The 57,671-nt window shown below is 48.4% G+C and carries 48 protein-coding genes (1 of these 48 running past the window's edge); 32 read left to right on the forward strand and 16 right to left on the reverse strand.

Annotated elements, in window-relative coordinates:
• Positions 1 to 128: 128 nt before the first annotated feature.
• The 3 genes from D515_RS17775 (at position 129) to D515_RS25030 (ending at position 1,798) form a co-directional block, all read left to right on the forward strand.
• Positions 129 to 710 (forward strand): NAD(P)H-dependent oxidoreductase, encoded by a 582-nt coding sequence (locus tag D515_RS17775; RefSeq protein ID WP_002540478.1) that lies wholly within the window; start codon positions 129 to 131, stop codon positions 708 to 710.
• A gap of 21 nt (positions 711 to 731) precedes the next feature.
• Positions 732 to 1,175, forward strand: a complete 444-nt coding sequence (locus D515_RS17780) for a GNAT family N-acetyltransferase (protein ID WP_002540479.1) — start codon at positions 732 to 734, stop codon at positions 1,173 to 1,175.
• A gap of 143 nt (positions 1,176 to 1,318) precedes the next feature.
• A complete protein-coding gene (locus tag D515_RS25030) occupies positions 1,319 to 1,798 on the forward strand; it encodes a prepilin-type N-terminal cleavage/methylation domain-containing protein (RefSeq protein WP_002540480.1) in 480 nt (159 codons plus the stop codon).
• A gap of 56 nt (positions 1,799 to 1,854) precedes the next feature.
• Here D515_RS25030 and D515_RS17790 read toward each other — a convergent pair whose 3' ends face one another.
• Together D515_RS17790 and D515_RS17795 are read right to left on the reverse strand one after the other, a co-directional pair.
• On the reverse strand, positions 1,855 to 2,760 hold the full coding sequence (locus D515_RS17790; RefSeq protein WP_002540481.1) for a glycoside hydrolase family 17 protein: 906 nt from the start codon (positions 2,758 to 2,760) through the stop codon (positions 1,855 to 1,857).
• Positions 2,761 to 2,825: 65 nt separating this feature from the next.
• Positions 2,826 to 3,701 carry a glycoside hydrolase family 17 protein gene (locus D515_RS17795; RefSeq protein WP_002540482.1) on the reverse strand — a complete coding sequence of 292 codons (876 nt, stop codon included), beginning with the start codon at positions 3,699 to 3,701 and terminating at the stop codon, positions 2,826 to 2,828.
• A 367-nt stretch (positions 3,702 to 4,068) separates the two neighbouring features.
• On the opposite strand from D515_RS17795, the gene D515_RS17800 reads away from it, so the two are divergent.
• A complete protein-coding gene (locus tag D515_RS17800) occupies positions 4,069 to 5,112 on the forward strand; it encodes an NAD(P)H-dependent flavin oxidoreductase (protein WP_002540483.1) in 1,044 nt (347 codons plus the stop codon).
• A 63-nt stretch (positions 5,113 to 5,175) separates the two neighbouring features.
• On the opposite strand, the gene D515_RS17805 is transcribed toward D515_RS17800, so the two are convergent.
• Complete coding sequence (locus D515_RS17805; protein WP_002540484.1) at positions 5,176 to 7,179, reverse strand: methyl-accepting chemotaxis protein; 2,004 nt, start codon at positions 7,177 to 7,179, stop codon at positions 5,176 to 5,178.
• A gap of 434 nt (positions 7,180 to 7,613) precedes the next feature.
• On the opposite strand from D515_RS17805, the gene hinT reads away from it, so the two are divergent.
• The 8 genes from hinT (at position 7,614) to D515_RS17845 (ending at position 14,595) form a co-directional block, all read left to right on the forward strand.
• A complete protein-coding gene (gene hinT, locus D515_RS17810) occupies positions 7,614 to 7,964 on the forward strand; it encodes a purine nucleoside phosphoramidase (protein WP_002540486.1) in 351 nt (116 codons plus the stop codon).
• Positions 7,964 to 9,406, forward strand: a complete 1,443-nt coding sequence (locus D515_RS17815; protein WP_002540487.1) for a COG3014 family protein — start codon at positions 7,964 to 7,966, stop codon at positions 9,404 to 9,406. The genes hinT and D515_RS17815 overlap by 1 nt, the downstream gene beginning before the upstream one ends.
• Positions 9,406 to 9,792, forward strand: a complete 387-nt coding sequence (locus D515_RS17820; protein WP_039850279.1) for a YcfL family putative periplasmic lipoprotein — start codon at positions 9,406 to 9,408, stop codon at positions 9,790 to 9,792. Before D515_RS17815 ends, D515_RS17820 begins: the two co-directional genes overlap by 1 nt.
• A gap of 22 nt (positions 9,793 to 9,814) precedes the next feature.
• Positions 9,815 to 10,408: a penicillin-binding protein activator LpoB gene (gene lpoB / locus D515_RS17825; RefSeq protein ID WP_039850289.1), complete on the forward strand. Its 594-nt coding sequence runs from the start codon at positions 9,815 to 9,817 to the stop codon at positions 10,406 to 10,408.
• A 3-nt stretch (positions 10,409 to 10,411) separates the two neighbouring features.
• Positions 10,412 to 11,254 carry a phosphotransferase gene (locus D515_RS17830; RefSeq protein ID WP_002540490.1) on the forward strand — a complete coding sequence of 281 codons (843 nt, stop codon included), beginning with the start codon at positions 10,412 to 10,414 and terminating at the stop codon, positions 11,252 to 11,254.
• A gap of 24 nt (positions 11,255 to 11,278) precedes the next feature.
• On the forward strand, positions 11,279 to 12,130 hold the full coding sequence (locus D515_RS17835; protein ID WP_002540491.1) for a DUF6279 family lipoprotein: 852 nt from the start codon (positions 11,279 to 11,281) through the stop codon (positions 12,128 to 12,130).
• A gap of 228 nt (positions 12,131 to 12,358) precedes the next feature.
• Positions 12,359 to 12,898, forward strand: coding sequence for an alpha/beta hydrolase YcfP (gene ycfP, locus D515_RS17840; protein WP_002540493.1), 540 nt, complete (start codon positions 12,359 to 12,361; stop codon positions 12,896 to 12,898).
• Between the two features lie 404 nt (positions 12,899 to 13,302).
• Positions 13,303 to 14,595 carry an NAD(P)/FAD-dependent oxidoreductase gene (locus D515_RS17845; RefSeq protein ID WP_002540495.1) on the forward strand — a complete coding sequence of 431 codons (1,293 nt, stop codon included), beginning with the start codon at positions 13,303 to 13,305 and terminating at the stop codon, positions 14,593 to 14,595.
• 44 nt (positions 14,596 to 14,639) lie between these two features.
• Here D515_RS17845 and D515_RS17850 read toward each other — a convergent pair whose 3' ends face one another.
• The 5 genes from D515_RS17850 to D515_RS17870 all read right to left on the reverse strand — a co-directional run bounded on the left by D515_RS17850 (position 14,640) and on the right by D515_RS17870 (position 22,766).
• A complete protein-coding gene (locus tag D515_RS17850; RefSeq protein WP_002540496.1) occupies positions 14,640 to 17,018 on the reverse strand; it encodes a bifunctional diguanylate cyclase/phosphodiesterase in 2,379 nt (792 codons plus the stop codon).
• 184 nt (positions 17,019 to 17,202) lie between these two features.
• Positions 17,203 to 17,757: a GNAT family N-acetyltransferase gene (locus D515_RS17855; RefSeq protein WP_002540497.1), complete on the reverse strand. Its 555-nt coding sequence runs from the start codon at positions 17,755 to 17,757 to the stop codon at positions 17,203 to 17,205.
• A 105-nt stretch (positions 17,758 to 17,862) separates the two neighbouring features.
• Entirely contained in the window at positions 17,863 to 18,687 is an 825-nt protein-coding gene (locus D515_RS17860) for a peptidoglycan binding protein CsiV (protein WP_002540499.1), read from the reverse strand.
• Positions 18,688 to 18,722: 35 nt separating this feature from the next.
• A complete protein-coding gene (gene mfd, locus D515_RS17865) occupies positions 18,723 to 22,187 on the reverse strand; it encodes a transcription-repair coupling factor (RefSeq protein WP_002540500.1) in 3,465 nt (1,154 codons plus the stop codon).
• 12 nt (positions 22,188 to 22,199) lie between these two features.
• A complete protein-coding gene (locus tag D515_RS17870) occupies positions 22,200 to 22,766 on the reverse strand; it encodes a PilZ domain-containing protein (protein WP_002540501.1) in 567 nt (188 codons plus the stop codon).
• Positions 22,767 to 23,053: 287 nt separating this feature from the next.
• On the opposite strand from D515_RS17870, the gene lolC reads away from it, so the two are divergent.
• Genes lolC through lolE form a run of 3 tightly spaced genes read left to right on the forward strand, consistent with a single transcriptional unit; the run spans position 23,054 to position 26,185 of the window.
• A complete protein-coding gene (lolC, locus tag D515_RS17875; RefSeq protein WP_039850280.1) occupies positions 23,054 to 24,250 on the forward strand; it encodes a lipoprotein-releasing ABC transporter permease subunit LolC in 1,197 nt (398 codons plus the stop codon).
• Positions 24,243 to 24,944 (forward strand): lipoprotein-releasing ABC transporter ATP-binding protein LolD, encoded by a 702-nt coding sequence (gene lolD / locus D515_RS17880; protein WP_002540503.1) that lies wholly within the window; start codon positions 24,243 to 24,245, stop codon positions 24,942 to 24,944. Before lolC ends, lolD begins: the two co-directional genes overlap by 8 nt.
• Positions 24,941 to 26,185: a lipoprotein-releasing ABC transporter permease subunit LolE gene (gene lolE / locus D515_RS17885; RefSeq protein WP_002540504.1), complete on the forward strand. Its 1,245-nt coding sequence runs from the start codon at positions 24,941 to 24,943 to the stop codon at positions 26,183 to 26,185. The genes lolD and lolE overlap by 4 nt, the downstream gene beginning before the upstream one ends.
• A gap of 122 nt (positions 26,186 to 26,307) precedes the next feature.
• On the opposite strand, the gene D515_RS17890 is transcribed toward lolE, so the two are convergent.
• On the reverse strand, positions 26,308 to 26,865 hold the full coding sequence (locus D515_RS17890) for a DUF2062 domain-containing protein (RefSeq protein ID WP_002540506.1): 558 nt from the start codon (positions 26,863 to 26,865) through the stop codon (positions 26,308 to 26,310).
• Positions 26,866 to 26,897: 32 nt separating this feature from the next.
• On the opposite strand from D515_RS17890, the gene D515_RS17895 reads away from it, so the two are divergent.
• From D515_RS17895 to kdsB, 5 genes are read left to right on the forward strand one after another with little or no spacing between them, the layout of a single operon-like run.
• Positions 26,898 to 29,147: a DNA internalization-related competence protein ComEC/Rec2 gene (locus D515_RS17895; RefSeq protein ID WP_039850281.1), complete on the forward strand. Its 2,250-nt coding sequence runs from the start codon at positions 26,898 to 26,900 to the stop codon at positions 29,145 to 29,147.
• A gap of 35 nt (positions 29,148 to 29,182) precedes the next feature.
• On the forward strand, positions 29,183 to 30,940 hold the full coding sequence (gene msbA / locus D515_RS17900; RefSeq protein ID WP_002540509.1) for a lipid A ABC transporter ATP-binding protein/permease MsbA: 1,758 nt from the start codon (positions 29,183 to 29,185) through the stop codon (positions 30,938 to 30,940).
• Positions 30,941 to 30,943: 3 nt separating this feature from the next.
• The gene (gene lpxK, locus D515_RS17905; RefSeq protein ID WP_002540510.1) at positions 30,944 to 31,975 is read left to right on the forward strand and encodes a tetraacyldisaccharide 4'-kinase; all 1,032 of its coding nucleotides are present in this window, start codon (positions 30,944 to 30,946) and stop codon (positions 31,973 to 31,975) included.
• Complete coding sequence (locus tag D515_RS17910) at positions 31,956 to 32,138, forward strand: Trm112 family protein (protein WP_002540511.1); 183 nt, start codon at positions 31,956 to 31,958, stop codon at positions 32,136 to 32,138. The genes lpxK and D515_RS17910 overlap by 20 nt, the downstream gene beginning before the upstream one ends.
• Positions 32,135 to 32,887 carry a 3-deoxy-manno-octulosonate cytidylyltransferase gene (kdsB, locus tag D515_RS17915; RefSeq protein ID WP_002540512.1) on the forward strand — a complete coding sequence of 251 codons (753 nt, stop codon included), beginning with the start codon at positions 32,135 to 32,137 and terminating at the stop codon, positions 32,885 to 32,887. Before D515_RS17910 ends, kdsB begins: the two co-directional genes overlap by 4 nt.
• Before the next feature lie 68 nt (positions 32,888 to 32,955).
• Here kdsB and elyC read toward each other — a convergent pair whose 3' ends face one another.
• Positions 32,956 to 33,846 carry an envelope biogenesis factor ElyC gene (gene elyC / locus D515_RS17920; RefSeq protein ID WP_002540515.1) on the reverse strand — a complete coding sequence of 297 codons (891 nt, stop codon included), beginning with the start codon at positions 33,844 to 33,846 and terminating at the stop codon, positions 32,956 to 32,958.
• Positions 33,847 to 33,959: 113 nt separating this feature from the next.
• On the opposite strand from elyC, the gene cmoM reads away from it, so the two are divergent.
• Genes cmoM through mukB form a run of 4 tightly spaced genes read left to right on the forward strand, consistent with a single transcriptional unit; the run spans position 33,960 to position 41,262 of the window.
• The gene (gene cmoM, locus D515_RS17925; protein ID WP_002540516.1) at positions 33,960 to 34,742 is read left to right on the forward strand and encodes a tRNA uridine 5-oxyacetic acid(34) methyltransferase CmoM; all 783 of its coding nucleotides are present in this window, start codon (positions 33,960 to 33,962) and stop codon (positions 34,740 to 34,742) included.
• A 37-nt stretch (positions 34,743 to 34,779) separates the two neighbouring features.
• Positions 34,780 to 36,102 (forward strand): chromosome partition protein MukF, encoded by a 1,323-nt coding sequence (gene mukF, locus D515_RS17930; protein WP_002540517.1) that lies wholly within the window; start codon positions 34,780 to 34,782, stop codon positions 36,100 to 36,102.
• Positions 36,083 to 36,805 carry a chromosome partition protein MukE gene (mukE, locus tag D515_RS17935; RefSeq protein WP_002540518.1) on the forward strand — a complete coding sequence of 241 codons (723 nt, stop codon included), beginning with the start codon at positions 36,083 to 36,085 and terminating at the stop codon, positions 36,803 to 36,805. The genes mukF and mukE overlap by 20 nt, the downstream gene beginning before the upstream one ends.
• Positions 36,802 to 41,262, forward strand: coding sequence for a chromosome partition protein MukB (mukB, locus tag D515_RS17940; RefSeq protein WP_002540519.1), 4,461 nt, complete (start codon positions 36,802 to 36,804; stop codon positions 41,260 to 41,262). Before mukE ends, mukB begins: the two co-directional genes overlap by 4 nt.
• Positions 41,263 to 41,326: 64 nt before the next feature.
• Here mukB and D515_RS17945 read toward each other — a convergent pair whose 3' ends face one another.
• From D515_RS17945 to D515_RS17955, 3 genes are all read right to left on the reverse strand, one after another.
• Positions 41,327 to 43,642: a methyl-accepting chemotaxis protein gene (locus D515_RS17945; RefSeq protein ID WP_039850282.1), complete on the reverse strand. Its 2,316-nt coding sequence runs from the start codon at positions 43,640 to 43,642 to the stop codon at positions 41,327 to 41,329.
• 328 nt (positions 43,643 to 43,970) lie between these two features.
• Positions 43,971 to 44,477, reverse strand: coding sequence for a GNAT family N-acetyltransferase (locus D515_RS17950; RefSeq protein WP_002540522.1), 507 nt, complete (start codon positions 44,475 to 44,477; stop codon positions 43,971 to 43,973).
• Positions 44,474 to 45,184: an aspartate/glutamate racemase family protein gene (locus tag D515_RS17955; protein WP_002540524.1), complete on the reverse strand. Its 711-nt coding sequence runs from the start codon at positions 45,182 to 45,184 to the stop codon at positions 44,474 to 44,476. The genes D515_RS17950 and D515_RS17955 overlap by 4 nt, the downstream gene beginning before the upstream one ends.
• A gap of 193 nt (positions 45,185 to 45,377) precedes the next feature.
• Here D515_RS17955 and D515_RS17960 point away from each other — a divergent pair, with 193 nt between their 5' ends.
• Complete coding sequence (locus D515_RS17960; RefSeq protein WP_002540525.1) at positions 45,378 to 46,289, forward strand: aldo/keto reductase; 912 nt, start codon at positions 45,378 to 45,380, stop codon at positions 46,287 to 46,289.
• 25 nt (positions 46,290 to 46,314) lie between these two features.
• On the opposite strand, the gene D515_RS17965 is transcribed toward D515_RS17960, so the two are convergent.
• Complete coding sequence (locus tag D515_RS17965) at positions 46,315 to 47,541, reverse strand: EAL domain-containing response regulator (RefSeq protein WP_152442393.1); 1,227 nt, start codon at positions 47,539 to 47,541, stop codon at positions 46,315 to 46,317.
• 270 nt (positions 47,542 to 47,811) lie between these two features.
• On the opposite strand from D515_RS17965, the gene D515_RS17970 reads away from it, so the two are divergent.
• A complete protein-coding gene (locus D515_RS17970) occupies positions 47,812 to 48,696 on the forward strand; it encodes a DMT family transporter (protein WP_239643992.1) in 885 nt (294 codons plus the stop codon).
• A 41-nt stretch (positions 48,697 to 48,737) separates the two neighbouring features.
• Here D515_RS17970 and D515_RS17975 read toward each other — a convergent pair whose 3' ends face one another.
• The gene (locus D515_RS17975) at positions 48,738 to 49,229 is read right to left on the reverse strand and encodes a MarR family winged helix-turn-helix transcriptional regulator (RefSeq protein ID WP_002540528.1); all 492 of its coding nucleotides are present in this window, start codon (positions 49,227 to 49,229) and stop codon (positions 48,738 to 48,740) included.
• Positions 49,230 to 49,687: 458 nt separating this feature from the next.
• On the opposite strand from D515_RS17975, the gene D515_RS17980 reads away from it, so the two are divergent.
• From D515_RS17980 to mepK, 6 genes are all read left to right on the forward strand, one after another.
• A complete protein-coding gene (locus D515_RS17980; RefSeq protein WP_002540529.1) occupies positions 49,688 to 50,944 on the forward strand; it encodes an imelysin family protein in 1,257 nt (418 codons plus the stop codon).
• An 83-nt stretch (positions 50,945 to 51,027) separates the two neighbouring features.
• On the forward strand, positions 51,028 to 52,404 hold the full coding sequence (locus D515_RS17985; RefSeq protein ID WP_002540530.1) for a di-heme oxidoreductase family protein: 1,377 nt from the start codon (positions 51,028 to 51,030) through the stop codon (positions 52,402 to 52,404).
• 11 nt (positions 52,405 to 52,415) lie between these two features.
• Entirely contained in the window at positions 52,416 to 53,429 is a 1,014-nt protein-coding gene (locus D515_RS17990) for an imelysin family protein (RefSeq protein ID WP_002540531.1), read from the forward strand.
• Positions 53,430 to 53,438: 9 nt separating this feature from the next.
• Positions 53,439 to 54,521 (forward strand): DUF1513 domain-containing protein, encoded by a 1,083-nt coding sequence (locus D515_RS17995; RefSeq protein ID WP_039850283.1) that lies wholly within the window; start codon positions 53,439 to 53,441, stop codon positions 54,519 to 54,521.
• A gap of 101 nt (positions 54,522 to 54,622) precedes the next feature.
• On the forward strand, positions 54,623 to 56,263 hold the full coding sequence (locus D515_RS18000; protein WP_002540533.1) for a L,D-transpeptidase family protein: 1,641 nt from the start codon (positions 54,623 to 54,625) through the stop codon (positions 56,261 to 56,263).
• 280 nt (positions 56,264 to 56,543) lie between these two features.
• The gene (mepK, locus tag D515_RS18005; protein WP_002540535.1) at positions 56,544 to 57,098 is read left to right on the forward strand and encodes a peptidoglycan L,D-endopeptidase MepK; all 555 of its coding nucleotides are present in this window, start codon (positions 56,544 to 56,546) and stop codon (positions 57,096 to 57,098) included.
• Positions 57,099 to 57,141: 43 nt separating this feature from the next.
• Here the strand turns inward: mepK and olsF are convergent, their stop codons facing one another.
• On the reverse strand, positions 57,142 to 57,671 hold the final stretch of the coding sequence (gene olsF / locus D515_RS18010; RefSeq protein ID WP_002540536.1) for a bifunctional ornithine lipid synthase OlsF. Its footprint extends 1,207 nt past the window's final position; the window shows 530 of its 1,737 coding nt (coding positions 1,208-1,737); the start codon falls outside the window, past its right edge; it ends in the stop codon at positions 57,142 to 57,144.

Consider the following 57,671-nt stretch of genomic DNA (forward strand, 5'->3'; position numbering starts at 1 on the left):
GAATTTCTGCTGCGTTATCGGCTTCTCATGTAGGCTAGCTACACGTCGAAGCCTCTGCCTTGCATAAAATCTCCACAAACTGCTGCAAAAATCATCACCAAAGGTCAGCAGCCCCTAGGGAGAACGTCATGAAGTGTTTGGTGGTGCTTTCGCACCCTCTTAAGGAAAGTCTGTGCAGTTACCTCTGTCAGGAAACGATTAAACACCTTGAGTCGAAAGGCTATGACATCACCTTGCTGGATCTCTATGGCGAGGGTTTTGATCCAGTGTTAAGTGCAGAAGAAAGGCAAAGTTACTACGCCGAAGACTTTGACCGAAGTCAGCTTAACAAAGAGCTTGAACAGCTGGTGGAGGCGGAATCCTTAGTGCTTGTCTTTCCTACCTGGTGGTTCAGCTTTCCCGCCATGCTGAAAGGCTGGATTGACCGTGTATGGGCGCCTGGCTATGCCTATGATCATGACGCGGAACTAGGGGCAATTAAGCCGAAATTGGGCAACCTCAAAGAAGTGAAAGTGGTGACGACACTTGGTTCACCTTGGTGGGTGGATAATCTAGTGATGCACAAGCCGGTGAAGCGCGTATTGAAAACAGCGATTTTAGGTGCGTGCGCGAAAGAGTGTAAGGTGACTTTCCTTTCTCTTTATAACGCCGAAAAGGCGGGTAGGGAGCAGGTCGATAAATTTGTCCTGAAGATCAAAGCGAAGTTTTAAGGTCAACAGTAGGGAGAGAAGATGGAAATCCGCAAAGTGGTGTTAAGGGACTTGGAGGCGGCTCAGGAATTAGTGAGATCGGTATCAGAGGCAGACGTTATGCCTTTGTTTGATGAACAAGGACAGGCTGAGTTTAAATCCCGGATCCTGCCAGATCTTGCAACCACTTTTGATGATTCTCGTTTCTACACAGTCATCGCGTTGAGCAAGGATGAGGCAGTCGGGTTTGCAGCGCTGCGTGAAGGGAATTATCTGACCCATCTTTTTGTAGCTAAATCTGCACAAGGCACAGGATTGGGCAAAAGGTTGTTGGAGCATGTTTTGACTACATCGAGTGCTAATGAAATTTCACTACGCTCGTCTGTGAATGCTTCTGCATTTTATGCATCGCAAGGTTTTGAAGCGACAGGGAGAGAGTCAGATTTCAATGGCATTCGCTTTGTGCCAATGAGGCTCGTTCGATAGGGATGATACCGATTGTTCTAAATGTGAACGCCCTTAGTTCGAAAAATGGTCAACCAGTCATTCGTTCCATAAATTTCGTGTTCTAAGTAAAGACATTCTGATTCTGCTTTGTAGAATGGCGTTTTTTGCCAAAAACGATCATTATGAAAGGCTTTACACTCATCGAATTGCTTGTTGTTGTCATCATTATGGCGGTGTTGGCCGTCACCGCGGCACCGAAATTTGTTAGCTTTGAATCTCAGGCTAAAAACGGCGTGTTGAATGAGGTGAAAGCCGCGATTCAAAGTGCTGCTTCCATGGTGAATGCCAAAGCCATTTTGGAAGAGAAACTGGAAAAGTGCCGTGGTGATGATTCGTTTTTGTCTAACGGTATCTATACCTGCTTTGGCTATCCATCAGCTCATATCGACAATTTTCAGAAAATCCTCAATTTAGGCCGCGGCTTAATCGTCAATACCAGTGAAAGTAACGGACGCCGGATAGCGATCGTGACCTTCCCTGAGTACAAAGAGGCGATTCCTTGGGGAGCAAATGCGAATGACGATATCTATTGCGCGGTTCGTTATCACGAAGCTACAGCTGAGCATCTTTACGAAATTGAAATGCTGACGGCGGGTTGTTAGCGGGAAGAAAAAGCGGCAGGAAAAAAGAAGGGCGGTTAATCCGCCCTTCGTTGTAGTCAACCGTACAGAGACTGCATGACTAGTTTCGGTGTACGGTCCACCTTGAACAGACCCCAGTGTTTCTCTGGCTCTTCAGGGTGGTTATCACCTTTCCATGGCTCGTCAAACGCTTCGAAGACGAAGGTCAGGATCTTCTCATCGCGCGTCCATTGCAGCAGTTGGTCATAGTAAGCTGCCTGAAGTTCTTCAGACGCGTTCCATGCTTCAATACCGCGGCCATTAGAGGCTGTTGCCCAGCCAGCTTCGGTGATAACGACAGGCTTACCTGGGTGACGATCGGCGACATCGCGGTAGTTTTGCTTGGTGTATTCCAGCGCGTCGTCGATAGTTTTGTATTCCCAAACTGGGTAAGTGTGCAGGGAAATAAAGTCAATCACTTCAACCAGTGCGTCCAGTTTGTATGTCCAAGGCACGTAGTTTTCACAGAAAGTGACAGGTTGGCTGATGCTGTCTTTTACTTTCTGAACGTGCTCAACCAGTTTCTCTACAGAGATCAGGTGATCGGTCCATTCAACACTTGCTTCATTGCCGACTGATACATAACCCACGATATCTGGGTATGCGTTTGCTAGTTCAATGAGACGATCAATTTCTTGTTGGTTGTGCTGACGGTTTTTCTCTAGCGTTTCTTCGCTGAACTGCGCACCCCAAGGACAATTTGGGTTGTTCATTTCAGCCGCAACGTCTGCGCCTAGCATTACTTTGAAATCAAGTCCTTCGTCGCGAATAACATCCAATACCAGTCTTGCATGAGTGCCGCAGTCGTATAGACGCAGTGCAGACCAGTTGTGGGATAGGATAAGAAGGTCTTCCTTGATCTCTTGGTACGTTGGGTAAATTCCCTCACGAGGGTTTTGACCTTCACGGTAGCCTGAGTAACAAATGGCGTTTCTGTATTCCATAGCGCTTTTTACCTTAGTTTTCTTATGCCCGCAGATAGTCCGCGGGCGCCTTGTAATGTGTTCTGTTAGGTTGAGTACTTGAAGTTGCCGTCTTTGTCCCAAAGACCCCAGTACGCACCTACCGCGCCTTCCTTTTCCACCTTCCAGGCTTCATCGAAAGACGAGAAATAGAACACATCAATGTTCTCTTCTTCTGCCCATGCATAAGTTTCAACAAAATACTTAAGGGCATTTTCTTCAGAAGGCACTGAGCCACGCTCAGGAACCCCTTCGTTAGGCCAGCCGGTTTCTGAAATAATCACTGGCTTGCCTTTGCCGGCATTTATGGCACGGCGATACATTTCCTTCATATAAGGCACGGCGAAGTCTATCGGACAACCTTCCCAGAACGGGTAACAGTTTGTCAGAATGACGTCACAGGCATCTGCAACGCTTGGAAAATCCTCGAACAGGTAGTAGGCATCAACATAACCGACCTGAACGTTTGGAAGTTCTGCTTTTGCACGCTCGATGTAACTGACCAGTTGATCTGCGGATAGGTCACCACGAAGCATGACTTCGTTGCCCACGCCGAGAATATCGACATGGCCTTCTCGCGCCACAGCGATGGCGTTTTGAAGCTCTTCTTCGTTTTTCTCGTGGTTACCGTCAATCCAAACGCCAACCATGGTTTTTAAACCATACTCTTTGGCGATTTTTGGAATGAGCTCGTTACCGTCAGTACAGGAGAAAGTACGAACCCAGTTAACGTGCGGGGCAATGATCTGAAGCCTTTCGTGGATTTGAGCTTCAGTGATGATGGAGCCTGGGCCCTGTCCGTCGACATAAGGACTGAATGAGATCCCATGGATCTTCGCATCCACCAAATCACGTGTTTTTTGCTTGAGGTAGCTCAGCCACTCCTCACCATGAGGCGCAGCTCGGTTGATTCTGCTTGACACTCTCCAAACTCCCTTTCGGATAGTCGCACTTTCTTTGAGTACGGTTATTCACTGTCGGTTTTTTATTTTTTAGATTGGCCTTCATATCGATCTTGTCGTGGCACCAAAAACCGAAAAGAAAGCGCTTTCTTTTTCGAATTAAGCCATAGGAAAGAAATATGACAACCCGAAATGTTACGAACATGTACTTAGATCACATTTGAATAGATGTGAGTCAAAAGTATCTATATATGCATATTGATTCATTTTAGCGAGCTTAAGATTCTGGAAAATAAGGAGTTGCTCACTGGTTAAACTGGGATTTTGGCGTAAGGTATAGCCTTGATGGTGCATAGGTTAAAATGTACAGAAAATTGGGGTGATGAATATGGAAAAGTTTGATTTTGCCAAATGGATTGGAGTGGATTTGCCCTTGATTCAGGCCCCCATGGCTGGCGTACAAAACAGCAAGTTGGCGCTTACGATTTGCAAAGCTGGCGGGCTAGGTTCAGTACCTTGTGGCATGCTGGATGCCGGCGCTGTCGTTGAAGAAATCAAGCGCATGAAAGAGGGCACCGATAAGCCTTATAACCTCAATTTTTTCTGTCATACCTCTTATCCCTTTGATGCGGAGCGCCACCAAGCCTGGCGCATTCAACTTAAACCTTTCTTTCAAAGATATGGGATTGATGAGTCTGCGCTGGGAAACAAAGCCAGTCGTCTTCCATTCAGTCACGAGATTGCTGATGCCATCGAGGACTTTGCGCCACCTATTGTCAGTTTCCATTTTGGTTTGCCAGAGCCTTCACTACTGGCGCGTGTAAAAGGGTGGGGGGCGAAAGTCCTTTCCTCTGCGACAACGTTGGAAGAAGCGCAATGGTTGGAAGATAACGGCGCGGATGCTGTTATCGTTCAGGGTATTGAGGCGGGCGGGCATCGCGGAATGTTTTTGACTGAGTCATTGGATGCTCAGCAGCCGACCATGGAGTTATTGCCCAAGGTGGCCGATGCGATCAATTTACCCGTGATAGCGGCGGGCGGTCTCGCAACTCGCGATGAGGTGGTACAGGCGCTGGCTTTCGGTGCAGATGCGGTTCAGATTGGTACGGCATACTTGCTGAGTGACGAAGCAAGCACTTCGGCGTTACACCGTCGCGCTTTGACGTCGGAAGCAGCAAAAAATACGGCACTGACCAATGTGTTTTCTGGCCGCCCGGCGCGGGGAATCATTAATGGCGCCATGGCAGCATTGGATTGTATCAGTGAAAAAGCACCGGTGTTTCCTTTTGCTTCTATTGAAATGGGACTCTTGCGCGCAGCAGCAGAAAAAGAAGGCAGGGATGATTTCACACCATTATGGTCAGGAGTGAATAACAGCCATTGTGAAGCGATCGGCGCGGCAGCGATCACTCGAAAGTTGATGGGTATCTGAACTGCAAGTAGAGACCAATAAAAAAGCGGGCAATGAGCCCGCTTTCTTGTTGGGTGATTTTGATTACACCGTGAAGCGATGAACCAGTTCGTTCTGGTTAACGGCTTGTTGGTCCAGTCGCTCACTCGCGCCAGCCACGTCCTGCATGGCGGTATAGCTGCTGTCGGCGATAAAGCTGATGTGCTCAACGTTGCGAGCGATATCCGCAGAAGTGGTACTTTGCTCGGAAGCGGCTTGCGCAATCTGGCTGCTCATGTCGCTGATCATCATGATGATGGCTTCAATTTCTTCCATCGCTGAATTGGCGTCAGACGCCTGCGCAACACTGTTACTCATTTCTTCCACGCATTCCTGCATCACTAACACTGCCTGACTTGATTGGGTCTGCAGCTTGCTAATCATCTCTTCGATTTCAGACGTTGAGTCGGATGTACGTTTCGCCAGAACGCGAACTTCATCTGCCACAACCGCAAAGCCTCGCCCTTGTTCACCGGCACGTGCTGCTTCGATAGCCGCGTTAAGTGCCAGCAGGTTGGTTTGATCGGCGATGTTGCTGATCACGTCCAGAATGGTTTCGATATTCGCAGTCATCTCTTGGAGTGAGGAAACCACGGCAACAGAATCATCCAGACGGCTTGAAAGCTGGTGGGTCGTGCTGATGTTACGGGTCATGATTTCACGGCCCTTCGTCGCAGCATCGCTCACTTCCATCACTTTATCCATGGTGTGGCGCGCGCTGTTTGCAACGTCTTGCACTGAGTGCTCCATTTGCGTCATGGCCGCAGCGACTGCGGTAGTTTGCTGACGCTGTTCATTAAGCTGAGCTTTTGCGGTTTGCGTGGTGGACTGGTTCGCAGCTGCGACTTCAGCTTGCTCTTCTGCAGCATCGCGAAGCTGTCGCAGAATGCCTTGAAGATTTGAAGCCAGGGTGTTGATGTGGTCTGCCAGCTGGCCAAATTCATTGTGTTCTTTCACTTCGATGCGTTGGGTCATGTCGCCTTCAGTGATGGCTTCCAGCACGTTTAGGGTGCTGCTCAGTGGCTTACGAACGCTTCGCGCAATATGCCAGCCAATGAAGACGGTGATTGCCAGAATCAGCGCACCAATGAAAATCGTCTGGCGAACACCATTTTTGAAGGTGTCGTTAGCTTGTGCGATAGATGCAGACATCACGCTTTCCGCTTGGCCGCGGAACTGGTCGAGAATGTCCATCGCACTGTCAACTTCTGACGCAAGATTACCGATGTTGGTGTAAAGCTCGTTAGTCGCAACCAGGTATGCATAGTGCTGATCAAGGACACCACCTTCGCGGCTCACGTCGCGGGTAAAGGCATCAATGTCTTTCTGGAATTTCTCTTTCAATTCTGGAAGCTGTGAAGTCAGTGAACGGAAAGAGTAGTTCAGTTGCTTCACGCTACGGCGGTTGCCGTTCATGGCTTTTTCTACATCAGCCAGTTTGTTGCTGGCTAATGCGTCAGAAGTGTGGGTTTCCGTTTCCTGAAGCTTTTTAAAGTAGGTTTTTGAAATGATTTTCAGCGTCGTGGAACCATTATTCGCCACGAAGTCCTGCATACCCAGAGCCAGTGACGTATTCATGCGCTGGAACTGACGAGCGGCGGTCACACCCTCTTCTTTTGCAGTTTGCTGGCGTTGGAAGTTACCAATCGCCACCGATGCTTCAGAGAAGTAACGTTTTTCGATCTCACGCAGAGATTCCAATTGCGAAGCCAATTCTGCCTGACCGGAAGAGGCTTGGTAGAGGTTGTTCAGTGCCTTATCGAACTTCTGTCTTGCTGCTTCAAAGTTTTCCAATACTTGTTCGCTTTGTGAGCCATTAGTACTGGTCAGGTAGTCTTTGAATATTTTGTCTGCGGCAAGAAGGCTAACACTGGCTTCGTTAGATAAGGAGACGAGGGGAAGTGCTTCTGAGGTGACGACTTCTAGCTGGTCGTGGATGTCTTGAGAACTTTTAAGGTTAAGGGTGTTGGTTGCCACCAGACTCACTGCGAGTACCGCAAAGCCGGCATACATCCGACGAATCACAGAGCTTTGTCGTTTTTTAGCCATTTATATTCCTCCCACCGGCGATTAACCGATGCTTCCCGAAACGCGCGTTCTAGTAAAAAGAAAAGGAACACGCTTAGTATTATTGCTTGTAGTTATATGCCGAGCTTCCTGCTTCGTAACGGGAAGGTCAGCCCTGTTCTAACACATCGCTTTTCTTGTCATCCGCCAGTATTTCAAAAACTTTAAACTTAAAAAGGTCAATACTTTCCAACCTTTGAAGTGAGACGCAAATTTGTTGAGAGAGTGGTTAATAAAAAGCTAGGGGTTGATAACTGAAGCTGAAAGCTGTTTCTCAGTTGGTATGAAATTGTTACGGAAAGTGAAGAATTGAGGTAGAGGCAACTATCTACGATAAAAAACACTGTTCATTATTGCCCAAACTCTTTGTCTCTAGCATACTTACAGCTCTGTAACCGATTCATTTGGAGTTGCCCGTGGCTGAAGAAACCATATTCAGTAAAATCATTCGTAAGGAAATCCCGGCTGACGTGGTTTACCAAGACGACCTTGTTACTGCCTTTCGAGACATCAATCCTCGTGCTCCAAGTCATATCCTGATCATTCCAAACAAGTTGATCCCAACCGTGAACGACGTTGAAACGGAAGATGAACTGGCACTTGGCCGAATGTTTACTGTGGCGCGCAAATTGGCTGCTGATGAAGGCATTGCAGAAGACGGTTACCGTCTGATCATGAACTGCAATAATCACGGTGGCCAAGAGGTTTACCACATTCACATGCACCTGGTTGGTGGCCGTCCTCTAGGACCAATGCTGATCGGTTAATGATTAAAAAGTCTTTCTTGGCTCTCGCTGGTAAGCGCAGAGCCAATTCGTCATTTTCAAAAAAATTGGTGGCATTCAGTCTGGGACTCAGTCTGGTCGGGTGCGCCAGTCTTTCAGCACAGGCGTTGTTCAGTCATTACTCCGCTGCGTTGCAACAGCCACATGCGCTGGTGGCTAGGGGTGAGTATCAGCAGGCGTTGGAGCAACTGCCCGATTCCCCCAACGGTGAGATTCTGGATGGCATGGAAAAAGGACGCTTGGCACTGCTTGCTGGCGACATTGAACAGAGTAAAACCGCACTTGAACAAGCAGATTTAGCTGCAACGGCAGAACAAGACAAAGCGATTATCCAGCTTTCTAAAGGCGTCGATCAGATAGGCGCATTGGTGACCAACGACAACATGCTCACCTATATGCCGCCGGATTATGAGCTTGGCTTCCTTCATCTCTATTTGATGCTGAACTATCTGAAAGAAAACAATCTCCAAGGTGCATTGGTTGAGGCACGTCGCGCCAATCAGGTTCAGGAGCGAGCGAAAAGACTGCGAGATAGCGAGCTTCAAAATGCATCAAACACGGCAACACAGAATGGCATCGACGACAATGTCGGCGCAGTGTTGGCGAAATATCCTCCTGCAGGCAAGCTGTTAGGTTCGGTACAGAATGGTTACCTGTTTTACCTCTCAGCGTTGCTCTATGAAGCGGAAGGAAACCTGAACGGTGCATTCATTGATTACAATCGTGCTTTAGCGGTGGAACCTGACAACGCATATATCGCGGATGCCGCGATGCGCGTCGCTTTGCGTCAGGGACGTCGCGATGAATTGAGATTGCTTGAGAAAAAATATGGCCAGTATCAACGTCCGGACAGATCGAAAGGGCAGTTGGTCGTATTAAATGAACAAGGCGTGGTGAATGCTCGGGATTTCTGGCGTTTGCCATTGTGGTTGTCTGATAGTCAGGGCTATCTTGAAGCCCATACGGTGAGTTTGCCCTATTACCGTTCCTATACTGCAGCTCCCCAAAAAGCATTCAGTGTGGATGGGCAAACAGTCAAACCAGCACAATTGGCGAATGTGAACGGCATGGCACAGAACGCGTTAAGTGAAGCCATGCCGGCGATGGCGGTGCGTCAGATTTTGCGTGTTGTGGCAAAAAACGAGATGCGCAAGTCTCTGACTGAAAAAGATGACAGTGGCATTGGCAATCTCGTCGTCAACATCTTTAATGTGTTGAGTGAGCAACCGGATACCAGAAGCTGGCAGACGCTCCCTGAAAGTGCGGGCGTTTACAGCGGGTTTTATTCTTTAGGTCAGCACACAGTGAATGCTGACGGACAATCTATTAACGTAACCATAGAATCAGGAAAAACCACGTTAGTTTGGCTATCCAGACAGGGCGGTCAAGTGGTTCATTGGCAGGGGATATTAGGAGGCATATGATGAGATATGCAGCAGTTCTGTTATCAGCAAGCATGTTGTTGGCAGGTTGTGCGAACAACACCGCTGGGATCAGCATTGATAGCAGTAACCAAAATGTGGTGTTGGGAAATTCGGTGTTGGCGAAGAACCTCGAATTTGGCAACGCGAAAACCAGTATCGTGAACGAGCGACTGCTGGCACAGGTGATGGTGACCAATAAGAGTGATGAGTCCCAGAACCTGCAGTACCGTTTTAATTGGTATGACGCACAGGGCTTGGAAGTGGATAGCGGCAAGTCGCCGTGGCGCCAGTTTATTGTTTACGGTGGCGATTCAGTGACACTTCAGGGTGTGGCGTTAAACCCGGATGCGAAGAACTTCCGAGTCTCGCTCAGAAATATTCAGTGACTATAACGAAATGGGTAAAGCAATGAAGAAAAGCCTAATTGTGCTAATGGGTGCAGCTGCACTTATCTTGGGAGGATGTGCCAAGCAGGTGAGCTATGGCGATGCTCAGGAAGTGGAAACCACAACGATTGACTTCGGCTCGACCGATCTGCAAAAGATAGCGGTTGAGATGACAGACAGCATGTTGTCCTCTGGCTCTGTATCTTTTATCACCCGCAACGAACGTCCAATCGTGTTTGTTGAGTCAATCAAAAACAAAACCGCTGAGCATATTGATACTGAATCTATCACTGACACCATCAGCACTCGTTTGATCAACTCTGGTAAATTCCGCTTTGTTGACATGACCCGCGTTGAAGCTGTGCGTGAACAGTTGGATTTCCAAAACAACGATGCACTGGTGAACCCAGGTACTGCTATCCAATTCGGTAAAATGGTTGGTGCGCAATACATGCTGTATGGCAACCTGTCGAGCATCAACAAGCAAGACGGCAGCGACAAAGACGTCTACTACAAAATGACCATGCGCCTGATGGATCTGGAAACGGGCCTTATTGAATGGGCGGACGAAACTGAAATCCGTAAGAAGCAGTCTAAGTCTCTGATTGGATGGTAATCATTGCTTTCAGCTGATGAAAAAGAGAAGGCCGCAGTCATTGCAAGACTGCGGCCTGATTTTATTATTGAGCAAGCAGAGTTTCTTGAGGGCGGATTAAGTAACCGCTGCATGAAACTCACTGCGGAAGATGGGAGCCAATATGTTTGGCGCCCTGAATCGGCATCCGCAAAGGCATTTGGCTTAAGCCGTGACATTGAATTTGAAGCCCTAACTGTAGCGTCAAAAGCGGGCTTGACTGTCCAGCCAGTAAAACGCTATCCGGAGGGGTTGCTAAATCTCTGGATTGAAGGCGAGACCATGATAGAGGCTTCGCTTGACATCGCAGCGACGCTTCAGGCCAAGGTCCATGAATTGCCACCGCTTTCGAATACGTTTGATCCTTTCGATAAAGGATTGGTGTACTACAGCAACCTTTCCACAAGCTCGTTGAATGATTCATTGAATGCAGCTCATGAGCACTTCCAGAAACATCGATTTACCTCAGGCTTGCCGCTTGCTACTTGCCACTACGACTTGGGTTACTACAACTTTATCCGCCAGAAAAATGGTGAAATCAAAGTCATAGATTGGGAGTATGCTGCATTTGGCGATCCGGCGATGGATTTAGTAATGACCTCTCTCGCAAATGGACTAGAACTTGAAACCTTGGTCAATCAATACTGTCAAATTAGACGTATAGATTCTGTTGCTGACTGGCAGTGCGCCTGCAGACAATGGCTACCTGTTGCAAATTATTTGGGTGCCCTTTGGTATGCACTCGGCTTTGAACTGTACGGTGACGAGATTTATCGCGAGAGAAGCGTCTTCTTTTTAGCAAAAGCGGAAGGGCATATGGCAGTTTAAACAAGCCACGGGGGAATCACGGAAATGACATTCAGCAAATCTTCAGTTAGGCATTTCTTTTTGTCGCTGGCCGCTGTATTTCTGCTTTCTGCCTGCACCAACCAGTTTGCCTACAACACACTGCCGTTCTGGATTGATTACTACCTCTCTGACTATGTCGATACCACATCAGCCCAGCAAAAACAGCTGGATGCCGATTTGGAAGCTTTCCACGCATGGCACCGCCAAAACGAACTGCCTAAAATTCAGGCTCTGCTAAACCAACTTGAAGCTGATATGGCGAAGCCGCTTTCTTACTCTCAGATAGGCGAGTATCACCACATTATTAATGATCGTATTCAAGCTTCTTTGGAAGGCCTCACGCCGGCGCTGGTCAATTTAATCTCCTCGTTAAGCGATGAGCAGGCGCAGGCGTGGCTCGACATTCTCAACACAAATATTGAAGAAGCCGTCGAGAAAGCGAATGAAGGTAGCCTGGATGAGCAGCACTCTCGAAGGCAGGAACGGCTTATCGAGCGTGCGGAATTCTGGGTGAAGTCTGTCAATGCCAAGCAAAAGAAGCAGTTTTTGGAGATGGCCAGTTACCAGATTGAAATGCGTCCTGTGTTTTACAGTATCCGCGATGGACTTATGGGCGAGCTCGAAGGCATTCTGACGAATCGCAAAGCCCCGAATCTTGGCGACCGTATCGATGATTACTTTGCTAACGTCATCGCGTTCCAAAGTGAGCAGCACAAGAATGACATGGCGCTGTATCTGGCTAGACGATATGAATTGCTGCAGCGCTTGGATCGCCACCTAACTGAGAGCCAGCGAAAGGCGATGCGCCGGAAATTGGCCTCTTACAGTGAAGATATCACCGCCGTTCTTAACTGATGGAATGTCAGAATCGCCAATTCGTCTCAAAACCTTGAGCCGTACCCGTCTTTCGGTCTTAACCCTTAATAATGTGCGTGATTGGGTGATAGTATTTTGGTACCCGAGTTGTTTGACCGCACAAGGTTAACAGTGCCTTGGTTTACTGCATTCCAACGCGGATAACTTGATTGGGGTATAAACAGATTAAAAGCTGGGAACACCAGCGACGAGTGAGAGGGACTTTTAGTGATTATTTATCTTCACGGCTTTGATTCAAACAGCCCCGGAAACCACGAAAAGGTCATGCAACTGCAGTTTATTGACCCAGATGTTCGCTTCATCAACTACAGCACACTTCATCCTAAACACGACATGCAGCACCTTCTTAAGGAAGTGAGCAAGCAAATGGAAATGTCTGATGACAAATCACCACTGATTTGTGGTGTGGGGCTTGGCGGCTTCTGGTCAGAGCGAATCGGCTTTCTCAGTGGCATCAAACAGGTTATCTTCAATCCGAACCTGTTCCCGGAAGAAAACATGGAAGGTCGAATCGATCGTCCTGAAGAGTATGCTGATATTGCGACCAAATGTGTTGAGAGCTTCCGAGCCAAAAACGCTGGCCGTTGTATGGTGGTATTGTCGAAAGAAGATGAAATCTTGGATAACACCCGTTCCGAAGAAGTGTTGAGCCCGTATTATGAAATCGTCTGGGACGACACACAGACGCACAAGTTTAAAAGCATCTCCCATCACCTACAGGCAATGAAAGCGTTTAAAGACGCGTAACATTTGGTTTGTAGGGATTACAGAGCATCAGCTGCTAAGGTTGGTGCTCTTTTTGTATCAGCCATGTTATCAATTGGCGCAAAACTCATCAGCCTCGCCTATTTTCGCTGCATTTAGTGCGGATTTAGGGATTTAAAAATTGATTGAGATCAAGTGACCTGTATAATGGTTTCAACAAAAAATGAGCACCATGTCGTAAAAATGCGGGTGTCGGCGTGTAACATAAAATAAACAACAATGCGCGTTTATAACGTTGAAAACAAAAGCTCTTTACCTCTCCAAGCGATATTTATAATCGACCGAATACGAAGGTTGTTTAAACACATTTTCTTTCATCGCGCGATTCTGTCATCGCGGGATGTAGCCCAATTTTTTCGTATTTAAATCATGGTGAGGAAGTAATCGTGACCAAAATTATTGTAGTCGGTGGCGGTGCTGGTGGCCTCGAATTGGCAACCAAACTAGGACGCACACTTGGACGTAAAGGACGCGCCAAGGTCACTCTTGTTGATCGTAAAGCAAGTCATCTCTGGAAGCCGCTTCTGCATGAAGTTGCGACCGGTTCCCTCGACGAAGGTGTGGATGCAATCAGCTACCGCGCCCACGCAAAAAACCACTATTTCGATTTCCAACTCGGTAGCCTGTCCGGCATCGATCGTGATAACAAAACCATCAAATTGGCGGCGTTGCACGACGAAGAAGACGGTGAGTTGCTGATGCCTGAACGCGAACTGAGCTACGACGTTCTGGTGATGGCTATCGGTTCAACGTCAAACGACTTCAACACTGCCGGTGTTCGTGACAACTGTATCTTCCTGGATAGCCCAGAACAGGCGCGCCGTTTCCGTAACGAAATGAACAATGAGTTCCTGAAACTGCATGCGAAATCCGGTAACGGTACCGTTGACATCGCGATTGTTGGTGGCGGTGCAACAGGTGTTGAGCTTTCCGCTGAGCTGCACAATGCCATCAAAGAACTGCACAACTACGGTTTCCAGGATCTGGATAGCTCTAAGCTTAACGTTACTCTGGTTGAAGCCGGTGAGCGTATTCTTCCTGCATTGCCGCCACGCATTTCTGGTGCTGCGCAGCAAGAACTGATTAAGCTGGGTGTGAATGTTCGAACGGCGACCATGGTTGTCAAAGCGGACGAAGATGGTTTGGTCACCAAAGACGGCGACAAGATCCCAGCGCAAATCATGGTGTGGGCAGCTGGTATCAAAGCGCCAGATTTCCTTAAAGACATCGCAGGTCTTGAAACTAACCGCATCAACCAATTGGTGGTGAAATCAACGCTGCAAACCACCCGTGACGAAGACATCTTTGTTATCGGTGATTGCGCAGCTTGTGAGCAACCAGACGGTACTATGGTTCCACCTCGTGCACAGTCAGCACACCAGATGGCAAGTCGTTGTTTCTCGAACATTGTGGCGAAAGTGACTGACCGTGAATTGAAGCCATACATCTACAAAGATCACGGTTCGCTGGTTTCTCTGAGCCGCTTCTCAACCGTAGGTAGCCTGATGGGTAACCTGACCCGTGGTTCGATGATGGTAGAAGGCCGACTGGCACGTGTGGTTTACATTTCTTTATACCGAATGCACCAGATCGCGCTGCACGGGGTGATTAAAACCGGTTTGATGATGGTAGTTAGCCGCATCAACCGCGTACTTCGCCCGTCGCTGAAACTGCACTAACTGCAGGCTTCGGAAAAAGAAAAGCTGCCAAATGGCAGCTTTTTTTATACCTGGCCTAAATGGGGTTTGAACAGGAGTGGCGTAAAGGTTTTTGGTTTCGTGTTAAGGGCTTCAACGCGATTTGGGACACTACAGGCTGGGTGCCAGTTAAATAATTCTTCAACGGGAAGCGGACGTGAGATGAGGTAGCCCTGAATAGAAATGTCACCTTGCTCTAATAACCAAGCCAACTGCTCTTCTGTTTCCACACCTTCTGCTACCACATCCATTTCCAGGGTTTTTGCTAATTGGATCATTGCTGCGCAAAGCTTGGTGGAGCTTTTGTCTGAGTCGATCACATTGGTGATGAAATGGCGGTCTATTTTCATGACGTCAAAAACGTATTCTCCTAATAGTGAAAGGGATGAATACCCCGTACCAAAGTCGTCCAGATAAAGTCTCACTCCCGCCTTTCTCAATGCCTGAAGTGCCTGGGCGCTGGCTTGTTCATCTTCCATCAACGTTGATTCGGTGATTTCCAGCCCCAACTTGTAGGGTGCAATATTATTTTCTTTGATTAACGATTTAACGAAGGTGATGAAGGCAGGCGAGATCAATTGTTTAGCCGAAACGTTGACAGTTACGCCTGGGTAGTCGAAGTCGCTGGCGTGGTTTTGCCAGTGTCCGAGCAATTGGCAAACGTTGGCTAATACCCAGCGGCCGATGGTATGAATGAGGTTAGTATCTTCTGCAATCGGAATGAAGTCGATGGGAGAAACTGCACCCATCTCTGGGTGATACCAGCGCAATAAAGCTTCAAAATGGTGAACCTTACCGTTCTTACAAATCGGCTGGTACGCCAACGACAATTGATTGAGTTCGAGCGCGTAAGCCAGTTCTTGTTCGATGTTGAAGCGTTGTTGAGCCTTTTCCAGCATGGTGTTGTGGAAAAAGGTGATTGAAGCGCCGCTTTCTTTGGCGTGGTACATAGCAATATCTGCTTGCTGAATGATATCCAGCAAGGTGAAACTGTGATCCCTGATAGTCGAAATACCAATACTTGCGCCAATTTGAATATCGTGACCGTCGATCAGGTAGGGCTGGTTAATCGCATCAAGATATACACTGGCGCTTCGGTATGCGCCATCCTGAGAGATCACGTCTGACAAGCATACGACGAACTCATCGCCCCCAAAACGAAACACCTTGTTGGGTGCCTGTGTCGAAATAAACAGACGATCGGCCACAGATTGTAAAAGTTTGTCTCCAATCAGATGGCCAAGGGAGTCATTCACGTTCTTGAATCGATCTAAATCGATAAAGAGAATTGAAAACCCAAAGCTTTCTACATTTTTCAGTCTCGACTGTTCTTGTTCTAATCGTTTTTCGAGTGCTAAGCGGTTGTTTAATGAAGTTAGGTTGTCGTGGTATGCCTGAAAGCGAAGTTTCGTGGTTTGTTTTGAAACAAGCTGATTAGCGAGGGCAAGCCGGCTGGAATATGACCATATACAGAAACTGGTGGCGATAGTCAGAAGAAAGCCCAATACCGTCATCCCCAGACTGAATTGATAACTTATTAGATGATTTTTCGGTGCTTCAAATGTAAACCAGATGCCTTCTTCACTCCCTGGTATTTTTACTAAATGCTCTGCACTAAATGCATTGGTTCCATAACTTTGTTGTTGTGTTTTGAATAGCAAAGCACCTTTTTCGTTTCTGGTACTGTATTGCGGCCATACGGCGATTTTCAGGTTATCCAACGCATCATAACTGGACCATATTGCAGAGAAAAAACTGTCGAAATAAATAGAAGTAACCAGATAGCCTCTGAGCTCATCATTTAGAATAACCGCTGAGAACAGTCGAATTCCGTGAATACCATTTTCCTCAAAAAAGCTTGCTTCCGGTTCGCGCTGAAAGAAAGCCCGCTCCATGGCATGTGCGAACTGACACTGTGATTCCGCCCGCCATCCAATATAGTTTTCTACTTGGTTCTCAGGCGAGACGTAAAGCACGGGAAACGCATATTCACTCAAAGCCCATGCGCATCGATAATCAAGTTGAGGGAAGGTTTGATAGTTGCTGTATGTCCCATCTTCACTGCCTATGACTCTACTTTCAAAGTCGTCAATGGAGTCCTTGGACACTTTAGGAAGCCAAAACACTGAATGTATCCCCGAGCTTTCACGAGTTCGACTGGAGAGAAATTGCTGGAATTTCTTCTTACTCAGGTTCTTGTCGGTCTGGAAGTAAAGCTGCGCGGAGAGTTGCAACTCGTGGAATGAGTAAAGGGCTTTTTCCAAGCCCTTTAAACGTTGCTCAATCAGTGTGTTGAATGAACTCTGTTGACGCTTTTCGTCAATTTGGTGGACAGCAAAACCGCTGCATAACGCCGCAGCTGTACCAACAACGAACACGATCCAGTGTAGATTTCTGGAAAACATTATTTCTAGTCAGCTAATTATTAATAAGCTTGATTATAGGGAGGGGTGTGACGGTTACCTTTAGATTTGGTTACCGTTCCATGACAAAACCTTAACTTAGAGATTGCTCAATAAATATTGTGAGGGCAGAGACTTATTTCACAGATTTCCACGAGAAGTACCAAAGGTCAACAGACCCTAGGTTTCAATGGAGGAAATCGTTGGGAATGAGGCTGTACACCAAGCCTTCACGGGCTTCACCATCATACATATAACGATTACGTGCACGGCATTCAAAGGTTGCACGGAGCTTTTCTGCAATTCGGATGCTGGCTTCGTTGGCAGGATCCATCACCAATTCCAGCCGGGTCAACAACAGGTGTCCAAAGGCGAGGGAAGCTGCCACTTCTGTGGCTTCCAAAGCGTATCCTCTGCCCTGGAATTTAGTCGCAATCCAGTATCCGAGGTTTGCCATGTTGGCGACGCTGTCGATACTGGAAACGTAGACACAACCGACGAGTTCACCGGTTTCGATTTCAAATGCAGCTAATTCATAACTTGCCCCGGTCAGCCAACCTTGGCGGCTACGATTCACCCAGGCTTCGGCGTCCATATCATCGAATCCTTCATGGCACCAATCCAGCCAAGGGCTGATGGTGTCTGCTGACTCGGAAATGGCTTTTTTGAGCGGTGCGACATCCGCTTGTTTGAGTGCGCGCAGGATGAGTCGGTCAGTTTGAAATTCAAGGTTGGCTTGCATGGTGTACTCGGCTAGTCCGTATCATTATAGTTTTGGTTAAAAGTACCGAAAAAACAACGCCCTCAAATGAGGGCGTTGTAGAAAAACTCTGTTTCACAAAAGCACTTATTCGACGCGGGTGACTTGAATAATCAGTCCCATCAGAGGGTGATCCAGATAGTGTATTTCACCGCTTCTCATGCGGCGTTTTTGCTCGAAAGCATAAGAGTTCAGGTATTTTTCCACTGAATAAGTACGCTCCAGCTTTTGAAGCCCTGTCAGTGCATTACCCTCAGTTACCGCAGCAATATCTGAGCCTTCAGCAGTGATGCCTTCCACTTCGGTTGCCACTTGGTTATCAAGAGGTACTGGCACCGCCTGAACTTCCTTCAGGACTTTACGTTCACCTGGCTCACGAAGGGCTAGGTCGGTTTCAATGAACAGGTAGTGCTGAACGTACACACGAATAAAGCCATCCAGCTCATACATTGGGCCGCTGACTTTGTCTGTTGGCTGATATCCATCAGGTGCGGACTCACTGGTCACCAGAGGCGCATCTTTTGAAGTGCCATCTGTGTAGAAACTATCACCGAAGTTACGACCTGCGGTAAAGCGCAGTTTAGGCATCGCGCCGCGGCCACCATCGTTTTGACGCCAAGCGACATGTGCTAGTGGTTTGAAGCCCGCATGGTTAGCCAGGCGATTGTATTCCGCATTCAACTGCCATTGGTTTTTAGGAAGTACTTGCAGGCCACGCGCCGCCAGTGTTTGTTTGTCGAAGACAGAAACAGCACCACTCAGGTTGATGTCCGGCTGCGCATCCGGCCAGTTTTCCTGAACAGCGTCAGGGTTCTGGTTACGCTTGAATACAATCACTTCAACGTCGAACCAACGTTCAGCGAAGGAAGGCCAGCTAATGACACACAGCAGCAGGATAATCAGCTTTTTCAAGGCATTACTCCGTTTTTAAAGCCAGTTGCCTCGTTCTAGGCAACCAATAAATTCTCGGCAAATTGGTTTAATAATGTTTCGATAAACTCAACCCGCTCACGGCGATCAGTGAGCGATTCGACGATTTTGAGTTTGGTTGGTCCTTCGAAACGATAACGGCTTGGGTGGGATTGTAACAGACCCACCAGGAAGCCGGGATCAATTTGGGCGTTTTGAGTAAACTCGATCACACCGCCTCTGTCGTGTGCGTCGATCTTACGTACACCCAGTTTCGCTGCATCCAGTTTGAGCTGCTGTACTTTGAGCAAATTATTCGCTGCATCAGGCAGTAAGCCGAAGCGATCAATCAACTCAACGCGCAACTCTTCGATATCATCGGAAGATTTGGTTCCCGCAATACGCTTGTACAGTGACAGGCGCGTATTGACATCCGGGATGTAGCTGTCGGGTAATAATGCCGGAAGTCGAAGCTCAACATCTGTCTGCTGATTAAGAAGATCGTCAAGTGATGGCTCTTTGCCTTCTTTTAACGCTTCAACGGCTTGCTCCAGCATTTCCATATACAAGGTGAAACCAATCGACTGAATCTGACCACTTTGCTCATCACCCAGCAGTTCACCTGCACCACGAATTTCCAAGTCGTGGGTCGCCAACGTAAAGCCTGCACCCAAGTCTTCGAGTGAAGCAATGGCTTCCAGGCGTTTGACTGCATCTTTGGTCATGCGTTTTGGATGAGGGGTCAACAAGTAGGCGTAGGCTTGATGATGTGAACGACCAACACGGCCACGCAACTGGTGAAGCTGCGCAAGACCAAGGTGGTCAGCGCGGTCCATGATGATGGTGTTGGCCGTTGGAACATCGATGCCGGTTTCAATGATGGTGGTACACACCAACACGTTAAAACGCTGATGATAAAAATCAGACATTATGCGTTCCAGTTCGCGCTCACGCATCTGACCGTGTGCCACAGTAATACGTGCTTCAGGCACCAGCTCTGCCAATTCATCAGCAGTCTTTTCAATCGAATCAATGTCGTTGTGCAGGAAGTAAACCTGACCACCACGCATGATCTCACGAAGCAGTGCTTCACGGATCAGTGATTTCTCGCGCTCTCGAACAAAGGTTTTTATCGCCAGTCGGCGAGAAGGCGGTGTGGCGATAATTGAAAGGTCGCGCATGCCGCTCATTGCCATATTCAGGGTTCGCGGAATTGGCGTTGCGGTGAGCGTTAGGATGTCGACATCCGCACGCATTGCTTTCACTTTCTCTTTCTGGCGCACACCGAATCGGTGTTCTTCATCGACAATCAACAAACCCAGATCGTGGAACGTCACATCGTTTTGAAGGAGCTTGTGGGTACCGATAAGAATGTCGACTTTACCTTCGGCGCTGTCTGCCAGAATTTGCTTTTGCTCTTTCGCTGACTTAAAGCGGGAAAGTACTTCAACACGCACTGGCAGGTTTGCAAAACGGTCGCGGAAGTTTTCAAAATGCTGTTGCGCGAGCAGGGTAGTCGGCACCAACACTGCCACCTGCTTGCTGTTATTTACCGCAAGGAAAGTAGCACGCATCGCCACTTCGGTTTTACCAAAGCCCACGTCACCACAAACAAGACGGTCCATTGCAATTGGCTGACACATGTCAGATAGCACCGCATTAATGGCGTTTTTCTGATCGGCGGTTTCTTCAAACGGGAAGCCTGCGCAGAAGTCGAGGTAAGCCTCTCTGTCATGTTTGAACGCAAAGCCCGGTTTGGTGGCGCGTTTGGCGTAAACATCGAGCAGTTCTGCTGCCACGTCGCGCACTTTTTCTGCTGCGCGCTTACGGGCTTTCTCCCATGCTTCACCACCAAGCTTGTGCAGCGGCGCGGTTTCTTCTGCACCACCGCTGTAGCGGCTGATCAAATGCAGAGACGCAACAGGTACATACAGTTTTGAACCTTGTTGATACTCGAGCGTGACATATTCGGTCGTGATGCCGCCCGCTTCCAAAGTTTGCAGGCCAAGGTAGCGGCCAACACCATGCTCAAGGTGAACAACTGGCTGTCCAACCTGGAGTTCTGCCAAGTTGCGGATGATGGTGTCAGAGTTAGTCGTGGCTTTTTTATTGTCACGACGACGTTGCTGAACAACGCGCTCGCCAAGCAGATTGCTTTCACAAATCAGCGCAAATGAAGGGCTTTCGCATTGGAAGCCGATTTCAGCAGGGCCGACAACCATAGCGAAATTGGTGGGCGTATCGAATGCTTCGTTGAGTGACCCGCAAACCATCGGGCGGATTTTGATGCGTGCCAGCAGGTCCAGCATGGCTTCACGGCGGCCTTCTGTCTCCACCGAGAAAATGATTTTGCCGGAAAACTCTTCGGTGAACTGTCTTAGCGCACCCAGTGGTTCTTTGAGCTGCTGATTAACGGTCAGTTCTGGAAGTGGAGTGATAGGCGCGTTGCTTCTGCCTGCTTTGTCTTCCGTCGAGTCGATTTGAACCTTGATGCGTGGGTAGTTCTTAAACGCACCAAACAGTTCATCAACGTTTTGCCAGATGTCGCTTGGTGGCAGCAACGGACGAAGAGGATCAACACGTCGCTGGTCATAGCGGTAATCCGCATCGCTCAAAAATTGTTTGGCGGCTGATTCCACATCGCCTTTTGTCAGTACCAAGGTATTCTTTGGCAGATAATCAAACAGGGTCTCTGTTTGATCAAAGAACAGCGGTTGCCAGTATTCGATACCTGCTGGCCAGGTTTTTTTACTGACTTGCTGGTAGATAGATTCTGGCTCACGGCGCGCTTCAAAACGTTCACGCCATCGCCCGCGAAATTGCTCAACTGCTTCATCATTCGTTGGGAATTCATGGGCAGGCAGAAGGTTGATGCTGTCCAACTCTTGTGTCGAACGCTGGTTCTCGGGGTCAAATTCGCGAATGGTATCCACTTCATCGTCAAAGAAGTCGATCCGGTACGGCTGGTTTGAACCCATAGGGAACAAGTCGAGAATCGAACCACGGCTTGCGTATTCACCATGCTCGATGACTTGATCAACATGACGGTAACCTGAAAGCTCTAGCTGGTAACGCAGTTTTTCCAGTGACAGTAAATCGCCTTTTTTCACCATCAACGCATGCTGAACCAAGAACGAATGCGGCATGACGCGCTGCATCAATGTGCTGACAGGGATCAGCAAGATACCATTGGTTTGTTGCGGCAATTGATACAGGCGCGCGATGCGGTCGGAGATAATGTCCTGATGCGGCGAGAAGTTGTCGTAGGGCAAGGTTTCCCAATCAGGAAAAACGTGACACTCGCGGCCGGTAAACTGTTTAATCTCAGGCTGTAGCTTGAGGGCGGTTTGGTTATCCGGCACCACCATCAAAATAAAGCGGTTCTGCTGTTCGGCAAGAGTCGCAACCGTCAGGGGAAGAGAGGCGCCTATCAGATTAGCGATGACGCGGGTGTCTCCTGCTTTTTCAGGAGCAGGTAAATCAAATAATGCGTTGTTTGTCATGAATTCTGGGGCTTAACTGTTTCTTTCCAATGCGCGTTGACGGAGCAGTTTTTGCTGTTGATGAAGCGCAGCACGGATTAACACGTCTCTGTCTTCTTCCTGAAGGCGGATGTATTTCACGCCGACAGCATACTTACCGTTCTTTTCTTTGCAGCCGTAGACGCTACCGTAGCAGTAAATAGCAGAAGGTGGGTTCTCAAGAAAGAGCTTCAATCGCACATGCTGACCTTTCTCGAAAGCTTTTCGTGCAATGAAAGTAAGGCTGCTTGCGCCGAAGGTTTCGGTTTGGTATCGGAGTTTAGGATCGTCCTGTTGCGACAGCATGAAGCCGAGCAGCAGGTTGATTTTCTGATTCTGCGCCTGCAGGAATTTAGTCAGCGCTTGGCTGTCATCGTGGTGTAGGGCCTGGATTTCTTTCTCAACGCCGCTGTCGAGGTCACCACATTCGCTCGCAATGCGAAAAGCGACAGGGATTTCTCGGCCAAACTCGGCTTCAGAAGGCACATGCTCGTCGTCTTCAAGTATCTCTACGTTAATCTTGAGGTGCGCATGTACGGAAAAGTATTCGTCCTGGCTCATCTGTAATCCTAAAACCCTGTAGTGCTATTGATTATACCCGCAGTGGCAGGATTTACCCAACCAAGCCTGTTGAAGAAATGTTTAATTTCACAGCACTTAGACAAGTCTGACACGACAGGTAGTTTAAATTACTGAACGTTTAGCTTGAAAAAGCATCTGATTACCGTGTTCCACACGTGGTTTCGTGGCAATTAGCTGACCTAAAAGGTATTCTTCTTGCCAAAGATTGTTATTTGTTTTTGTAGTTCTCTCTTGTACTGCGAAACAACGTTTTGAGATCTCATTTTATGTTTCACCCTTTACCGGTGTTTATAGGGCTGCGCTATCTGAGAGGGCGATCCGGCGATAAATTCGGCCGCTTTGTCTCTTATATGTCAACTGCGGGTATCACCATTGGTGTGATGGCGCTGGTGACCGTGCTTTCTGTGATGAACGGCTTTGAAGGCCAATTAAAGCACCGCATTCTTGGTGTGATTCCGCAAGCCATTGTGGCGGGCGATGCCCAACACGCGCCGGACGTTAACACATTGGCTAAGCTTGATGGCGTGACGGGAACAGCGCCTATCGTCAGCACTGACTCAGTTGTTCAGAGCCCTAAGTCTATTTCTGCCGGTAAATTGCTTGGTGTCGATGTCGGCGCGCGTGAGCCAATCCGTGAATTTATGGTACGCGGCGATTTCGATTCACTGACGCCAGGCAGTTACAATCTGGTTTTGGGGCGCAAAACTGCCCGCGATCTGGATGTTTCCGTGGGTGATAAAGTTCGCGTGATGATCACCAGTGCCAGCCAGTTTACCCCTGTAGGACGTATTCCTTCCCAACGTAATTTCACAGTAACAGGGATCTACGACACGGCGACCGATGTCGATAATCAACTGATGTTCGGTAATCTCAATGATGTCGCCCGTCTCATGCGTCTTCCCCGTTCGCAGCCAGCGGATCTAAGGCTTTTCGTTGAGGAGCCTTTCAACGTACCGACACTGGAAAAAGTCGCAGAGAGTATGGGCTATGAATGGTCAGATTGGCGAGCATTGCGTGGTGAACTTTTCCAAGCCGTAAAAATGGAAAAGAACATGATGGGATTGATGCTTAGCCTGATCATTCTGGTCGCTGCTTTTAACATCATTTCTGCTCTGATTATGGTGGTGATGGAGAAGCAATCTGAAGTCGCCATTCTCAAAACACAAGGTATGAATCATAACGGTATCGTCGCGTTATTCGTTGTCCAAGGTGCCAGCAGCGGTGTAATTGGTGCACTGCTGGGTGGCGTTGCGGGCTCTGTATTGGCGCTAAACATCAATGAAGTGATGGCGATATTCAACCTGAGCTTGCTGGGTGGCGGGTTGTCATTACCAGTGGTTCTGAAACCTGAGCAAGTGCTTTCTGTCGTGATTGGTGCTATTGCACTAAGTCTTATTGCAACCCTGTTCCCGTCGTTAAAGGCGGCTTCTGTTCGTCCAGCCGAGGCGCTTCGCTATGAGTAATGCATTGTTAACCTGTTCCAACGTCACCAAAACTTATCAGGAAGGGGAGTTGGAAACTCACGTATTAAAAGGCGTGTCGTTCTCGATTGAAAAAGGCGAACTGGTAGCAATTGTTGGTGCGTCGGGCTCGGGTAAAAGTACGCTGCTCCATATTCTTGGAGCGTTGGATACATTGACCGAAGGTGATGTGTTTTTTGAAGACAAAGACCTGATGAAAATGCGAGCCTCAGAGCAGGCGACACTGCGAAATCAAAGCATTGGTTTTATTTATCAGTTCCATCACCTTCTCGCGGATTTTACTGCTGTAGAAAACGTGGCCATGCCGCTGATGATTGGGGGTGAGAAGCCCGTCGAGGCGAAGCGTCGCGCCATGGAAATGCTGGAAGCGGTTGGCATGGGCCATCGCGGTGAGCACCGTCCGTCAGAGCTTTCCGGCGGTGAGCGTCAGCGTGTTGCGATTGCCCGTGCTGTCGTGAATCGCCCCGCGCTGGTGTTGGCAGATGAGCCAACCGGCAACCTCGACCACAAAACTGCGTTGGATATTTATGATCTAATGCGTGAGTTAAACAAAGAATTCAATACCGCGTTTTTGGTGGTCACACATGACCGAGAGCTTGCGCAGAAACTGGATCGTCAGCTTTCGATGCTGGATGGTCAGTTTGTGGAATCGAGCGCTGAGGCTGTAGCGTCATGATGGATTCTTTAGCGCTGTTTATCGGGCGCAGATTCAGCAAAGCCAAACGACGCAATAAGCTGGTGTCGTTTATTTCTGTTTCTTCCATGATTGGTATTTCTGTCGGTGTGATGGTGATCATTGTCGGTCTTTCGGCAATGAACGGCTTCGAACGTGAATTGAATAACCGCGTACTGGCTGTGATTCCCCATGCCCAACTTGAAGGTGTTGAAGCGCCAGTAAAAGCGTGGAAGGAAATGAAAGAAACCGCAGAGGCCAACCCTTGGGTTTCTGCAGGCGCACCTTATGTAACGTTCACGGCCTTGTTGGAAAAAGGAGCCAACTTAAAGCCAGTGCAAATCCGCGGTATCGACCCCGAACAGGAAGTGGGAGTCAGTAATATTGGTGACTACGTGCTTGATAACGCCTGGTCGACACTCACTCCTGGAAATCATGCTGTGGTGCTGGGTAAAGGCATTGCAGATGGTTTGGGTGTTGGAGTCGGAGATTGGGTGACAGCATTGGTGCCTTCGCCGGATCCCGAATTGAAACTGCGTGCGCCACAACGTATCCGCATGCAGGTGTCTGGTGTGCTGAGCTTGGGTGGTCAGGTCGATCATGGCTTGGCACTTGTGCCGATTCAAGATGCACAGCAATACCTTGATATGGGTGATGCGGTTTCCGGCGTTGCGCTGAGAGTCAAAGACCCACTCGAAGCGCGCAAGATCGTTCGTGAAGTGGGGTATACGCTCAAAGAGTATGTGTACCTCAAGAACTGGACGCAGGAATACGGTTTCCTTTATCGCGATATCCAGATGGTGCGCGCGATTATGTATCTGGTGATGGTGCTAGTCATCGGCGTGGCCTGCTTCAACATTGTGTCTACCTTGATGATGGCAGTGAAAGATCGTGCTGCAGATGTTGCTGTATTGCGTACCATGGGGGCAAAAGATGGCCTGATCCGATCCATCTTTATCTGGCACGGCTTTCTTTCCGGTTTGATTGGCAGCCTGATGGGTTCGATTGCGGGATGTTTGATTGCATTGAACCTGACAACAATTGTTGGGTGGATTGAAACCCTGACAGGGCAGGACTTCCTCTCAGGTGATATTTACTTTGTTGATTTCCTGCCAACTCAACTCCAACTGGGGGATGTCTTGCTGGTATCTGTCACAGCGATTGTGTTGAGTCTACTGGCAACATGGTATCCCGCACAGCGAGCCTGCAAGTTGCAACCCGCTGCTGTATTGAGCGCAAGGTAACGGTGATAAGTTGCGCGATTACATCTTAAGGTGAAAAGGTCGCATATCGGCTCGCAGCCTGAGTCAGAAATAAAAAATACCCCGCATTGGCGGGGTATTTTTTTAGCATCTGTTTTCGTTTTCTAGCTGTCGGCTTTGGGTTTGTTCTTTTTCAGCGCTTTGATCTTGGGGAGACGTAAGCGGCGTTGTTGCCAGCTTCTGACCACGGAATATCGCCAGATCCCTCTGACACCAAAATACCCGATAAGACCAAATACCACGCCGCAAACCAAGCAGCCCAGAAGGAAAGGAGGCCCAATCTGGCTCATTTGATTGAACAGGAAGTCCCAGGTCAACTCAAAGTGGAACTGGTAATCGGGCGTGCCCATCAACCAGGTTCCGACCTTGTAAGCTCCCCAGAAAATCAAGGGCATAGTGATGGGGTTGGTGATCCAAACCAGCGCAACAGAAAGAGGCAGATTCACGCCAAACATGATGGCAAGGCCGGCAGCCATGATCATCTGGCTCGGCAGCGGAACAAATGCCATAAACAGGCCAACGGCGAAGGCACCAGACGCAGAACGACGATTCAGGCACCAAAGGTTAGGGTCGTAAAGCAAATTGCCAAAGACCGCCAGCGCCTTTTGTTTGCGAATGACGTCGTGTCTGGGGAGAAACTTTTTAATTATTTTTCTTGGCATAGATCTTCATTTCACACGAAACGGCTACCGATATGAAAATCATGCTCGGCATCGTGGTGGCTATTGTCTCGCTTAGATGGTGGCCAGCGCTCCCGGAGCCCACGCTAATACTTGGGCTTCTCGCTGTCATCCTTGTCCAATGCAAACGCGTTCCCCTGTTTGTAATTGGTCTCACCATTGGCTGTCTGGTGGCGTCCAGCGCAGCGTCACTGCATTTGTTTAAAACCAGTACCGCTTTGACAGTGGTTCAGAATACTACCATAGCGGGCAAAGTTGGCAGCCTTTTTACAGGGGAAAATCAGCAAACAAGTGTAATCTTTGATGTCGACACGGTGAATGGACGGAAATTGAGCGCCTTTGAGAAATTCCGTGCCCGTTTTTATTGGCGCAGTGAATTTCCCGTAAAACAAGGGCAACACTGGGAGCTGAAGGTCCGAATTCGTGAACCTTATGGCAGGGTAAACGAAGCAGGCTTTGATGCAGAAACCTATTTTCTTTCAAAACATATTCATGCTAAAGGCACCGTACTTTCTGCGAATCTGATTGACGAAGAAATTTCAGCCAGGCAGTGGCTATTTGATCGGGTACTTCCCCAAATCCTACCTTTCGAAAACAGCGCATTCCTCGTCGCACTAGCGTTTGGTGAAAGGGCTTTTCTAACTAGCCAAGATTGGATGACGTTAAGGAATTCGGGGCTGGCACACCTTCTCGCGATTTCAGGGCTTCATATCGGTTTAGCATTCTTCTTCGGTTACAGGGTAACTAAGGCTTGCCTGCCGCTATTCAATCGATCAGATAGATATCTCTGGCTTTCGGTACTGGCAGGTTTGGGGTGTGCTATCACCTATGCTTGGTTGGCGGGCTTTTCTTTAACGGCTCAAAGAGCGCTCATTGCTTTGGTCGTTTTCATGGCGATTCGACAATCGGGTTTTAGCGTCAGTCCTTTCAATACCTTTTTGTTAGTCCTAGGGTTTGTATTACTTATTGATCCGCTGTCGGTGTTTTCCGTCAGTTTCTGGCTTTCTTTTGGTGCGGTAATGGTCCTTTGCGTCATGACGTTTACGACTGGAAGAGGGGAGTCAAAAGGTCCGTTGAATTACGTCATCCAGTTATTTCGCATGCAATGTTATCTCATTGTCGGCATGTTACCTCTGACTTGGGCTTGGTTCGGGGGAGTCAGTTTCCTTTCTTTACTCTGCAATTTGATTGCGGTGCCCATCGTGAGTCTGCTGACGGTACCAATCATATTGCTCTCGCTTCTTGCAAGTTCAGTGTTTAGCGTCGCGTGGTTATGGTGTCTCGCTGACTATTCACTTTGGCCGATCCGCCAGATGTTAAATCAAGCTGATATCGGATGGTTGGATATTCAAAGTACTTCCCTAGGTTTTGTCCTTACTCTTGTCCTGATGCTGTATTTGCTATCGCTGGGAACATTTCGAAAGTTCAAAATGCTTTCTATTGTGATGATCCTTAGCTTGGTGGGCTGGCGTGGTTCCGCAGAGAAATCAAACGAATGGCAGGTTGATGTTCTTGATGTCGGACATGGACTGGCAGTATTGGTCGAAAAGAATGGCGAAGCAATCCTCTATGACACAGGTGCTGCATGGTCAACAGGGAGTATTGCGCAATCTGTGGTTGAACCTATTCTTTCCTCTAGAAACAGCAAACTAACCGGGTTGATTCTCAGCCATGGAGACAATGATCACTCTGGTGGTGCGGATTGGGTCATCGAAAATCTATCGCCAGATTGGGTGAGAGCACCTGAAGTTGGTGGTGGCTATATTCCTTGTGTCCGCGGAGCAGACTGGCAATGGCAATCACTGAACTTCGAGGTGTTATATCCCAACGAAGTGACTGAAGAGGCCAAAAACGAGGACTCTTGCGTTGTACGCATCTCAGACGGAAACTATTCAGTTTTGCTTACGGGAGACTTACCCAAAGAGCAGGAGAACTGGCTGGTAGAGCGTGACGCTGATGTCAGTGCAAATGTACTGCTGGTTCCCCATCACGGTAGTAAGACATCTTCATCGTCAGGATTTATCGATGCAGTCAATCCGAATGCGGCGATCGCATCGACGGGTCGATATACTCCGTGGAACTTGCCGAACCCAGATGTTGTCGATAGATACCGCGAGCGCAACATTTCCTGGTATGAAACCGGACAACACGGCCAAGTGAGTGTACATTTCTCAGACAAGGGTTGGCGGGTTAGTAGCCAACGTCTTGATATCGAGCCTTTTTGGCACAGGAAGATGTTTGGACCACCCCCAATAAAAGAGTAGAATGCCCGCTACTTGCAAGAATATAAGCAAATAACATGTCATCAAACTACCAAGACAAAACTACCTGGGAAACCTTTAAGCAGCTGTGGCCATACATCGCTAACTACAAAGCGGGTTTGGTGGTTGCTGTTATTGCGTTGATTGTTAACGCTGCGGGTGACACCCTTATGGTTTCTATGCTTAAGCCTTTGCTTGATGAAGGCTTTACGTATGATGCAGTCGAAAGCGATTTCCTGAAATGGATGCCGCTCTATCTCGTTGGCTTAATGCTGATTCGTGGTGTGTCGAGTTTCGTTTCAGCATACTGCCTTTCTTGGGTATCCGGTAAAGTTGTGATGACCATGCGACGCCGCATGTTTAACCATTTCATGAAGATGCCGGTGAGCTTCTTTGATAAAGAATCTTCCGGTGCGCTTCTCTCCCGTATTACTTACGACTCAGAACAAGTTGCCAATGCGACCAGTGGTGCTTTGGTCAGCCTGGTTCGTGAAGGTGCTTCAATCATTGGTCTGATGATTCTGATGTTCTATAACAGCTGGCAGCTTTCGGCGATCCTTTTGGTGATCGCGCCAATCGTTGCTATTGCTATTCGTATCGTTTCCAAGCGTTTCCGTAAAATTTCTTCCAACATGCAGGAAGCAATGGGTTCGGTGACCTCATCTGCAGAGCAAATGCTGAAAGGCCACAAAGTTGTATTGAGCTTCGGTGGTCAGGAAGTCGAAAAGGCGCGTTTTGAGGATGTATCTAACCGCATGCGCCAGCAAACGATGAAGCTGGTATCTGCTCAGGCGATTGCTAACCCTGTCATTCAGTTGATTGCGTCTTTTGCTCTGGTTGCTGTGCTTGTTTTGGCAAACACAGATGCTATCCGCAGTGAGTTGAGCGCCGGTACTTTTGCTGTTGTATTTGCTGCCATGTTCGGTCTGATGCGTCCTCTGAAAGCACTGACTAACGTGACCTCACAATTCCAGCGTGGTATGGCTGCGTGTAACAGTTTGTTCGAGCTGATGGAACTGGAAACAGAGAAAGATAATGGTCAACATGTTGCTGAGCGCGTAAAAGGTGATGTTAAAGTCAACGATGTTGTCTTCACTTACCCAACCAAAGATGCGCCAGCGCTTAACCATGTTACCTTCGATTTGCCTGCAGGGCAGACGTTGGCGCTGGTGGGCCGCTCTGGTTCCGGTAAGAGTACCATTGCTAACCTGCTAACCCGTTTCTATGACATCGACAGCGGTGATATCACCATTGATGGCGTAAAAATCGAAGATTACACCCTAAGTAACCTGCGTGATCACGTTGCCATCGTTTCCCAGAATGTTCACCTGTTTAACGATACCATCGCCAACAACATTGCTTACGCGGCTGAGAACGAATACACCCGCGAAGAGATTGAGCGAGCAGCAGACTTGGCTTATGCGTCAGACTTTATCCGTAATATGGACAATGGTTTTGACACAATCATCGGTGAGAACGGTGTGAGCCTCTCTGGTGGTCAGCGTCAACGTATCGCTATTGCCCGCGCTTTGCTGCGTAATGCGCCAGTGCTGATTCTCGATGAGGCAACTTCTGCGTTGGATACCGAGTCAGAGCGTGCTATCCAGGCAGCGTTGGATGAGCTTCAAAAAGATCGAACCGTACTGGTGATTGCGCACCGACTGTCGACCATTGAAAACGCTGATCAAATTCTGGTTGTCGATGAAGGTGAGATTGTCGAGCGTGGCACTCACGCAGACTTGCTCGCCAAAGATGGTGCATACGCACAGCTTCATCGTATCCAGTTTGGAGAATAACGCTTGGCGGGTTTGGTCGAAAAAATCTGGTTTGAAAACCACCCGCTAGGTTGGATTGGCGCGCCACTTTTGTGGCCGCTGAGCAAGTTGTTTGGCGCGATTGCGAAAAGGCGTCGCGCAGCATTTTTAGCTGGCACCAGTGATGCATATCAGGCGCCAGTTCCTGTGATCGTTGTTGGTAACATCACGGTGGGCGGGAATGGCAAAACTCCCGTGGTGATTTGGCTGGTGGAGCAATTGAAAGCCAAAGGCTTTAATCCTGGTGTGGTTTCTCGAGGTTATGGCGGTAAAGCGGAAAGCTATCCGTTTGTCGTTGATGAAAACACCAACACCGACAAAGCGGGTGACGAGCCAGTTTTGATTTACCAGCGCACCAAGGTACCTGTTGCTATTTCTCCTGTTCGCAGTGATGCCGTAAAGGCCCTGTTGCCATTGGGCGTAGATATTGTCATCACTGATGATGGCCTTCAACATTACAAACTGGCGCGAGATATTGAATTCGTTATCGTTGATGGTGAACGTCGTTTCGGGAATCAACATTACATGCCGTTTGGTCCGCTGCGCGAGCAGATTGATCGCTTGGGTAATGTCGATTTCGTTGTCTGCAACGGCGGTGAAGCAGAAGCGGATGAAATCGCGATGTCGCTGAAACCGGCTGAGTTCATCAACCTGAAAACAGGCGAACGTGCTGCTGCTGATTCGCTCGACGCCTCTGTTGCCTTGGCAGGAATCGGGAACCCACAGCGCTTTTTTAACACTTTGGCGTCACTTGGTGTTAAGCCAGTGCACTGCGAGCCTTTTGCTGATCATAAAGCGTTTGAATATACCCAATTGGACGCATTGGCGAGGAAAGGCCAGAATTTGCTGATGACGGAAAAAGACGCAGTGAAATGCCGCGCCTTTATCAACCAGTACCCAGACATTGAAAATTGGTGGTATCTGCCTGTTGACGCTGCATTTAGCGACACAGATACGGCCAACATTTTGAACAAAATCATGAATGTGAAGGATGGATATGGATCACCGACTGCTTGAAATCGTTGCTTGCCCTGCTTGTAAGGGAAAGCTCAACTACAACAAAGAAAATAACGAGTTGGTATGTAAATTCGACCGCTTGGCTTATCCAATCCGCGAAGGTATTCCAGTCATGCTGACAACAGAAGCACGCGAAATGTCTTCTGACGAGGTTAAACAATGAAATTCACCGTGGTGATCCCGGCGCGTTATGCGTCGAGCCGCCTACCTGCAAAACCACTGGTTGATATCGGTGGCAAGCCGATGATCCAATGGGTTTATGAACAGGCAATGAAGTCAGGCGCAGACAAAGTCATCATTGCGACTGACGATCAACGCATTGTTGATGCAGCAAATGCCTTTGGTGGTGAAGTATGCATGACACGCGAAGATCATCAGTCAGGCACTGAGCGCTTGGCGGAAGTGGTTGAGAAATACAACTTGGCTGCTGATGAAATCATCGTGAATGTTCAAGGTGATGAACCACTGATCCCGCCTAGTGTTATTCGTCAGGTGGCAGAGAACTTAGCCCGCAGTGAAGCGCCGATGTCGACACTGGCCATCAACATTGATCATGTAGACGAAGTGTTCAACCCGAATGCCGTGAAAGTGGTGACGGACAAAGACGGTTACGCATTGTATTTCAGCCGTGCAACGATTCCTTGGGATCGTGATAATTTTGCTAAAGCGCCAGCTGAAATCCATCACAACCTGAAACGTCATATTGGCATTTATGGTTACCGTGCGGGCTTTATTAATACCTACATCAACTGGGAACCAAGCCCAATTGAGCATATCGAATGTTTGGAACAGCTTCGTGTGCTTTGGTATGGCGAGAAAATCCATGTGGATGTTGCTATTGAAGCGCCGCCAGCGGGTGTTGATACCCCGGAAGATTTGGAAGTGGTGCGTAAGCTGATTGCCGCTCAATAATCTGATTATTGATAGAAAAAACGCCCTGACTCAGTCAGGGCGTTTTCATTTCTGGTTCAAAAAGCGTGTTAATTGGCAGGCGCTAGATTATCCGCATTGGGATTGATAGCCTGATCCAGCTCTTCGATATCTTCCATCACTGCATCTTTAGTTTGCTCCGGAGAGGTAACGGGATCACCATCAAGCACCGCTTCCTGTTGGGCGACTTTGTCCCTTAGGCGTTGCCATAATTGTCCCAGGTTTTCGTGCCAGTAACGTTCAAACTGCTCAAGGTACTGCGCACGAGGGCCGTACTTGATCCACGGTTGGTGAATCTCTTTCTGCGCCATGAAGTTGGTTGGTGCTGGAATTGGGTTCAAACCTGCATTCTCGAACTCATACATTGCACGTGGCATATGGTTTGCCGACGTTACCAGAACCAGATTGCTGTCACCGACAACTGATGCAGCCTGGAAAGCCTCTTCCCAGGTGTCTTTTGCGGTTTCGAGTAACAGGATATTGTTCTTGTTGACACCTAGCGCCATTGCCACCCGCGCGAGCATGCGAGCATGGCTCACTTCATATCCACCGTCATAGCCAGACAGGATAAGCTTTGAGGTTGGGTACATAAAGTGAATGCGAACACCTTCAGCAAGGCGCATGAGCGCCACACGTGACAATTCTGAGGTTGGCGGAATCTCATCATCAACGACATGTCCGTGACCTAACACCATCACGTACTCGACGGGATCCTCCGGTGGAAGGAATGGCTCATATTGCCTTTCCAGCTTGATAAGCAGTGAAGAGGTGAAAGGCTGAAAAGATGCCAAGAAGATTAACAGCAGCGAAACAAAAACGAGGAACGAACCGAAGCCTTTGCGCTGGGTAAACCAGATCAAAAAGAGACCGAAGAATCCAAGAAGCAGTAGCGCAGGCAAGGGCATCAGTAAAGTTGATATAAGTTTTTTTAGTTCAAACATGAAATGTCGCCCGAAATATAGTCAAACAGGGGCCAGAAAGTGCATCAGACCTTTATTAACGGCAGGCTTATGCGAAAATAAACCCCTTAGCAGACAATGATAACGAAGGCACTGTGACAGAGGATAGAAATTTCGACGACATTGCCCACAAATTTGTTAAAAACATTTATGGCTCGGGCAAGGGAGAAATCCGCCAAGCCGTTGTTTGGCAAGATCTCGAATCAATACTTAGCCGCTTGGGTGAATCCAGTCCATTAGACATTTTGGACGCTGGAGGCGGTTTAGCGCAGTTATCGCAACAAATTGCACATCGTGGACACAAAGTCACCTTGTGTGATCTTTCTTCACAGATGCTCGAACTGGCGGAAAAAGATATCGGAGAAGCAGGCCTCCTGCCGCAATATCGCTTCGTCCACGCGCCTGCGCAGGAAATCGCAAAGCATGTTGATAAACCATTCGATTTGATGCTTTTTCATGCGGTGATGGAATGGTTGGCAGATCCACGTGAAGCACTGGATGTCGTACTGTCACAAGTTAAGCCGGGCGGTGTTGCTTCGGTCATGTTCTACAACCAAAATGGATTGCTGTTTAAGAATTTAATTTGCGGCAATTTGACCCATGTAGAAGAAGGCATGCCGCACAGAAAACGTTTCAAACTCCAGCCTCAAAAAGGTCTTCAACCGGAAGATGTTTACCAGTGGATTGAAGAGGCCGGTTTTACCATTTTAGGGAAAAGTGGTGTCCGCACGTTCCATGACTATATGAAAGACACGAGAACGGGCGAGTTCACCTTTGAACAGGTGGTGGCGATGGAGCAAAAGCTTTGTCGTCAGGAACCTTTTATCTCGTTAGGTCGCTACATTCACGTGTACGCGCAAAGGCCTCTCGAGCCATAACGATTACAAGATTACACGTATACAACAAGGAAAACGGATGAGCGAATTCTCTCAGACTGTTCCTGAGTTGGTTGGTTGGGTGAAAACGAATGACTTCTCCCTCAATCTGCCGCCGGAACGGCTGGCATTTCTCCTTGCCGTTGCTGTACTTAGCAACGAGCGCTATGAGGAGGAGCTAGGGGAAGGGGAGCTGATTGATGCATTCCGTATCGTCAGTGACCAATTCGATCAAGCTAGCGAAACCATTGCGTTTCGTGCGAACAATGCCATCAACGACTTGGTACGCAGCCGCCTGCTAAGCCGTTTCACCAGTGAAATGACGGACGGTGCGAGTATTTACCGACTCACACCGCTGGCACTGGGTATCAGCGATTACTATGCGCGTCACCGCGAATACAGCTCTCTCAAGCTTTCTATTCAACTGTCCATGGTGGCAGATGAGATTGAAAAAGCCCTGACGGCTGCAGAAGAAGACGGCGATGCAGATTTCTGGCGTAAGAATGTTTACGGCGTACTGAAGTATTCAGTGGCCGAAATTTTCGATCGTATCGATCTGAACCAACGCACCATGGATGAACAGCAGCAGAAAGTGAAAGAAGACATTGCTGCGCTGTTAAATCAGGACTGGCAGGCGGCGATTGCCAACTGTGAGCAACTGCTGAACGAAACGTCCAGTACCCTGCGTGAACTGCAAGACACTCTGCAATCAGCCGGTGACCAGTTGCAAACCCAGCTTTTGAATATTCAGGAACAGGTACAAGGCCGCGACGATTTAGATTTCGTTGATGCCATGATCTACAACCTGCAAATGAAGCTGGACCGCATCGTGAACTGGGGCCAGCAGGCGATTGACCTGTGGATCGGTTACGACCGCCACGTTCACAAATTTATTCGTAATGCCATCGACATGGACAAGAACCGCGCGTTTAGCCAGCGTCTTCGCCAGTCGGTGACAGAATACTTCGATAACCCATGGTTCCTGACCTTTGCCGATGCAGAGCGTCTACGCGATATGCGTGACGAAGCACTGGTACTTCGTGATGACGAAGTGACAGGCGAAATGCCGGCAGAAGTCGAGTTTGAGGAACTGACACTGGTTAACGACCAATTGAGCGACCAAATCTCTGACATGCTGTCTCGTCACCGTACGACGGGCGAGGGCATTGATTTGGGCGTGGTACTGAAAAACTATCTGGCTCAACACCCACAAGCACGCCACTTCGACTTAGCGCGGATTGTGATCAACCAAGCGGTTCGCCTTGGTTACTCGCAATCTGACTTGAGTGCGATTCAGCCGGACTGGCAGGCAATTAACGATTATGGAGCCAAGGTACAAGCGAATGTCATCGATAAATATTGAAGAATTTATGCCGGAAGAATTGGCCAAAGCGATTGCCAATCCTTTATTCCCGGCTTTGGATAGTGCGCTGCGTGCTGGCCGCCATATTGCTAGCGAAGATCTGGATAATCATGCATACCTGATTGAATTTGAAAGCCCGTTGCAGCACTTCTACCAGCGTTATAACGCTGAGTTGGTGCGTGCGCCGGAAGGCTTTTTCTATCTGCGTCCGCGTTCAACCTCACTGATCGGACGCGCAGTGTTGTCCGAACTCGACATGCTGGTGGGTAAGGTCCTTTGTTTCCTTTACCTGAGCCCAGAGCGTCTGGCGCAGGAAGGTATTTTCACCACTCAGGAACTGTTTGACGAGCTACTGACGCTGGCAGACGAGAAAAAACTGATGAAGCTGGTGACATTGCGTGCATCTGGGTCTGACTTAGACCGTGAAAAACTGTTCGACAAAGTGAAGACCTCACTGCGTCGTCTTCGCCGCTTGGGCATGATTGTGCCAATCGGTGAGAACGGGAAATTCCGCGTGAGCGAAGCGACATTCCGCTTCGGTGCCGATGTGCGCGCGGGAGACGATATCCGCGAAGCACAACTGCGTCTGATCCGTGATGGCGAAGCTGTCATCCACACCCAAGAGCACGCTCAATCAAGCCTGCTGAAAGATGAAGAACACGACGAAGAGCGTGAAGATGATGATCAGGAGGTTCAGGCATGACCCAACGCGGTAAATTCCAATCGCTGACTATGGTCAACTGGAACGGTTTCTTTGCCCGTACTTTTGACATCGACAATCTGGTCACGACGCTTTCTGGCGGTAACGGTGCGGGCAAATCCACCACTATGGCGGCGTTCATCACGGCGATGATTCCAGACCAAAGCCTGCTGCATTTCCGTAACACCACAGAAGCGGGCAGCTCTAACGCATCACGCGATAAAGGTCTGCACGGTAAGTTGAAGCCGGGTGCCTGTTATGCTGCGCTGGATGTGGTGAACTCGCGTAACCAACGCATTCTTTTCGGTGTTCGTCTGCAACAAGTAGCGGGCCGCGATAAGAAAGTTGATATCAAGCCTTTCATCGTTCAGGGTTTGCCATCTGGCGTGAAGCCAACTGACATTCTGATCGAAAATGTGTCGGCGAATCAGGTTCGCGTTCGTCAATTGAACGAAGTGAAAGACGCGCTGGCAGACTACGATACGGCGCATTACAAAGCGTTCAACTCCGTGACTGACTATCACGCGCAGATGTTCGAGTTCGGTGCTTTGCCGAAGAAGCTGCGTAATAGCAGCGATCGTTCTAAGTTCTACCGCCTGATTGAAGCGTCGCTTTACGGTGGTATTTCGAGTGCGATTACCAAATCCCTCCGTGATTACCTGTTGCCACAAAACGGCGGCGTGAAGAAAGCTTTCCAGGACATGGAAGTAGCGCTTCGCGAAAACCGTATGACGCTGGAAGCCATCAAGCTGACCCAGCGTGACCGTGACCTGTTCAAGCACCTGATCACTGAATCAACCAACTATGTGGCGTCCGATTACATGCGTCATGCCAACGAGCGTCGCAAGAAGCTTGAACTGGCACTGCAGCGCCGCGGCGAACTGTTAGGTTCTCGTCGCCAGTTGGATGATTTCCAATCCACGTTTGGCCGCATGACGGATGAATTGGATGCGCTGACTGACAGCCAGACTCACTTAGAGCAAGACTATCAAGCCGCGTCTGACCATCTGCAATTGGTTCAGACCGCTGTGCGTCAGCAAGAGAAAGTCGAACGTTACCAAGAAGATCTGGAAGAGCTGGCAATCCGCCTCGAAGAGCAGATGATGGTGGTGGAAGAAGCCACTGAACAGCTCGCGATGGCGGAAGAACAGGCGCACCTTTCTGAAGAAGAAGTGGATAGCCTGAAAACCCAGCTTGCGGATTACCAGCAAGCGCTGGATATGCAGCAAACCCGCGCGCTGCAATATCAGCAAGCGGTGAAAGCGCTGGAAAAAGCCCGTGAACTGACAGGCAATGACGAGCTTTCACAAGAAAACGCAAACGAATATTTGGGTTCACTGAAAGCGCAGGAAGAGGCACAAACCTCTGAGCTTTTAAGCCTGAAACACAAGCTGGATCTGTCTTCTGCCGCAGCTAAGCAGTTCGAGCGTGGCCTTCAATTGGTGCGTAGCATCGCTGGCGAAGTCGACCGTTCTGATGCAGGCGCGAAAGCCCGCGAAGTGATCGTAAAAGGCCGCGAATTTGCGAACCTTGCGGCAAACGCTGAACAGCTGACTTCACAGCATCGCGACCTTGAGCGTCAGATGCGCAGTTTCCAGCAGGCGAAAACCCTGTCTGAGCAGTATCAACGCCAGTTCAACGAAACAGTCGCTTCTGAAGAAGCGGTTGAGCTGGAAATGGCGCGTCAGCAAGAGCGTCTGGAAACCGCAGAAGAAGCGGTTGGCGAACAAGCGGAGAAAGTCCGCGAACTGCAACGCAGCGAAAATGAAATCAATGCCAAAGCAGTTGAGTTCGAAAAAGTCGCACCAGCCTGGATTGCCGCACAAGAAGCGCTGGAGAAATTAGCAGAGCAGACTGACGCCGAACTATATGACAATCAGGCGGTGCTGGATACCATGCAGCGCGTGATGGCGGATGAGCGTGAAACTATCTCGACCCGCGATAAGCTGCAAGCTGAGAAACAAGCGCTGGAAGCAGAAATCGAGCGTCTGGCACAGCCAGGCGGCAGCGATGATGCGCGCCTGCAATCTCTGGCTGACACACTGGGTGGCACGCTGCTTTCTGAAATCTACGATGACATCACCATTGATGATGCACCGTATTTCTCAGCACTTTATGGCCCGGCACGTCACGCGATTGTGGTGCCTGATCTGAAAGGTATCAAAGAGAAGCTGCTGGATCTGGATGATTGTCCGGAAGACCTCTACATCATCGAAGGTGATGCGGACGGTTTTGACGATAGCGTATTCGATGTTGAAGAGCTGGAAGATGCGGTTTGTGTTCACTTAAACGACCGTCAGCTTCGTTACTCTCGCTTCCCGAAAATCCCACTATTTGGCCGCGCGGCGCGTGAGCACCGTTTAGATATCTTACGTGAGAAGCGTGAAGAGTTAGTCGAAAACTACGCCAAAGCCTCGTTTGATGCGCAGAAGCTTCAACGTTTGACCCAAAGCTTCAACCAATTTGTGTCGAACCACATGAATGTGGCATTCAACGAAGATCCAGAAGCAGCCCTGAAAGATCTGCGTGAAAAACGTGGCAGCGTTCAGCGTCAATTGGCTCAGCTTCGCGAGAGCGAGCAGCAGGTTCGTAGCCAACTGACCGGTTCAAAAGAAGCGATTGCACTTTTGAACAAACTTCAGCACGTCGTTAACGCGCTTGAAGACGAAACGCTGGAAGGTCGTCTGGAAGAAGTGGAAAGCCGCCTGTCTCAGGCAGACGAAGCTCGCCACTTCACCCGTGAGCATGGCAAAGCGCTGGCTGAACTGGAGAATCTGGTTTCAACGCTGGATGCCGACCCAGAACAGTTTGATGCACTGAACGCTGCTTACCAGCAAGCGGACGAAGCGCTACAATCGCTGAAGAAAACGTTGTTTGCGTTGTCTGATCTGGTTGAGCGTCGTCACCACTTTGGTTACGCCGATGCGGTTGAGCTTCTTGATAAAAGTAGCGAACTGAATGAACAGCTGAAAGCTAAACTGATGGACGCAGAGCGAGCCCGTACCCGTTCACGTGAACACGTGAAGCAGGTTCGTGATCAGGTGAACCAATACAACCAGCTTCTAGCGTCTCTGAAGAGCTCGCACCAAGCGAAACAAGAAACGGTGGCTGAGTTCAAACGTGAGCTGGTGGAGCTTGGTGTTCGCGCCGATGTAGAAGCGGAAGAGCGAGCACGTGTTCGTCGTGACGAACTGAATGCACAGCTATCACAATCGCGCAGCCGTAAGAGCGAGCTGGAAAAAGGCCTGACGTCGATTGAGCTGGAGATGAAATCTCTGGTGAAAACGCTGAAGAAAGCCAGCAAAGAATACACCGAACTGCGCACTTTTGTCGTCAATGCAAAAGCGGGTTGGATGGATGTACTCAAGATTGCCCGCAGCAGTAATGTAGAGAAGCAGCTGAACCGCCGCGAAATGGCGTATATGTCTGCTGACGAGTTGCGTTCACTGTCGGATAAATCCTTGGGTGCGTTGCGTCTGGCAGTGGCTGACAACGAAACACTGCGCGATGCACTGCGTGCATCTGAAGACATGGCGCGTCCTGAACGTAAAGTTCTGTTCTACATAGCGGTTTACCAGCACCTGCGCGAGCGTATCCGTCACGACATCATTCGTACCGACGATCCAGTCGAAGCGATTGAAGAAATGGAAGTGGAACTGGCGCGTTTGACGGAGGAACTGACTCAGCGCGAGAAGCGTTTGGCGATCAGTTCAGAGTCTGTGGCGAACATTATCCGCAAAACCATTCAGCGCGAACAAAACCGTATTCGCCTGTTGAACCAAGGCTTGTCTAACATCGCCTTTGGTCAGGTGAAAGGTGTGCGCCTGAATGTGTCGATTCGTGATACCCACGCGCAATTGTTAGAAGGCTTGGCAGAGAAAGCTGAACAGCATCAAGACTTGTTTGGTAACAACCGTCTGACCTTCTCTGAAGCGATGGCGAAACTGTTCCAACGTTTGAACCCGCATATCGATCTGGGTCAACGTTCTCCTCAGATTCTGGGTGAAGAGTTGCTGGACTACCGTAACTATCTGGAACTGGGTATTGAAGTTAACCGTGGTACTGACGGTTGGCTGCAGGCTGAATCCGGCGCATTGTCGACGGGTGAAGCAATTGGTACCGGCCAAGCAATCCTGTTGATGGTGGTGCAGAGCTGGGAAGAAGAATCCCGCCGTCTGCGCGGCAAAGATGTGATTCCTTGTCGTCTGCTGTTCCTTGATGAGGCAGCGCGTCTGGATGCGAAGTCAATCTCGACCCTGTTCGAGCTTTGTCATCGTCTGGATATGCAGCTTTTGATTGCAGCGCCGGAAAACATCAGCCCAGAGCAGGGTACCACCTACAAGCTGGTACGTAAGATCTTTAACGATAAAGAACACGTGCACGTTGTCGGTTTGCGTGGATTTGGAGAGATGGCGAAAACCAATCCCCCGATTCAGGAAGCATTGGAAATCGCTGAGTAAGCGAGATTCAAACAGAACGAAAAGGCCAGCAAATATGCTGGCCTTTGTTTTACTGCAACATGGACTAGGCGATTTTGAACATCCCGATTTGTTCGGTGAGTTTCTTTGCCTGTTCGTTAATACTGATGGCAGTGCCATCGGTATTGACCGTTTTCTCTGAGACGGTTTCGGAAGAACGGGCAATATTCGTCACGTTCATCGAAATTTCTTCCGTCACTGAAGATTGTTCCGTCGCCGCTGTGGCAATTTGGGTGTTCATGTCATTAATGTCCACCATCATGCCTTCAATTTGTGCCAGCATTTCGTTGTTTCGGTTACAGTTTTCTACGCTGCTTGCCACAAACTGATTGGCACCTCTGATTCCGTTGACCACTTTGTCTGTTTCCGCCTGAAGTGATTCTACTTTGGCGCGGATTTCTTCTGTCGATGTTTGGGTTCGAATCGCCAGCGAACGCACTTCGTCAGCAACCACCGCAAAACCGCGTCCTTGTTCACCCGCACGCGCAGCTTCTATCGCGGCATTCAGTGCCAAGAGGTTGGTTTGTTCTGCGATGCCCTGAATGACATCAAGCACAGTGCCAATTGAGTGACTTTCGGCTGACAGTTGCTCCATGGACTGGGTTGCTTCGTCCATCTTGTCTGAGAGGGACGAAATTTCGTTGACCAGCTGCTTGCCAACATCGGCACTTTGACGCACTGATTGCACCACATTCTCAGAAGACTCTGAGGCGGTATTGGCAAAATTCGCAACCTCTGAAATAGATGCGTTCATTTCTGTTGCGGCAGTGGCTACTTGGCTTGAATTAGATGCTTGCTGGTCAACCTCACCGCGCATCGAACTGATGTTTTGTTGGATATCCGAAGATGCGTCGCCAAGTGCTTTGACGGTGGCATCTGCGCCTTTAATAACCGTCATAAAGTCATCAAGCATGGTGTTCATTGATGACGAAAGCTGGGCAATTTCATCCTTGCCGCTGGCATCCAAACGCATCGTGAGGTCATGATTTTTGGCGATGCTGGTGATACGTTGGGTGAGATTGGCAATCGGCTTATTAATGCTTGAAGCAATCACCCAAGCGCATATGATAGCAATAGCAATAATCACGACGCCTGTAAGAGCTGCCGCCTGATACAAAGTGGACTCAAGAGCGTGAACCTCGAACAGCGCTTCTTGTTTGTTTATCTCTGAAATCAGTGCCCATTGGATGCCAAGAATATCTATCGGTGTGTAGGCAGCGAACACAGTGCTACCAAGATGATTCTCCGTAGCAACGAAGCCTTTTTCACCTGCAAGCGCCTGGCTCGCGTATGTTGAATCTATAGGCTGCTGCCCTGCAGAAGACTCTGTGGTGGCAATGCGGTCGACCTGTTTCTGCGGCACGCCAAATGTGGCAAGTAGTTTGAGGTATTCTTCTTTATCTTCAACCAACATACGAGCTTGAGAGCGCATCAGGCCGTCTGGGCCAACCAGGAAAGACTCCCCGGACTCGCCCAAACCGTCTTCTCGCCACCTCCCGTGGTAAGTCATAATGGTGTTAATCGTATCAATGGGCATTTGGAAGACGAGTACACCGATGTTTTTTCCATCTTTTACGATCGGGGATCCAATGAAAGAAGCGGGGCTGTCATAGGAAGGGTAGTAGGGTTTGAAATCGACAAAGGAAAACTCGCCTTTGCCTAAACTTTTCGCACCAGTAAACGCTTCAGCAAGACCGCTGTCTTTGTAAGGGCCTGTTTGGAGGTTGGTCGCGAAGTCGAGCTCTTTGAAAACTGAGTACACGATATTGCCAGAGTTATCGACCAGAAAGATGTCGTAGTAACCAAATGACTCCAGAAAGGTGCGGTAATTGTTGTGAAAAACCTCGTGAACCTCACTGTAAGTCGTGCCATCGCTTGCCTTGTCTAACAGGTGCTTATTACCGAGTGGGTGTTCGTTTAAACCGATATATGCCTGTTGCAGAAGCAATCCGTTTTGACCAATGCTGTCGAGGTTTGATAGGGCGTCTGTACTGGCATTATTGGTTTCCCTGAACGTAGCCCCAAATTCATTTTGGTAATAGTTCTTGAGAATGTCTCCCTGCTCCGTGGTTGGGAACGTCTCTGTGGTGACACTTTGGAAGCTTTTCGCAAATTGAACCATGGCATCTTCTGTCATGGTTGAGTTGGCCAGATTGGTGAGCTGTTTACTGATGTTGACGAAATAATCTTGCACTTCCGCTTTTTTCACTTCTCTGACTGAAAGCAGTTGATTCTCCAACTGATGTTCAATCGCTAATGAGGAAGTATTGATGGCAGTTGCTGTGAGTAAACTCGCTGTCGCAATGACAGCGATGGCGCTGATTGCGATGAACGCGGTTTTAATTTTTGTAGAAATTCTCATTGTCACCTTGCTCCATAAAAGAGACATGCGATCCAAATAGGTTTCTTGAAAGTGTAGGAAAACTTTTTGACAAATTGTTTACTTCGCGCAGGAATCTTTGTGCGGGCTCATTAAGGTAATGAAAGTGAAGGGAATTAGTTTTCATTATTAAAAACAGAGGGATAGAAATTTAAATTAAGAAGTGAAATACGGTAAATGTGGAGGGTTGTTGGTGGGATTGTATGACTTTATGGTCTTTTCGGTTTTTGCGGTGGGTAAGAGAAATTGGACAAAGTTTATAAGCCTTTGCCCACTTTAAAATGTGTTGATAATGAATGAGGATCTGTATTTATTTGTTATTTATTGACTTCTCTAAAATGGCAACGGAGTAATACTGGTCAAATTTATAGCCAACATCAGTCAATAGCCCAACCTGTTGAAAGCCAAGTTTTTCGTGCAATTTAATTGAGGCAGGGTTCGGTAAAGTAATCACAGAATAAGCTCTAGACACCGGAGAAGATAACATTTTGTCCAAAAGAGCCTCCATCAGTGCTGATCCTAAACCCTTGGCACGCACGCCGGGGTGGAGGTAGATCGTGATTTCAGAACTGACTTTGTAGGCCTGTTTTTCCCTGAACTCGCTGTTATAGGCAAATCCAATCACTTCGCCATGCTCGTTCTCTTTGACTAGTACATGATAGTAACCCTCACTGTTTTTCAGCTTTTCCAGCCAGGCTTTACGTCGTTCGATTGTCCATGGCTCGTAATCGAAAGTGATCGAGGTTTCACGCACATAGTGGTTGTAGATGTCGTTAATGGCCTGAAGATCTCCGGCCTGTACTGCTCGAATTGTCATACTGCGTCCTTGCTGAACTCAGACAGTGCTAGTTTAACTGCTGCTTCTGCATGCAGTTCAGTGGTGTCATAGAGAGGAATAGGAGTATGCTGCTGCTGGATCAACAACCCTATTTCAGTGCATCCCAATATAATACCTTCAACCCCACGGGCTTTAAGTGCATCGATAACAGAAAGATACTGTTTGCGGGAATGCGTGTTTACCTCACCTTGAACCAGTTCTTGGTAGATAATTTCGTGAACAATGTCCTGATGCCAACCTTCCGGAACAGTCACCTGAATACCGTGGGAAGTAAGACGCTCCTTGTAGAATGGCTGTGACATGGTGAAGCGTGTTCCCAACAAACCAACATGCTTGATGTCATCTTCTTTGAGCTTCTGAGCGGTTGCATCGGCAATATGCAGGAGAGGAATGGAAATCGCGTCTTGAACTTCAGAAGCCACTTTGTGCATGGTGTTGGTACCAATCAGCATAAAGTCAGCGCCTGCGGCTTCAAGCTTTCTTGCTTCTCCTGCTAATTGTTTTGCAGATTCATCCCAAGCATCAGCGCGTTGCTGAGCCTCAATTTCGGCGAAATCGACGCTGCTCATCAGGATTTTCGCGGAGTGATGACCACCTAAAGCTTCCCGAGTGTATTGGTTCAATAACCTGTAGTAAGTCGCTGTCGACTCCCAACTCATTCCGCCAATTAAGCCAATGGTTTTCATATTCGTATCCTTACGCGCGGGTCTTCTCGAATATATATCGAACAAGCTGAGGAAATAAAACACTTTTTGGGCTCAGAGCTGAATCATTTTTTGGACGGCAAAGTGCTTTCAATTTGCGGCCCATGTTACATTGTTGGCTTTCCACCTTTGCTGATGTTGCAAAGGAGATACTCAAATAACAGGAGTAGGTTGAGTGACTGCGATTAAACGGGCACAAATAGCGCCGCAAGGGCCAGAGCTTTCAGAGCTCGTTCAAGGTTATTGGCGCCTAGGTGAATGGGGAATGTCTCCACAAGAGCGCCTTACCTTTATCAAAAAGCACCTTGAACTGGGTATCACCACGGTCGACCACGCAGACATCTACGGTGGCTATCAGTGCGAAACGCTGTTTGGTGAAGCGCTGAAGCTGGAGACTTCACTACGCGATAGCATGGAGATTGTCTCCAAGTGCGACATCAAGCTGGTGAGTCAGAGTGCTCCGGAGCGTAAAATTAACCACTACGACACCGGAGAAGCGCATATTCTGCAGTCAGTCGACAACAGTCTTTCCCGTCTTGGCGTGGATAGTCTGGATGTGCTCTTGATCCATCGCCCTGATTGTTTGATGGATGCTGATGAAGTGGCTGTTGCATTTGAGAAGCTTCATACCGCCGGTAAGGTGAAGCACTTTGGTGTCTCTAACTTTACACCTTCTCAGTTTAACCTGCTGCAATCCCGCATGGATAAGCCTCTGGTGACGAATCAGGTTGAAATCAATCCAATTAATTTCGACGTCGCACACGATGGTACTCTGGATTTAATGCAGCAATTGCGTGTTCGTCCAATGGCGTGGTCTTGTTTGGGCGGTGGGGAGGTCTTCTCTTCGGATTCTGAGCAAGCCATTCGTCTGCGAGCAACGCTGCCAGAAATTGCTGAGGAGCTCGGTATAACGATGGAGCAGGTGATTTATGGCTTTGTTATCCGTCATCCAAGTCAGCCTTTGCCAATCGTTGGCTCGGGTAAGATTGAACGTGTGGAATCTGCTGTGGGGGCAATGTCAGTCGAACTGAGTCGTGAGCAGTGGTATCGCATTTGGGTTGCAAGCAAGGGTCACGGTGTGCCGTAGGCCATTTCTTTTTTGCACTTCAGCGTTAGCGGTTGGTTCCGTCTGAACTTATGCTGGCGCCAATTCCTTTCAACCAACTGTTGTACCAACTTCTTAGCGACTCTATGGGTCTAGGGCGGCAAATGAGAAAGCCTTGGAGCAACATCTCTGGGTAGTTGGAATGCAAGTATTCTAACTCTTCGATTTGTTCGATTCCTTCAGCAACTAATTTGACATCGAACTTATCCATAATATTCACCAATGACTGAACAATAACCTGGCTGAACTGGTCCTGATGAATTTTGCTTATCAAGGTTCGGTCGATTTTAATCTCGGTGAAAGGCAATGTACGCAGTTGTTGGATGTTGGTGAAACCTGTGCCGAAGTCATCAAGTGATACACCGTGTCCCCGAATTCTCAGTCTGTTAAGAGACTCCATTTGTTCGGAGCTTTTCAGTGCATATTCTTCTGTGATTTCCAGAGTGACGCGGGACTTGTCGATACCGTGTGCTTCAAAAAGAAACTCCAATCGATTGGGTACTTCCAAATCAGCCAGCTGTGAGGCAGACAAATTGAGGCTTATTGTGACATCTTCTCCAAAGATATCTGACAGTTCTTTAATGTCTGACGCTGTCATCTCTGCCAGCTGCATTGTGAGGAGGTCAATCAAGTCATTTTCAATGGCTGTTGGGATGAAACGACCCGGTAAAATAGCGTTGGATTCACCTGGCTTTTGAATCCTGGCTAACACTTCCAGACCTTCTACGCGATTGTTTTGTGAGTTCAATTTTGGTTGATAGTAGGGTACTACCTGTCGGTGCGTAATACAGTCGATGAGCTCAGAGGGAGACATTCTCTGGTAGTCCAGAAATTTTCTTTCTTCAAAGTGAGTTAATCTGTCCAGAGTTAGCTGCAGTGCGTCTTTGTTAATGGGCTTTGCAATATTGCCCAACAGACAAACCTGTTGCTGACGAGCAATTGAACTCGCCAGTTCAATAATCCTTGCGTCCAGCCCAGACACGATTGAGACACCTCCGGTAAATTTCATTTTTCCTAAAGCTCTAATCACCGCCATTCCATCAATAGAGGGCATGTTGAGATCGGTGAATACAATGTCATATTTGTTGGGCGCGCGACGTAGTTCTTCTAACGCTTTGTAGGGGTTACTGAAAGTGTGAACATTATTCTCACCAATTTCTGATAATAGAGATCTCACCATCAGTAAAATAGCTTCAGAATCGTCAACGACGAGAATGCTTCTTTCCACAGGCAATCTTCCACATAAGATTTTCGGTTATCAAATATAAAACTAGATGCTTAAAGCCAAATTTCAATCAGGTCTGAGTGTGTGGATCTCTATGTTTTAGCAGCGTCTAATGCAAATATTTAATGGTTTGAAAAGGTTAGTGGTTCGGAGGCTAATTTAATCCACAGAAAAATAGTGTCTTTATTGTGAGCAGTAGAGAGTACCGTATCCGGCCAGTGGTTTTGTGACTCTTCGGATACGCTTCACCGTACGGTATGTAAGCAGGGAAATATGGAAATGAAAAAACTGGATGTGATGGAGTTAATGCTACTCGCTGCACTTTGGGGAGGCTCATTCATCCTTATTCGTTATGCAGTGCCGGACTTTGGCCCATTGGCTTTAATACTGGTGCGAGTTGGCCTCGGCGCACTGTTTTTGCTTCCGCTATTACAACTCAAAGGGCATACCGCCGCTTTCCGTGAGCATTGGTTTCACGCTTGTGTCGTCGGGCTTTTTAGTTCGGCTATTCCATTTATTCTTTTTGCCTATGCCATGGTCAGTGTGACCGGGAGTTTTGCATCTATTGTGAATGCAGGTACGCCTATCTGGGGGGCGATTATTGCCTATCTTTGGCTTGGCGAGTCGCTGAACCGTGATCGGATATTGGGTTTGTTACTGGGTGTACTAGGGGTGATCATCCTGGTTTGGGGCAAGCTGGATTTTGGCGATCAAGGTCTGGGTTGGCCGGTCGTTGCTGTGCTGGGCGCTACTTTGATGTATGGCATCTCCGCGAGTTATACAAAGCGATTCCTGACCGGAGTTCCACCATTGGTGACAGCAACAGGCAGTCAGGTTGGGTCAACAATTGTTCTGCTGCCTCTGGGACTGCTTTTTTGGCCAGAAACTGCGCCAGATTCTGCAGCCTGGATCGCGGCAGCCATTTTGGGGATTGCATCTACCGGCTTTGCTTACATCCTGTTTTTTAGACTGATTAGCAGGGTAGGGCCAACCAATACGATCGCAGTCACTTTCCTTATTCCGCTATTTGCTGCGGTTTGGGGTGTTGCCTTCCTGGGGGAAATCATCACACCGAGAATGTTGGCGGGGGGATTAACGATCTTTGCTGGTACTGCCCTAACGACGGGAATAGTGAGTTTCGGACGAAGGGAAAAGCGAGCATAAAAAAAGAGCCCGAATGGGCTCTTTCCGATCCTGTTTTTTCATCACTCAGAGCGTACAGGCTCGGCGGATGTAAGAGGTGTCACTTCCAAAAGCGGTGCTGCGTCAATGTTGTCAGCGTTCATCATCGAAGAGATGCGCTGGACAGAAGAGATCAGTAGGGACTGTTCCCACTCTTCGAGAGACTGGAAGCGGGAAATAAAGCTTTCCTGCAAAGGCTTTGGAGCCTGCTCTAATGCTTTCACACCTTCAGGTGTTAAATGGGCATGAACTTTACGCTTATCCAGATTACTTCTCACACGCACAATCAGGTTACGGTTGGCCAAGCGATCAAGAATTGTGGTCGCTGTTGCCTGACTCATGTTGGTGTGGTTGGAAAGCTGACGAATGGTGACTTCGCCCAGTTCCTGGATTGCACGCATCAGAACCAACTGGGGTCCTGTCAAACCTGCTTCTTTATTCAGTTTTCTAGAATGCAGATCGATAGCGCGGATGATTTGTCGTAGTGCAACCAGAACCTCTTCGTGCTTCTCCATAGAAGCCTCTCCTTTAGACAGCAGGATGTTAAAAATCGCGGGGATTATCGATATAAAAGATCAAGATTTAAAGACCTTTTACACAGGAATATTGCTGATAGGGCAATAAGCTTAAAAGACGGAGACTTTCATCACTGATTCACAGCAGAATGTGCGCCGTTGTTGAAGGAAAAATCCCAGCGATTATCGGATATTAACTTGTATTTCTCACTTTAACTTTAGGTCAACCTTACACCCAAGGCTCAATCTGTCTCAAGCGATGTGACACGAACCTTCACCCGAACCTCTCATTCATCCTTGAAATAAAATGAAAGTCCCAAAATTTCAACGAATGATTACGTTTGGTCAATCTAAATGATAAAAACTATCAATATCATTTGAATTTACTCGAGTGTGAATGTAATAATTGTTGTCGATCGCAATAATTTGTTACAACTACACGCATTCAAGGAATGATTATGAAGCGCTCCACTTTGGCAATTGCCAGCTCTATTTGGGTTCTTTCTTCTGTTTCAACCACTGCAATGGCGGCAACGCCGGACGAAGTCGTAAACCACTACGCAAATCTGGCTCATGCTGTTTACAGTGATGCGCAACAATCTGCGATGAAGTTGGATTCCGCGATTGAAGCCCTCATCGAATCTCCATCTCAAGCCAACCTAGATGCTGCAAAAGCAGCTTGGGTTGCTGCACGCGTACCTTATCAACAATCTGAAGTATTCCGTTTTGGTAACGCTATTGTGGACGACTGGGAAGGTCAGCTGAATGCTTGGCCACTGGATGAAGGCTTGATCGACTATGTAGCAACGGATTATCAATACGAACTGGGTAATGGTGGTGCAGTAGCGAACATCGTGTCTAACACTAGCATTCAGGTAGGTAGCGAGAAGTTGGATGTCACCGCTATTACGCCTGAGTTATTGGCTTCTTTGAACGAAATTGGTGGGTCTGAAGCGAATGTGGCGACAGGTTATCACGCTATCGAGTTCTTACTTTGGGGTCAGGATCTGAATGGCACTCAATCTGGTGCGGGTGAGCGTCCTTACACTGATTTTGCCTACGGCGAAGAATGTACCAACAACAATTGTGACCGCCGACGTGAATACCTGAAAGCCGCTTCTGATTTGCTCATAGAAGATTTAACTTGGATGGAAAAGCAATGGTCTGCGAATGAGTCAGGCAACTACCGCGAAACCCTTTTGAAAGAAGACACCACAAACGGTCTGCGTAAGATGCTGTTTGGCATGGGCTCACTTTCACTCGGTGAGTTGGCAGGCGAACGCATGAAAGTCGCGTTAGAGGCGAACTCGACGGAAGACGAGCATGATTGTTTTTCTGACAACACGCACAACTCCCACTATTACAACGAGCAAGGTATCTACAACGTACTGACTGGCTCTTATCAGCGTATTGATGGTTCTGAACTGACGGGCCCTTCACTGCTGGATATGGTGAAGAAGAAAAACGATAAAGCGGCTGCACAAATCAAAGCTGATTTCGACTCTGCCCGCACTGCCGTTTACCAACTCGTAGAATCTGCTGAGAAAGACAATGTGCATTTTGACCAGCTTATTGCGTCCGACAACGCTGATGGTAACAAGCTGGTGAACAACGCCATTTCTGCACTGGTTCAACAAACCCGCAGTATTGAAACGGTCGCTGCGGAGTTAGGGATTTCCAACCTGAACCCTGACAGCGCTGATCATCAGTTCTGAGTTTGATTCTTATGTTTTACCAAGCCTCCCTGGGTTTTAGGCCTTAGGGAGGCTTCTGTCGTTTAGCTGGTTTCAATGTCGTTATGAAATATATTCCTTTCGCTTTTGCTGTAATTGCCTGTTCTGCCAACGCCTCTGCTATTAAATCCGGTGGAGATACCACGACCAACAAGCAGGGTGTCAATGCCTTCTCACAACCTGCCACCAACCTTCCTATGATTGAGCGCATCGACTTCAGCGTCGGTAACAGCTTTTTCAGAAACCCTTGGGTAAGTGCGCCTGCTTCGACGGATGCAAGGGATGGACTGGGCCCACTTTTCAACACAAATGGTTGCCAGAACTGCCATATCAAAGATGGGCGCGGTCATTTACCCAAACCAGGCGATGACAACGCCGTTTCTATGCTGATCCGCCTTAGTATCCCTGCAATGACAGATGCGCAGAAAAAAGCGCTGATCATGTCAGGTAACATCCCTGACCCGGTTTATGGCGGCCAACTCCAGGACTTCGCACTTCCGGGGGAGAAGCCAGAAGGTCGGATTGCCCTGAGTTTCGAGAAACACAATGAAACGTTCAAAGACGGTTATTCGGTAGAGCTTCGAAAACCTGTCATCACTATCGAAGATCTCAATTACGGAGACATGCACCCTCATATAGAGAAATCTGTTCGTATGGCGCCACCTATGATTGGTCTTGGTTTGCTTGAGTCTGTCACTGAGCAAACGATGAGGGGTATTGCCGAAGCGCAAATCAAAGAGGGCAAAGGCGTATCAGGGCGTCCAAACGAAGTGTGGGATGTTCTGCAGGAAAAAACCGTCGTTGGACGCTTTGGATGGAAAGCCGGCCAACCCACACTGATGCAGCAAAACGCGGCGGCATTTAATGGTGATCTTGGCTTAACCAGTGCTTTGTTCCCCGCGGAGAACTGCACTTCAGCCCAAACACTCTGTGAACGGCTGCCAAATGGCGGTACCCCTGAAGTCACAGAAAAGGTGCTTAATTTCGTTGAGTTCTATTCCCAGCATCTAGCTGTGCCTATGCGTCGAAACCTCGACGATCCCAAAGTGCAACTAGGGGAGAAGCTCTTCACCGACGCAGGCTGTGAAAGTTGCCATCAATCAACGCTTCAAACCGGAGAGCGCACTGATAGGCCAGCGCTGAGCAATCAAATTATTCATCCTTATACAGATTTGCTGCTTCATGACATGGGTGAAGGATTGGCAGACAACCGCGGTGAATTCATTGCCAACGGGCAGGAATGGCGAACTGCGCCGTTGTGGGGCTTGGGCTACACCGAAGAGGTGAATGGACATACCGAGTATCTGCATGATGGGCGGGCAAGAAACGTAATGGAAGCGGTTCTGTGGCATGGCGGCGAAGCCGAGAACAGCAAACAACACGTTTTGGGATTCGATAAAACGCAGCGCGAAGCCCTGATTGCTTTCCTGAATTCGTTGTAGGAGCGGTAGCCATGTTTGTTCAATCACCAATGAAAACACTCACGCTAAGCGTGACGCTGTCACTACTGTCGGGTTGTTTCAGTGAAGCAGCATTGAAAGAGAGTGAGCTGGTAATGTGGGAGATGCAAAAGCAATCCACTAAGCGATTTCTCGAAGCTGCAAGAGCGTTGGAAGGAAGTGTTCGTGGACTCTGCAAAACACCTTCTGAAGAAAAACTGAATCAAGCGCAGAGCATGTGGATCGAAACCATGAGGGCTTGGCAGCCTTTTGTGGGAGGGAATTCTGGCAACGAAGCGGCTATGTCGATCAGTTGGAACATCCAGTTTTATCCTGACAAGAAAAACACTACGGGTCGTCAGTTGACCCAGCTCTTGAAGAAAGATGCGGTTCCAACTGCTGATGAGTTGGCTCAGCAAAGTGTTGCTGTGCAGGGGCTTGGCGCGATTGAATGGTTGCTGTTTGACGAGGCAGATGTCGAGTCCATGGAAATGCGTTGTCCTCTTACGCTGTCGGTAGTCGGTCGAAGTGTGAAATCAGCAGAGGCGCTGGACAGCGCGTGGCAGGTCAACCCTTGGAATGACCTGACTGGGAAGCAACTGGAAGCAGAGACGCTTCGCAGCGTGACCTCCCAACTCGATGCAATTTCAAAGACCTTATCATTACCAATGGGCAAGCCGGGTTTCCCCAAGCCTTATCAGGCTCAGGCTTGGCGCTCTGGTCAATCGAATGCGTTTTTGAGAGATGGACTGGTGTCTTTACAACAACGGTACGAATCCATACTCCAACCACTGTTGGTTGAAAAAGGACATACCGAACTTGCTCACCGTTTGGATTTCCATTTCGAGTCGGCGGTGAAAAGTGTTCCGGAAAGCATGTCAATGGCACCGCTACTGGTAGATAAGTCGGGCTATCAGTCATTGATGATTGTTGCTAACAACATTGATTATCTGCAAACCGCACTGAGTGACGAAGTAGGGCCAACGTTGGGCTTGGTGGTTGGGTTTAATTCAACGGATGGAGACTAAAGGGTGAGTATGAGCCAAAAGCGTCGCCGCTTGTTATTGTCTTCATTGGGTTTGCTTACTACAGGAGCTTTAGCTGGTGGTTGGCGTGTTTATCTGAATGAAGCCGATAAAGCCAAACCAGCGTTTCTTGGCTGTGCCAAAACATCAGACGGAAGTTTCGCGGTAACGGCAGCGAATTCAAATGGGGAGGTTTGCTTCCAAACCTCATTACCCGGACGTGGGCACGGCATAGCAATAAACCAGAATAGATCGCTTGCCTATGTGTTTGCGCGGCGTCCAGGACAATTCATTGAAAGCGTCGATCTGGAAACAGGCGCCGTTCGCAACACGACTTCGCCGCCAGCTGGAAAATTCTTCTACGGGCACGGCGACGTACTAAGAAACCAACTCTTTGTCGTAGAGGGAGATATCGCAACGAGTGAAGGCAGTATTGGCATTTATCACACCCATCGAAATGGCTCATTGACCCGTGTGCGTGAAATTTCTGGCTTTGGTATCGGTCCTCATGAAATGAAGGTTATCAATGGCACTACTCTGGCAGTCGCTGTTGGTGGGATCCGCACTGAAGGCAGGAAGAAATTGAATCTGGATTCGATGCAGCCGTCATTGGCGTTGTTGGATATTGAGTCAGGACAGGTGAAAGAGAAATACACCTTAGAAGATCCAAAACTGAGTATTCGCCACTTGGCATTGAGCCCAAAAGATGACGTGGTGATTGCGCAGCAATATCAAGGAGACGCTGAGAACATCGTTCCATTATTGTCAATAAAAAGACCAGGACGTGACATTACGCATCTCAAAGCCAGTAGAGAACAGTGGACGCGTTTTCAGCAATACATTGGCAGTGTTGCGTGTACAGAATCGCAGATAGTTGCGACTTCTCCACGTGGAAATTGTTTTGGAATTTGGGACTTAGCCTCAGGCGTACTTACTGAGATGGGATCATTGATCGATGCCTCGGGTGCGGCTGCGGAGAAGGACCTTTTTGCTCTCAGTGCGGGTAGTGGGCGATTAGTCATACGTAATCATCAAAAAAGTATTGCTTTTCAGCCTTCTAGCGTCGTTTGGGATAATCATTGGGTCATGCTTTAGGATGATGCTTTTCTAACCCTTTGTTTTCCAATATTCATAAAAATTCCGCCAGCGAAAACCGCGCCATTTGCCATACTATGATCTCTAACCGGAGGTAGCGCATGTTTTCTGCTCGTACGCTTATCAAGGCACTGTTTGTATATATTGCCATGCCATTGGCCGCTAACGCACTGGAAACTATGGAGTCACCTAATAGTGTCTCTAAAGAAGCCGTGCTGTGGGTCAAACAGGCCGAGCCGGAGCCAGGTGTCGTCAATTTCACTTATGACGTCGCTAAAATTTATGAGTATTTCTCTTATGCTCCTATCTGGCATGACTACCGTGCAAAAGACGAGCTTGAAACCCAGATAAATATTATCTCGTTGGCAGGTATCAGTCAGGATTTTGAATGGCGTGCGGTTATCTTGCGTCAGTTAAGAGCCAGTGGTGATTGGCGTGCGTACGACGTGTTCGCTACTGACAGCCTTCTTGCACTGATTGGTTACATCGAATCAATTCCTGAATTTGGCAAGAGTTGGTATTTCGGTACGGATATCAGTGAAGCTTTACCGCGCCCAACACTTACGCAAACCAATAATCTAATTGTTTCTGCCAGCAGAAACGAACTTTATGATTTTGTGTTTAAGTTGCGTCCGGATACGCCTCAGTACCGTGAAATGGCAAAAGCGATTGTTGCTCTTCAGGATCAAGAATCCATGTACTGGCCGAAGGTGACGCAGGGTGGGCTGATCAAGCACGGCGCAAAGCTCGAAAATCCGGATAACCTGATCACCAATCTTGAGCGCCAGGGTGTTTTGAGTACCTATGACGCGCAACGCCTGAAGATAGAGCAAGTGGGTTTTTACAATGCCTTGTTGGTTGAAGCAGTCAAACGTTTTCAAGAAAGACATGGCTTGAAGCGAGATGGTGTTATCGGCAACAAGACGCGTCGTTGGTTGAATATGTCGGTGAACTCCAGGATCCAAATTCTTGCCTTGAATATGGAGCGTCTGCGTTTGTGGCCGACAGATCGTGAAAAAATCATTCTGGTAAACATTCCAAACTACGAAATGGAACTGTGGATGGACAGTCAACTTGTTCTCGACAGCAAAGTGGTTGTGGGTCGACCAAGCCGAAGGACGCCACTGTTTGAATCGCGCCTAGATTCCGTTGTCTTTAATCCGAGTTGGAATGTGCCAGTTAAGATCATGCGTGAAGACATTTTACCTAAGGTGCAACAGGACAACGAATATTTGGATAAACACTCTTATACCGTCCTGAGTAGCTGGGTAAATGGATCCGTGATTTCCTCTGAGGAGATTGATTGGGAGAGCGTGAGCCCGAATAATTTCCCATACCGTCTTCAGCAGTCGCCGGGTAACTTCAATGCACTTGGTCGCTACAAGTTCAATACGCCCAATGGCAATGCTATCTATTTGCATGACACGCCAGCCAAAGGTTTGTTCAGCAAATCGCGCCGCGCATACAGCTCAGGCTGCATCAGAGTGCAGAAAGCGGAGATATTGGCGCAGGTGTTGTTGAGCCGGTCTGGGTTGGAGTTTGGCGACTACGAATATTACCAGCGTATTCCCGAGACTAAGTGGGTATCGCTGCGTAAGAAGATCCCTGTTCATACCATTTATCAGACTGCATGGGTGAATGACGACGGTGAAGTACAGTTTCGTGAAGACGTCTACCACTACGACGCGCGCCCAAAGCGTAATGCAGCCTTTTCATTAACCGCTAAAAACCAACAGTCTTAACCGCTTCAAACCGGATTGTGGTGAGTGTCAGTGTGATGCTTACCACAATTGCATATTTTTACACTCTCCTGACAAAGTCTAAAACCCGGTGAAAATCATCAGGAAACGGTGTTATTTACAGTAGCTTGCTCATTATCGAGACATTTTGGGGTTTGATAAACATTTTCAATATCGCTAGATTCCTCTTGTTTTAAGAGTTGTAACGGGAAAAGCACCGCTTTTAGCGTAGTTAGCAACTCTGATGTTGTATTTAGTACTTTGTGGGAAATTGTTAGTTGTTATGGACGGTTTGGATACCCAACGTCGTCGCCTAATACTGGGCGGTGCGGCGTGTTTAGTGGCGGCAGCCTTACCTCAAACGGCGCTCGCTCTGCCGTTGGCAGTCGGTAAACCACGAAATATAGACATGTTGAGCATTAATACCGGTGAACATGCTGATGTTTGCTATTTCAACGGTAAGCAGTATGTAGACAAAGAATTGGCTGTGCTGAACCAGCTATGCCGTGATCACAGACGTAATGTTTCTACCGAGATGGATCCGAAACTCTACGATCAACTTGCGGCGATTTATGACCTTGTCGATGCCAGAAACCCAATCACTATGGTGTCGGGTTATCGTTCACCAGCGACCAATGAAATGCTGCGTAAAAATGGCGGTGGTCAGGCTAAGAAGAGTTACCACACCACGGGACAGGCTATCGACTTCTTCATTGAAGATGTATCTTTGTCTAAATTACGCAAAGCCGCGTTGGAGCTTCAGGCTGGTGGCGTTGGTTATTATCCGCGTAGCGGCTTCATTCATATTGATACTGGGCCGGTTCGCAGCTGGTCTTAACTATCGAAGATTTAAAAAGGCGCCTCGGCGCCTTTTTCAGTTCTTAAACCAGTTCGATTTCTCTCAGGTGCGGGGAGATGTACCTCTGACGTTTCTTCTCCTTCAGCTTGGTCATATCCACCATCACTAAGCCATCAATGCAGTCGGCAAAGTCCGGGTCGATACTGAAATCCAGAAACTGTACGCCGCCCGGTTCGCAAAGCTCACTGTACTGTTTGTAGAGGGTGGGAATGCCCGTCCCCAGGTTATCGAGCAGCATTTTGAGTGTCTTCAGATCTTTCTGATAGTCATCGCCACAAAAATGGACAAGCAGTTCATGTTCTTTCTGGCTGTCGATATTGAAAGGGCGCTTGGAACGCGCGATGGTCGCATGTGCACCAAAGTAGGTGCTGTAGAAGAAAATCAGTAACTCCTTCGCGGCCTGTGGCATGGCATTGCTGATGGTGACCGGGCCAAAGAGATAGCGGTAATGAGGGTGCTTCGCCAGAAATGCACCAATTCCCAACCAGAGGTAATCCAGACTGCGCTTGCCCCAGTATTTAGGTTGCACAAAGCTTCTACCAAGCTCCAAAC

Origin of the sequence: Grimontia indica (assembly GCF_000333895.2) — a bacterium.
GTDB lineage: Bacteria > Pseudomonadota > Gammaproteobacteria > Enterobacterales > Vibrionaceae > Enterovibrio > Enterovibrio indicus.

What these genes read in the sequence shown, in the direction of transcription:
- D515_RS17820 (WP_039850279.1), top strand. Translation starts at nt 9,406, where the DNA reads ATGAGATATGCAGCAGTTCTGTTATCAGCAAGCATGTTGTTGGCAGGT.
- D515_RS17815 (WP_002540487.1), top strand. Translation starts at nt 7,964, where the DNA reads ATGATTAAAAAGTCTTTCTTGGCTCTCGCTGGTAAGCGCAGAGCCAAT.
- D515_RS17950 (WP_002540522.1), bottom strand. Translation starts at nt 44,477, where the DNA reads ATGACAATTCGAGCAGTACAGGCCGGAGATCTTCAGGCCATTAACGAC.
- D515_RS17870 (WP_002540501.1), bottom strand. Translation starts at nt 22,766, where the DNA reads ATGAGCCAGGACGAATACTTTTCCGTACATGCGCACCTCAAGATTAAC.
- D515_RS18000 (WP_002540533.1), top strand. Translation starts at nt 54,623, where the DNA reads ATGTTTTCTGCTCGTACGCTTATCAAGGCACTGTTTGTATATATTGCC.
- mukB (WP_002540519.1), top strand. Translation starts at nt 36,802, where the DNA reads ATGACCCAACGCGGTAAATTCCAATCGCTGACTATGGTCAACTGGAAC.
- D515_RS25030 (WP_002540480.1), top strand. Translation starts at nt 1,319, where the DNA reads ATGAAAGGCTTTACACTCATCGAATTGCTTGTTGTTGTCATCATTATG.
- D515_RS17975 (WP_002540528.1), bottom strand. Translation starts at nt 49,229, where the DNA reads ATGGAGAAGCACGAAGAGGTTCTGGTTGCACTACGACAAATCATCCGC.
- D515_RS17805 (WP_002540484.1), bottom strand. Translation starts at nt 7,179, where the DNA reads ATGGCTAAAAAACGACAAAGCTCTGTGATTCGTCGGATGTATGCCGGC.
- D515_RS17775 (WP_002540478.1), top strand. Translation starts at nt 129, where the DNA reads ATGAAGTGTTTGGTGGTGCTTTCGCACCCTCTTAAGGAAAGTCTGTGC.
- D515_RS17995 (WP_039850283.1), top strand. Translation starts at nt 53,439, where the DNA reads ATGAGCCAAAAGCGTCGCCGCTTGTTATTGTCTTCATTGGGTTTGCTT.
- D515_RS17990 (WP_002540531.1), top strand. Translation starts at nt 52,416, where the DNA reads ATGTTTGTTCAATCACCAATGAAAACACTCACGCTAAGCGTGACGCTG.
- D515_RS17970 (WP_239643992.1), top strand. Translation starts at nt 47,812, where the DNA reads ATGAAAAAACTGGATGTGATGGAGTTAATGCTACTCGCTGCACTTTGG.
- D515_RS17855 (WP_002540497.1), bottom strand. Translation starts at nt 17,757, where the DNA reads ATGCAAGCCAACCTTGAATTTCAAACTGACCGACTCATCCTGCGCGCA.
- mfd (WP_002540500.1), bottom strand. Translation starts at nt 22,187, where the DNA reads ATGACAAACAACGCATTATTTGATTTACCTGCTCCTGAAAAAGCAGGA.
- lolD (WP_002540503.1), top strand. Translation starts at nt 24,243, where the DNA reads ATGAGTAATGCATTGTTAACCTGTTCCAACGTCACCAAAACTTATCAG.
- elyC (WP_002540515.1), bottom strand. Translation starts at nt 33,846, where the DNA reads ATGTTTGAACTAAAAAAACTTATATCAACTTTACTGATGCCCTTGCCT.
- mukE (WP_002540518.1), top strand. Translation starts at nt 36,083, where the DNA reads ATGTCATCGATAAATATTGAAGAATTTATGCCGGAAGAATTGGCCAAA.
- D515_RS17850 (WP_002540496.1), bottom strand. Translation starts at nt 17,018, where the DNA reads ATGTTTTCCAGAAATCTACACTGGATCGTGTTCGTTGTTGGTACAGCT.
- mepK (WP_002540535.1), top strand. Translation starts at nt 56,544, where the DNA reads ATGGACGGTTTGGATACCCAACGTCGTCGCCTAATACTGGGCGGTGCG.
- D515_RS17790 (WP_002540481.1), bottom strand. Translation starts at nt 2,760, where the DNA reads ATGGAATACAGAAACGCCATTTGTTACTCAGGCTACCGTGAAGGTCAA.
- kdsB (WP_002540512.1), top strand. Translation starts at nt 32,135, where the DNA reads ATGAAATTCACCGTGGTGATCCCGGCGCGTTATGCGTCGAGCCGCCTA.
- D515_RS17895 (WP_039850281.1), top strand. Translation starts at nt 26,898, where the DNA reads ATGAAAATCATGCTCGGCATCGTGGTGGCTATTGTCTCGCTTAGATGG.
- D515_RS17985 (WP_002540530.1), top strand. Translation starts at nt 51,028, where the DNA reads ATGAAATATATTCCTTTCGCTTTTGCTGTAATTGCCTGTTCTGCCAAC.
- D515_RS17980 (WP_002540529.1), top strand. Translation starts at nt 49,688, where the DNA reads ATGAAGCGCTCCACTTTGGCAATTGCCAGCTCTATTTGGGTTCTTTCT.
- mukF (WP_002540517.1), top strand. Translation starts at nt 34,780, where the DNA reads ATGAGCGAATTCTCTCAGACTGTTCCTGAGTTGGTTGGTTGGGTGAAA.
- lpoB (WP_039850289.1), top strand. Translation starts at nt 9,815, where the DNA reads ATGAAGAAAAGCCTAATTGTGCTAATGGGTGCAGCTGCACTTATCTTG.
- D515_RS17890 (WP_002540506.1), bottom strand. Translation starts at nt 26,865, where the DNA reads ATGCCAAGAAAAATAATTAAAAAGTTTCTCCCCAGACACGACGTCATT.
- lolC (WP_039850280.1), top strand. Translation starts at nt 23,054, where the DNA reads ATGTTTCACCCTTTACCGGTGTTTATAGGGCTGCGCTATCTGAGAGGG.
- D515_RS17835 (WP_002540491.1), top strand. Translation starts at nt 11,279, where the DNA reads ATGACATTCAGCAAATCTTCAGTTAGGCATTTCTTTTTGTCGCTGGCC.
- msbA (WP_002540509.1), top strand. Translation starts at nt 29,183, where the DNA reads ATGTCATCAAACTACCAAGACAAAACTACCTGGGAAACCTTTAAGCAG.
- D515_RS17800 (WP_002540483.1), top strand. Translation starts at nt 4,069, where the DNA reads ATGGAAAAGTTTGATTTTGCCAAATGGATTGGAGTGGATTTGCCCTTG.
- lolE (WP_002540504.1), top strand. Translation starts at nt 24,941, where the DNA reads ATGATGGATTCTTTAGCGCTGTTTATCGGGCGCAGATTCAGCAAAGCC.
- D515_RS17955 (WP_002540524.1), bottom strand. Translation starts at nt 45,184, where the DNA reads ATGAAAACCATTGGCTTAATTGGCGGAATGAGTTGGGAGTCGACAGCG.
- D515_RS17910 (WP_002540511.1), top strand. Translation starts at nt 31,956, where the DNA reads ATGGATCACCGACTGCTTGAAATCGTTGCTTGCCCTGCTTGTAAGGGA.
- D515_RS17780 (WP_002540479.1), top strand. Translation starts at nt 732, where the DNA reads ATGGAAATCCGCAAAGTGGTGTTAAGGGACTTGGAGGCGGCTCAGGAA.
- D515_RS17945 (WP_039850282.1), bottom strand. Translation starts at nt 43,642, where the DNA reads ATGAGAATTTCTACAAAAATTAAAACCGCGTTCATCGCAATCAGCGCC.